The organism is Rhodococcus sp. A14 (assembly GCF_011603105.1).
Taxonomy (GTDB): domain Bacteria; phylum Actinomycetota; class Actinomycetes; order Mycobacteriales; family Mycobacteriaceae; genus Rhodococcus_F; species Rhodococcus_F opacus.
The window spans coordinates 56,870-114,202 of sequence record NZ_JAAOQS010000001.1 but is presented as its reverse complement, the minus strand read 5'-3'; the positions used below and the strand labels follow the sequence as shown (position 1 = coordinate 114,202).

54 protein-coding genes and 2 tRNA genes (2 of these 56 only partly in view) are annotated in these 57,333 nt (G+C 67.9%); 20 read left to right on the top strand and 36 right to left on the bottom strand.

What is annotated here, in order from left to right:
* Window positions 1–116, bottom strand: partial view of a gamma carbonic anhydrase family protein gene (locus tag G9373_RS00600; RefSeq protein ID WP_005561411.1) — the beginning only. Its footprint begins 406 nt before the window's first position; 116 of the gene's 522 nt are visible here — the first part of the coding sequence; the start codon lies at window positions 114–116; the stop codon falls past the left edge of the window.
* A gap of 9 nt (window positions 117–125) precedes the next feature.
* Window positions 126–1,103, bottom strand: a complete 978-nt coding sequence (locus G9373_RS00595; RefSeq protein ID WP_081276624.1) for a thiamine-phosphate kinase — start codon at window positions 1,101–1,103, stop codon at window positions 126–128.
* 180 nt (window positions 1,104–1,283) lie between these two features.
* Between G9373_RS00595 and G9373_RS00590 the strand changes: the two genes are divergently transcribed.
* A complete protein-coding gene (locus G9373_RS00590; protein ID WP_005240420.1) occupies window positions 1,284–1,517 on the top strand; it encodes an Lrp/AsnC ligand binding domain-containing protein in 234 nt (77 codons plus the stop codon).
* A 2-nt stretch (window positions 1,518–1,519) separates the two neighbouring features.
* Window positions 1,520–2,116 (top strand): DUF3515 domain-containing protein, encoded by a 597-nt coding sequence (locus G9373_RS00585; protein WP_005561414.1) that lies wholly within the window; start codon window positions 1,520–1,522, stop codon window positions 2,114–2,116.
* Window positions 2,117–2,135: 19 nt separating this feature from the next.
* Here the strand turns inward: G9373_RS00585 and G9373_RS00580 are convergent, their stop codons facing one another.
* The 3 genes from G9373_RS00580 to G9373_RS00570 all read right to left on the bottom strand — a co-directional run bounded on the left by G9373_RS00580 (window position 2,136) and on the right by G9373_RS00570 (window position 5,462).
* On the bottom strand, window positions 2,136–3,242 hold the full coding sequence (locus G9373_RS00580; RefSeq protein ID WP_054246964.1) for a D-alanine--D-alanine ligase family protein: 1,107 nt from the start codon (window positions 3,240–3,242) through the stop codon (window positions 2,136–2,138).
* Between the two features lie 92 nt (window positions 3,243–3,334).
* Window positions 3,335–4,459, bottom strand: coding sequence for a cystathionine gamma-lyase (locus G9373_RS00575; protein WP_005561648.1), 1,125 nt, complete (start codon window positions 4,457–4,459; stop codon window positions 3,335–3,337).
* Window positions 4,460–4,463: 4 nt separating this feature from the next.
* Window positions 4,464–5,462, bottom strand: a complete 999-nt coding sequence (locus G9373_RS00570) for an NAD(P)H-dependent glycerol-3-phosphate dehydrogenase (RefSeq protein WP_005561650.1) — start codon at window positions 5,460–5,462, stop codon at window positions 4,464–4,466.
* 149 nt (window positions 5,463–5,611) lie between these two features.
* Here G9373_RS00570 and cofC point away from each other — a divergent pair, with 149 nt between their 5' ends.
* The 3 genes from cofC (at window position 5,612) to G9373_RS00555 (ending at window position 9,577) form a co-directional block, all read left to right on the top strand.
* Window positions 5,612–6,334, top strand: a complete 723-nt coding sequence (gene cofC / locus G9373_RS00565; protein WP_005561652.1) for a 2-phospho-L-lactate guanylyltransferase — start codon at window positions 5,612–5,614, stop codon at window positions 6,332–6,334.
* Between the two features lie 68 nt (window positions 6,335–6,402).
* Window positions 6,403–8,607 (top strand): RNA degradosome polyphosphate kinase, encoded by a 2,205-nt coding sequence (locus tag G9373_RS00560; protein WP_005259445.1) that lies wholly within the window; start codon window positions 6,403–6,405, stop codon window positions 8,605–8,607.
* A gap of 34 nt (window positions 8,608–8,641) precedes the next feature.
* Entirely contained in the window at window positions 8,642–9,577 is a 936-nt protein-coding gene (locus G9373_RS00555) for an NUDIX hydrolase (RefSeq protein WP_005240406.1), read from the top strand.
* A gap of 103 nt (window positions 9,578–9,680) precedes the next feature.
* Here G9373_RS00555 and G9373_RS00550 read toward each other — a convergent pair whose 3' ends face one another.
* The 3 genes from G9373_RS00550 to leuC all read right to left on the bottom strand — a co-directional run bounded on the left by G9373_RS00550 (window position 9,681) and on the right by leuC (window position 12,592).
* On the bottom strand, window positions 9,681–10,376 hold the full coding sequence (locus G9373_RS00550; protein WP_065490485.1) for an HU family DNA-binding protein: 696 nt from the start codon (window positions 10,374–10,376) through the stop codon (window positions 9,681–9,683).
* Window positions 10,377–10,534: 158 nt separating this feature from the next.
* Window positions 10,535–11,143: a 3-isopropylmalate dehydratase small subunit gene (gene leuD, locus G9373_RS00545; protein ID WP_005240402.1), complete on the bottom strand. Its 609-nt coding sequence runs from the start codon at window positions 11,141–11,143 to the stop codon at window positions 10,535–10,537.
* A gap of 27 nt (window positions 11,144–11,170) precedes the next feature.
* The gene (gene leuC, locus G9373_RS00540; RefSeq protein ID WP_167113560.1) at window positions 11,171–12,592 is read right to left on the bottom strand and encodes a 3-isopropylmalate dehydratase large subunit; all 1,422 of its coding nucleotides are present in this window, start codon (window positions 12,590–12,592) and stop codon (window positions 11,171–11,173) included.
* A gap of 138 nt (window positions 12,593–12,730) precedes the next feature.
* Here leuC and G9373_RS00535 point away from each other — a divergent pair, with 138 nt between their 5' ends.
* The 3 genes from G9373_RS00535 to G9373_RS00525 all read left to right on the top strand — a co-directional run bounded on the left by G9373_RS00535 (window position 12,731) and on the right by G9373_RS00525 (window position 14,238).
* Window positions 12,731–13,432 (top strand): IclR family transcriptional regulator, encoded by a 702-nt coding sequence (locus tag G9373_RS00535; protein ID WP_005240398.1) that lies wholly within the window; start codon window positions 12,731–12,733, stop codon window positions 13,430–13,432.
* 38 nt (window positions 13,433–13,470) lie between these two features.
* A complete protein-coding gene (locus G9373_RS00530) occupies window positions 13,471–13,989 on the top strand; it encodes a PPOX class F420-dependent oxidoreductase (protein ID WP_005574162.1) in 519 nt (172 codons plus the stop codon).
* Between the two features lie 81 nt (window positions 13,990–14,070).
* Window positions 14,071–14,238: a DUF5302 domain-containing protein gene (locus G9373_RS00525; protein WP_167113557.1), complete on the top strand. Its 168-nt coding sequence runs from the start codon at window positions 14,071–14,073 to the stop codon at window positions 14,236–14,238.
* A gap of 61 nt (window positions 14,239–14,299) precedes the next feature.
* On the opposite strand, the gene G9373_RS00520 is transcribed toward G9373_RS00525, so the two are convergent.
* From G9373_RS00520 to G9373_RS00505, 4 genes are all read right to left on the bottom strand, one after another.
* Window positions 14,300–14,372, bottom strand: a tRNA-Glu gene (locus tag G9373_RS00520).
* A gap of 76 nt (window positions 14,373–14,448) precedes the next feature.
* Window positions 14,449–14,520: transfer RNA gene (locus G9373_RS00515), tRNA-Gln, on the bottom strand.
* Between the two features lie 142 nt (window positions 14,521–14,662).
* Complete coding sequence (gene gltX / locus G9373_RS00510) at window positions 14,663–16,138, bottom strand: glutamate--tRNA ligase (protein WP_005574164.1); 1,476 nt, start codon at window positions 16,136–16,138, stop codon at window positions 14,663–14,665.
* Between the two features lie 73 nt (window positions 16,139–16,211).
* Window positions 16,212–16,985, bottom strand: a complete 774-nt coding sequence (locus G9373_RS00505; protein ID WP_005574166.1) for a fumarylacetoacetate hydrolase family protein — start codon at window positions 16,983–16,985, stop codon at window positions 16,212–16,214.
* 115 nt (window positions 16,986–17,100) lie between these two features.
* On the opposite strand from G9373_RS00505, the gene G9373_RS00500 reads away from it, so the two are divergent.
* Entirely contained in the window at window positions 17,101–18,345 is a 1,245-nt protein-coding gene (locus tag G9373_RS00500) for an MFS transporter (protein WP_120659266.1), read from the top strand.
* On the opposite strand, the gene G9373_RS00495 is transcribed toward G9373_RS00500, so the two are convergent.
* The 5 genes from G9373_RS00495 to G9373_RS00475 form a co-directional block, all read right to left on the bottom strand.
* Window positions 18,342–19,352, bottom strand: a complete 1,011-nt coding sequence (locus G9373_RS00495; protein WP_005573989.1) for a 3-isopropylmalate dehydrogenase — start codon at window positions 19,350–19,352, stop codon at window positions 18,342–18,344. The two genes, G9373_RS00500 and G9373_RS00495, sit on opposite strands and share 4 nt — an antisense overlap.
* A 71-nt stretch (window positions 19,353–19,423) precedes the next feature.
* Window positions 19,424–21,019 carry a phosphoglycerate dehydrogenase gene (serA, locus tag G9373_RS00490; RefSeq protein WP_005264744.1) on the bottom strand — a complete coding sequence of 532 codons (1,596 nt, stop codon included), beginning with the start codon at window positions 21,017–21,019 and terminating at the stop codon, window positions 19,424–19,426.
* A 224-nt stretch (window positions 21,020–21,243) separates the two neighbouring features.
* Complete coding sequence (ilvC, locus tag G9373_RS00485) at window positions 21,244–22,245, bottom strand: ketol-acid reductoisomerase (protein ID WP_061700158.1); 1,002 nt, start codon at window positions 22,243–22,245, stop codon at window positions 21,244–21,246.
* A 49-nt stretch (window positions 22,246–22,294) separates the two neighbouring features.
* Window positions 22,295–22,798, bottom strand: a complete 504-nt coding sequence (gene ilvN / locus G9373_RS00480; RefSeq protein ID WP_005240383.1) for an acetolactate synthase small subunit — start codon at window positions 22,796–22,798, stop codon at window positions 22,295–22,297.
* The gene (locus G9373_RS00475) at window positions 22,795–24,738 is read right to left on the bottom strand and encodes an acetolactate synthase large subunit (RefSeq protein ID WP_007296851.1); all 1,944 of its coding nucleotides are present in this window, start codon (window positions 24,736–24,738) and stop codon (window positions 22,795–22,797) included. Before G9373_RS00475 ends, ilvN begins: the two co-directional genes overlap by 4 nt.
* A gap of 267 nt (window positions 24,739–25,005) precedes the next feature.
* On the opposite strand from G9373_RS00475, the gene G9373_RS00470 reads away from it, so the two are divergent.
* The 3 genes from G9373_RS00470 to G9373_RS00460 all read left to right on the top strand — a co-directional run bounded on the left by G9373_RS00470 (window position 25,006) and on the right by G9373_RS00460 (window position 29,261).
* Window positions 25,006–25,503, top strand: a complete 498-nt coding sequence (locus tag G9373_RS00470) for a PH domain-containing protein (protein ID WP_005566372.1) — start codon at window positions 25,006–25,008, stop codon at window positions 25,501–25,503.
* A gap of 52 nt (window positions 25,504–25,555) precedes the next feature.
* Complete coding sequence (gene ilvD, locus G9373_RS00465; RefSeq protein WP_005259494.1) at window positions 25,556–27,400, top strand: dihydroxy-acid dehydratase; 1,845 nt, start codon at window positions 25,556–25,558, stop codon at window positions 27,398–27,400.
* Window positions 27,401–27,725: 325 nt separating this feature from the next.
* Entirely contained in the window at window positions 27,726–29,261 is a 1,536-nt protein-coding gene (locus G9373_RS00460) for an amino acid permease (protein WP_005259496.1), read from the top strand.
* Window positions 29,262–29,331: 70 nt separating this feature from the next.
* Here G9373_RS00460 and G9373_RS00455 read toward each other — a convergent pair whose 3' ends face one another.
* Window positions 29,332–30,201: a DoxX family protein gene (locus G9373_RS00455; RefSeq protein ID WP_005259499.1), complete on the bottom strand. Its 870-nt coding sequence runs from the start codon at window positions 30,199–30,201 to the stop codon at window positions 29,332–29,334.
* 98 nt (window positions 30,202–30,299) lie between these two features.
* Between G9373_RS00455 and G9373_RS00450 the strand changes: the two genes are divergently transcribed.
* On the top strand, window positions 30,300–31,448 hold the full coding sequence (locus G9373_RS00450; RefSeq protein WP_005259500.1) for a PQQ-dependent sugar dehydrogenase: 1,149 nt from the start codon (window positions 30,300–30,302) through the stop codon (window positions 31,446–31,448).
* Window positions 31,449–31,524: 76 nt separating this feature from the next.
* Here G9373_RS00450 and gatB read toward each other — a convergent pair whose 3' ends face one another.
* The 4 genes from gatB to G9373_RS00430 all read right to left on the bottom strand — a co-directional run bounded on the left by gatB (window position 31,525) and on the right by G9373_RS00430 (window position 36,075).
* The gene (gene gatB, locus G9373_RS00445; RefSeq protein WP_005566378.1) at window positions 31,525–33,036 is read right to left on the bottom strand and encodes an Asp-tRNA(Asn)/Glu-tRNA(Gln) amidotransferase subunit GatB; all 1,512 of its coding nucleotides are present in this window, start codon (window positions 33,034–33,036) and stop codon (window positions 31,525–31,527) included.
* Window positions 33,037–33,078: 42 nt separating this feature from the next.
* Window positions 33,079–34,110, bottom strand: coding sequence for an ATP-dependent 6-phosphofructokinase (locus tag G9373_RS00440; RefSeq protein ID WP_005240365.1), 1,032 nt, complete (start codon window positions 34,108–34,110; stop codon window positions 33,079–33,081).
* A 96-nt stretch (window positions 34,111–34,206) separates the two neighbouring features.
* Window positions 34,207–34,869 carry a response regulator transcription factor gene (locus G9373_RS00435; protein ID WP_005240363.1) on the bottom strand — a complete coding sequence of 221 codons (663 nt, stop codon included), beginning with the start codon at window positions 34,867–34,869 and terminating at the stop codon, window positions 34,207–34,209.
* 9 nt (window positions 34,870–34,878) lie between these two features.
* Window positions 34,879–36,075, bottom strand: coding sequence for a histidine kinase (locus G9373_RS00430; protein WP_007296848.1), 1,197 nt, complete (start codon window positions 36,073–36,075; stop codon window positions 34,879–34,881).
* 139 nt (window positions 36,076–36,214) lie between these two features.
* On the opposite strand from G9373_RS00430, the gene G9373_RS00425 reads away from it, so the two are divergent.
* Both G9373_RS00425 and G9373_RS00420 read left to right on the top strand, forming a co-directional pair.
* Entirely contained in the window at window positions 36,215–36,856 is a 642-nt protein-coding gene (locus G9373_RS00425) for a hypothetical protein (RefSeq protein WP_054246641.1), read from the top strand.
* On the top strand, window positions 36,853–38,304 hold the full coding sequence (locus G9373_RS00420) for an alpha/beta-hydrolase family protein (protein WP_054246642.1): 1,452 nt from the start codon (window positions 36,853–36,855) through the stop codon (window positions 38,302–38,304). The genes G9373_RS00425 and G9373_RS00420 overlap by 4 nt, the downstream gene beginning before the upstream one ends.
* On the opposite strand, the gene gatA is transcribed toward G9373_RS00420, so the two are convergent.
* The 3 genes from gatA to G9373_RS00405 are packed head-to-tail and all read right to left on the bottom strand — an operon-like array spanning window position 38,301 to window position 40,696.
* The gene (gene gatA, locus G9373_RS00415; protein WP_054246643.1) at window positions 38,301–39,782 is read right to left on the bottom strand and encodes an Asp-tRNA(Asn)/Glu-tRNA(Gln) amidotransferase subunit GatA; all 1,482 of its coding nucleotides are present in this window, start codon (window positions 39,780–39,782) and stop codon (window positions 38,301–38,303) included. The two genes, G9373_RS00420 and gatA, sit on opposite strands and share 4 nt — an antisense overlap.
* Window positions 39,779–40,078: an Asp-tRNA(Asn)/Glu-tRNA(Gln) amidotransferase subunit GatC gene (gatC, locus tag G9373_RS00410; RefSeq protein ID WP_005259514.1), complete on the bottom strand. Its 300-nt coding sequence runs from the start codon at window positions 40,076–40,078 to the stop codon at window positions 39,779–39,781. The genes gatA and gatC overlap by 4 nt, the downstream gene beginning before the upstream one ends.
* A gap of 60 nt (window positions 40,079–40,138) precedes the next feature.
* A complete protein-coding gene (locus G9373_RS00405; protein WP_005566383.1) occupies window positions 40,139–40,696 on the bottom strand; it encodes an antibiotic biosynthesis monooxygenase in 558 nt (185 codons plus the stop codon).
* Window positions 40,697–40,900: 204 nt separating this feature from the next.
* Here G9373_RS00405 and G9373_RS00400 point away from each other — a divergent pair, with 204 nt between their 5' ends.
* Window positions 40,901–41,551: an amino acid-binding protein gene (locus G9373_RS00400; protein ID WP_025432327.1), complete on the top strand. Its 651-nt coding sequence runs from the start codon at window positions 40,901–40,903 to the stop codon at window positions 41,549–41,551.
* Between the two features lie 37 nt (window positions 41,552–41,588).
* On the opposite strand, the gene G9373_RS00395 is transcribed toward G9373_RS00400, so the two are convergent.
* The 9 genes from G9373_RS00395 to G9373_RS00355 all read right to left on the bottom strand — a co-directional run bounded on the left by G9373_RS00395 (window position 41,589) and on the right by G9373_RS00355 (window position 51,309).
* The gene (locus G9373_RS00395; RefSeq protein ID WP_005259518.1) at window positions 41,589–42,077 is read right to left on the bottom strand and encodes a GNAT family N-acetyltransferase; all 489 of its coding nucleotides are present in this window, start codon (window positions 42,075–42,077) and stop codon (window positions 41,589–41,591) included.
* 57 nt (window positions 42,078–42,134) lie between these two features.
* Window positions 42,135–44,225, bottom strand: a complete 2,091-nt coding sequence (gene ligA, locus G9373_RS00390) for an NAD-dependent DNA ligase LigA (RefSeq protein WP_005259520.1) — start codon at window positions 44,223–44,225, stop codon at window positions 42,135–42,137.
* 41 nt (window positions 44,226–44,266) lie between these two features.
* Complete coding sequence (locus tag G9373_RS00385; protein ID WP_005259522.1) at window positions 44,267–45,289, bottom strand: methionine synthase; 1,023 nt, start codon at window positions 45,287–45,289, stop codon at window positions 44,267–44,269.
* Entirely contained in the window at window positions 45,286–46,380 is a 1,095-nt protein-coding gene (gene mnmA / locus G9373_RS00380; protein WP_007296841.1) for a tRNA 2-thiouridine(34) synthase MnmA, read from the bottom strand. The genes G9373_RS00385 and mnmA overlap by 4 nt, the downstream gene beginning before the upstream one ends.
* Window positions 46,380–47,600: a cysteine desulfurase family protein gene (locus tag G9373_RS00375; RefSeq protein WP_005566003.1), complete on the bottom strand. Its 1,221-nt coding sequence runs from the start codon at window positions 47,598–47,600 to the stop codon at window positions 46,380–46,382. The genes mnmA and G9373_RS00375 overlap by 1 nt, the downstream gene beginning before the upstream one ends.
* A gap of 17 nt (window positions 47,601–47,617) precedes the next feature.
* A complete protein-coding gene (locus tag G9373_RS00370) occupies window positions 47,618–48,541 on the bottom strand; it encodes a lysophospholipid acyltransferase family protein (RefSeq protein ID WP_054246645.1) in 924 nt (307 codons plus the stop codon).
* Window positions 48,538–49,371 (bottom strand): GNAT family N-acyltransferase, encoded by an 834-nt coding sequence (locus G9373_RS00365; protein ID WP_054246646.1) that lies wholly within the window; start codon window positions 49,369–49,371, stop codon window positions 48,538–48,540. Before G9373_RS00365 ends, G9373_RS00370 begins: the two co-directional genes overlap by 4 nt.
* A 134-nt stretch (window positions 49,372–49,505) precedes the next feature.
* Entirely contained in the window at window positions 49,506–50,462 is a 957-nt protein-coding gene (locus G9373_RS00360; RefSeq protein ID WP_005259533.1) for an electron transfer flavoprotein subunit alpha/FixB family protein, read from the bottom strand.
* Window positions 50,463–50,508: 46 nt separating this feature from the next.
* Window positions 50,509–51,309 (bottom strand): electron transfer flavoprotein subunit beta/FixA family protein, encoded by an 801-nt coding sequence (locus tag G9373_RS00355; protein ID WP_005259535.1) that lies wholly within the window; start codon window positions 51,307–51,309, stop codon window positions 50,509–50,511.
* A gap of 241 nt (window positions 51,310–51,550) precedes the next feature.
* On the opposite strand from G9373_RS00355, the gene G9373_RS00350 reads away from it, so the two are divergent.
* From G9373_RS00350 to G9373_RS00340, 3 genes are read left to right on the top strand one after another with little or no spacing between them, the layout of a single operon-like run.
* Window positions 51,551–52,378 (top strand): class I SAM-dependent methyltransferase, encoded by an 828-nt coding sequence (locus tag G9373_RS00350; protein WP_005569008.1) that lies wholly within the window; start codon window positions 51,551–51,553, stop codon window positions 52,376–52,378.
* The gene (locus tag G9373_RS00345) at window positions 52,375–53,973 is read left to right on the top strand and encodes a glycoside hydrolase family 57 protein (protein WP_169693570.1); all 1,599 of its coding nucleotides are present in this window, start codon (window positions 52,375–52,377) and stop codon (window positions 53,971–53,973) included. Before G9373_RS00350 ends, G9373_RS00345 begins: the two co-directional genes overlap by 4 nt.
* On the top strand, window positions 53,970–55,214 hold the full coding sequence (locus tag G9373_RS00340; protein WP_120659268.1) for a glycosyltransferase family 4 protein: 1,245 nt from the start codon (window positions 53,970–53,972) through the stop codon (window positions 55,212–55,214). The genes G9373_RS00345 and G9373_RS00340 overlap by 4 nt, the downstream gene beginning before the upstream one ends.
* Before the next feature lie 8 nt (window positions 55,215–55,222).
* Here G9373_RS00340 and G9373_RS00335 read toward each other — a convergent pair whose 3' ends face one another.
* Complete coding sequence (locus tag G9373_RS00335; RefSeq protein ID WP_005566342.1) at window positions 55,223–55,480, bottom strand: DUF3253 domain-containing protein; 258 nt, start codon at window positions 55,478–55,480, stop codon at window positions 55,223–55,225.
* 25 nt (window positions 55,481–55,505) lie between these two features.
* The gene (locus G9373_RS00330) at window positions 55,506–56,249 is read right to left on the bottom strand and encodes an acyltransferase (RefSeq protein WP_005240319.1); all 744 of its coding nucleotides are present in this window, start codon (window positions 56,247–56,249) and stop codon (window positions 55,506–55,508) included.
* 139 nt (window positions 56,250–56,388) lie between these two features.
* On the opposite strand from G9373_RS00330, the gene G9373_RS00325 reads away from it, so the two are divergent.
* A protein-coding gene (locus G9373_RS00325) for a PQQ-binding-like beta-propeller repeat protein (RefSeq protein WP_005566343.1) crosses the window boundary here: on the top strand, window positions 56,389–57,333 show its 5' portion. It continues 363 nt past the right edge of the window; only the first 945 of its 1,308 coding nucleotides appear in the window; the start codon lies at window positions 56,389–56,391; its stop codon lies beyond the right edge, outside the window.

Below are 57,333 nucleotides of genomic sequence, written 5' to 3'. Positions count from 1 at the left end.
GGCCACACCGAGGTTCCTGCCGCCAGGGTCACGTTCCCGATCACCACGGCGTCGGGATGGACGTAGGCGTCCGGATGGATGTCGGGTTCGCGGTCCCCGAGCGCGTAGATAGCCATGCGTGCAACCTATACCGAGAAGCTCTGCCAGCCGCCGGCCCCCGGCCAGGTCTCGCCGTCGACCGAGATGCCGGACCCGTCGTGCACCGCGCCGATCGTCGTCCACCCCGCGGGGAGCGGGACGTCGGCAGGAAAGCTGGCGGCGAAGCCATGGTCCTCTCCCCCGGTGAGTACCCATTCCCAGTGGTCGGCGCCGAGAAGCTTCGCCGCCGCCACCAGTTCGGGTGAGACGGCCATGTGGGATCGGGTGAGGGACATTCCGACGCCGGAGGCGTCGCAGATGTGACCGAGATCGGCGAGGAGCCCGTCGGAGATGTCGGTCATGGCGTGGGCGCCCCCGTCCGCGGCGGCCCAGGCGGCGGAATACGGTGGAGTGGGGACACGATGTGCGGCGAGAAGATCCGGGAAATCCGAGGACCCGCCGAGCAGCAGCGCGAGTCCGGCCGCCGACCGGCCGAGTTCGCCGGCCACCGCGACGACGTCGCCCGGCAGCGCGCCAGACCGCCGGATCGGGCTCCTGCCACCCAGATCACCGAGGACGGTGACGGAAATCACGACCTGCCCGGCCTGCACGAGATCACCGCCCACGACGCCGGCCCCGAGTTCCTCGGCGCTCTCCCCGATTGCCGCCGAGATGCCGTCCGCCACGTCGATCGACGTGTCCGGCGGCAGGCCGAGGGAAACCAGGAAAGCGGTGGGGCGCGCCCCCATCGCCGCGACGTCGGCTGCGTTCTGTGCCACCGCCTTGCGGCCCACGTCTCGCGGGGACGACCAGTCGAGCCGAAAATGCCTGTCCTGCACCAGCATGTCGGCGGACACCGCCACCCGGCCGTCGGCCGCCCGGACGAGGGCGGCGTCGTCGCCGGGGCCGATCAGGGTGGACAGGGGCTGCACCCGTCCCTCCACCGCTCGGCCGATCACGGCGAACTCGCCGACGTCGGCGACGGTGAGGGGCGGGTTCGGGTCCGGGGAATCCGTCGGTGTGATGGTGTGCCTCCAGTGTCGGGTGGCCCGGGCAGCGGCCGTGGGTCCGGTCGACGGGATGTGCGACTGCGGTACCTTTTAGCTGTTGCCGGGACTTCTCGGCACGTGACCGATCAGCGCGCCGAAGCACCCGCGACTCTACCGAGATCATGCGGCGCGGAGCAGGGAAGGGCCGGAGCGAGAGTGCAAGCGTTCATCCTGATCCAGACCGAAGTCGGCAAGGCCGCGGCGATCGCGACCGAGATCGCGAAGATCACCGGAGTCCGGACCGCCGAGGACGTGGTCGGACCGTACGACGTCATCGTGCGGGTGTCCGCCGACGATGTCGCCCCCGTCGTCAAGGAGATCCGTCAGGTCTCCGGCATCACTCGCACCCTCACCTGCGACGTCCCCGAAAAGTCTGCGAACAAGAACTGAGCATGTCCGACCTCGAACCCGAACAGAACGCCCCCGCCGGCAACTCCGACCCGGTTCCCGGGGAGCGGCGCAATCCCGCACTCATCGCGACGGCCGTTGCGCTCCCCGTGGCCCTGGTCATCGGCATCGTCGTCGCGGCGGTGTTCGCCGGCCGGAACCCGGTGAAGGAACCCGTGTCGCTGGGCCCCGTGCCCGCGCCCGCATCCGGCTCCGCGGAGTGCGCCACCCTGATGGCGGGCCTTCCCGAGGCTCTGGGCGACTACACACGCGCCGAACTCACCGAACCCGCTCCCGAGGCGACCGCCGCGTGGCAACCGGCCGAGGGCGAACCACTCGTCCTGCGTTGTGGTCTGGACCGCCCCGCGGAGTTCGATCAGGCTTCGCCGCTGCAGGTCATCGACGGAGTTCAGTGGTTCGAGATCTCGGGCGCGAGCGCCGGAATCGACGCGAGCAGCTATTTCGCCGTCGACCGCGGCGTGTACATCGGACTCACGGTTCCCACCGGGGTGGGACCGACGCCGCTTCAGGACATTTCCGGTGCGGTGTCGCAGGCGTTGCCGCAGCAACCCCTCGATCCGGCGCCCGTGGCGAATCCCTGAGCGCCGGACCGCGATTTCTCTAGCGGAGACCGACGCCGCGCGCAAGGGCGGTGTCGACCAGGGTCGAGACGAGGGCGCCGTAGTCGACGCCCACCGCACCCCACATGCGCGGGTACATCGAGATCGACGTGAATCCGGGCATCGTGTTGATCTCGTTGATCACCGGGCCGTCTTCGGTCACGAAGAAGTCCACCCGCGCGAGTCCCTGGCAGTCGAGCGCGGAGAACGCGCGCACCGCGAGTTCACGGATCTCTTCGCTGACCGATTCGTCGAGTTTCGCGGGCACGTCGAACTCGCACACGTCGTCGAGGTATTTGCTGTCGAAGTCGTAGAACGCCTCGTCGTCGCCTGCGCCTTCCGGCATCCGGATCTCGGCGATGACGCTGGCCCGCACGTCGCCGTCCGGGAACTCGAGGACTCCGCACTCGACCTCGCGGCCGACGATCCCGGATTCGACGATCACCTTCGGGTCGTGCAGACGGGCGTGGGTGATGGCGTCGTCGAGCGCGGCCCACTCGGCCACCCGGGTGATGCCGATCGAGGATCCGCCGCGGGCCGGCTTCACGAATACCGGGAGGTGGAGGCGGGACTTCTGTTCGTCGGTCAGCGTGGCGGTGCCGGGGCGCAGGACGACCTGGTACCCGATGGGCAGGCCTTCCGCGGCGAGCAGCTTCTTCGTGAATTCCTTGTCCATACCGGCAGCGCTGGCGAGCACGCCGGGACCGACGTACGGGACACCTGCGAGTTCGAGCAGGCCCTGGATCGTGCCGTCCTCGCCGTAGGCGCCGTGCAGGACGGGGAAGACGACGTCGACCGAGGCCAGGATTTTGCCCGCTTCGCCGTCGTCGAGGGCGACGAGGTCACCGGACCGCGTCGGGTCGGCGGTGAGGGCCAGTGCGGACCCGTCGGCATCGACGCTGGGCAGTGCCCGGCCGCGGATGGCCAGCGTCTCGGGGTCGGTGGAGCCGAGAACCCACGAGCCCTCGGTGGTGATGCCGATCGGCACCACCTCGTACCGTTCCGGGTCGAGGTTCCTCAGGACGCTTCCGGCCGACACACAGGACACGGAATGCTCGTTGCTGCGGCCACCGAAGATGACGGCTACCCGGGTACGCGGTTTACTCACGACACAAACCGTACCGTCGCCGTGACCCGCTCACCGCACCCACCTCTCCTCATATTTCCTTCGCCGACCTCACGACACGTCGGGTGCCGCACTCACAATGCGGACAGGGCTTGCTCGAGATCGGCGACGAGGTCTTCGGTGTCCTCGATTCCACACGAGATCCGCACGAACCCGTCGGGCACGGGGTCACCCCACCGGGCCCGGCGGTCGGCGCTGGTGTGGATGCCGCCGAAGCTCGTCGCAGGCACGAGGAGCTCACTTCCGGCCACGAGTCGGTGGAACTGTTCGGCGGAGTCCACCTCGAAGCTCACCAGCCCGCCGAATCTACGCATCTGACCGGCGGCGACGGCGTGCGCAGGATCTTCGGGCAGCCCCGGGTACCGGACACGGTGAGCCGCCGGGTGCGACTCGAGCAGGGCCGCGAGGGCCAGGGCGTTGGCGCACTGCCGCTCGAATCGCAGACCGGCCGTCCCGAGACTCCGGTGGGCGAGCCACGTCTCGAACGGCCCCAGCACCGTGCCCGACAGCGCCCTCTCGCGTTCCATTCCGGCCAGGAAGTCGGCGTCCGACGCGGCGATGTACCCCATGAGGAGATCACTGTGACCGCTCAAAGTCTTTGTGCCGCTGGCGACTACCACGTCGGCGCCGAGTTCGAGCGGCTGCTGGCCGAGTGGGGTGGCGGTCGTGTTGTCCACCACGAGAACGGCGCCCGCGTTGGCGCACTGCTCGGACACGGTGCGCAGATCCACCACGTCGAGGGACGGGTTGGCCGGAGTCTCGGCCACCACCACCGTCGTCCCCTCGGCGGACGCCAGCAGTGCGGCGGCCGCCTCGCCGGCCATGTCGGCGGTCCGCAGTTCGTGCACGGTGATGCCCATCGGCTCCAGGCGCTCCCGCGCGTACGCACGCACCTGGTAGTAACCGTCGGACGGAACGACCACGGTGTCACCGGCGGTGAGCAGACTCCGCAGCACGACGGTGACCGCCGACATCCCGGAGCCGACGACGAGTGCGCCCGCGGCGCCCTCGAGCGTCGCCAGCGCCGATTCGAGGTCGCGCCACCCCGGATTGGAGGCACGCGCGTAGGTGTCGGACTCGGTTCCCTCGTCCGCGCTCAGCTGATAAGGCGCAGCGAAAACCGGCCCCCTCTGCATCGGTGAGCCGGGAACATTCTCTGCGGCAACGGCTTTGACGCAGCGGGTGGAATCACCACTCACGAGTTCACTCCGGCTTCGTGCGGCGGCCGAGCAGCTGACCGATCGCGTCCTGCACCACGAGGCCCTCGTGGCACACCCGGTGCACGGCATCGGTCAACGGCATCTCGACGTCGTAACTGGCGGCGAGAGCCCGCACCGACGAGCACGATTTGACGCCCTCGGCGACCTGACCGTGAGTGGCCGCCTGGGCACTCTCGATCGAACCACCCTGGCCGAGGCGTTCACCGAACGACCGATTGCGCGACAGGGGCGACGTGCACGTCGCAACCAGATCACCCACTCCCGCGAGACCCGCGAGGGTGGCAGGTTTCGCACCGAGCGCTACTCCCAGCCGGATGATCTCGGCCAGACCGCGAGTGATGATGCTCGCAATCGTGTTCTCTCCCAAACCGATTCCCGACGCCATACCGCAGGCGAGGGCGATGACGTTCTTGCAGGCGCCGCCGACCTCGCACCCGATGACGTCCGAATTCGTGTACGGACGGAAGTATCCGGTGGCCGAAGCCTTCTGCAGTTCCAGCGCCCGCGTCGAATCCGTGCACGCGACGACCGTCGCCGCCGGCTGACCGATCGCGATCTCCCGGGCCAGATTGGGCCCGGACAGGACGGCGACCCGCCCCGGGTCTGCGCCGGTGACCTGGATGATCACCTGACTCATCCGCATGAGGGTGCCGGTCTCGATGCCCTTGGCGAGGCTCAGGAGGGTGGCGTTCTCGGGGATCATCGGACTCCAGACCTGCAGATTGTCGCGCAGGGACTGCGACGGCACCGCGAGAACGACGATGTCGGCGCCGTCGAGTGCGGCCCGCGCGTCGTCGGTGGCGGTCAACGACGGAGGCAGGGCGATGCCCGGCAGGTAGTCCGTGTTCTCGTGCCGCGACACGATCGATTCGGCGACCTCACCGCGTCGCGCCCACATGGTGACATCGGTCCCGGCGTCGGCCAGGACCTTCGCAAATGCAGTCCCCCATGAACCCGCTCCCAGTACCGCAGCCTTGCTCACACAGCCCCCTCGTCGTTCGTTACCCGATGCGTCGCCCACAGTATTGCCGATGCCGAGGTCGAGCGCCGCCCCGCCACCGAACTCGTTCGCTGCTCAGCGGCGACCGGGCGTCCGCAGCACCACCCCGCGCGGGCTGGCAAGATGTCCGCATGAGCACAGCGACCCGATCCGTGGCGCCGCGCGCGCACGTACTCGTCGCCGTGAAGGAACTCCACGCGGCCAAGACGCGGCTGTCGGGTGTCTTCGACACGGACGACCGCACCGGACTGGTGCTGTCGATGCTGCGCGACACCCTCGCCGTCGTCAGCGATGTCGCGACGGTCGTCGGTGTCACCGTGGTCACGCCGGACCCCGCGGTGGCGCGGCTCGCACGCAGCGTCGGCGCGCATGTCTACGCCGACCCCGCACCCGTTTCCACCGAAGACCGGCCGGACGAGGCCGGCACCGAGCACGGTCTCAACGCGGCGCTGTCGGCGGCGGCCGAGCACGTCCGCAGCAACGAGCGCGGAGTCGACGTCGTCGCACTCCAGGCCGATCTTCCGTCTCTGCGCGGAGGTGAATTCGGTGAAGCACTCGCCGCGGCGAGAACCGGCGGCAGGTCGGTGGTCGTCGACCATCACGGCACCGGAACCGCCGCACTGTTCTCCTGCGACCCGGAAATTCCGCTCGATCCCCGGTTCGGACCGGGATCGGCGAAGCGGCATCTCGAATCGGGGGCCCGTCCCCTCGACGGGCACTGGCCGGGTCTGCGGACCGACGTCGACACCGCCGACGATCTCGATGCCGCGCAGGCTCTCGGCGTCGGACCTGCGACGCGTGCCGCACTCGACGCGCTCGAACACACCGCCCCCTCGCGCTGCGGAAACGAGTAGGCAACGCACCGCGTGTGAATTTGCCCCATCGATTGTCCGCGGCCGAATTCTCGAGGGATGATCGTGGGGTGAGTAACCGAGAAGCACTCGACCAGCAGACCGACGTCGACGGAAAGAACGGAACCCGCGACGGCATCGTCACGGCGAATCCCACGAACGTTCCCATGGCGCCCCCCGCTGCCACGAGTGCCCTCACGAGCGCACTGACCGACGGACTCCCCGAAGATCGTTACCTGAACCGCGAACTCAGTTGGCTCGATTTCAATGCCCGGGTTCTCGCCCTCGCCGAGGACACGTCGCTGCCGCTGCTCGAACGCGCCAAGTTCCTCGCCATCTTCGCGTCCAATCTGGACGAGTTCTTCATGGTCCGCGTCGCCGGACTCAAGCGCCGCGACGAGACCGGGCTTTCCGTGCGGTCCGCCGACGGCCTCTCCCCCCGCGAACAGCTCTCGCTGATCGCGACCCGGACCCAGGAGATCTCGGAGAAGGCCGCACGGGTCTTCCTCGACTCCGTTCGTCCCGCGCTTGCCGCCGAAGGGATCTCCATCATCGGATGGGACGATCTCACCGACGACGACCGCGAGCGCCTGTCCGTGCATTTCCAGGACCAGATCTTCCCCGTACTCACTCCGCTCGCCGTCGACCACGCCCACCCGTTCCCGTACATCAGCGGCCTGAGTCTCAACCTCGCGGTGACGGTGAAGGATGCGGTCACCGGTGGCGAACACTTTGCGAGGGTCAAGGTTCCGGACAACGTGGGCCGGTTCGTCCGCGTCCGCCGCGACGAGACTCCCTCCTCCATCGACGCGTTCCTGCCGCTGGAAGATCTGATCTCCGCTCACCTCGACATGCTGTTCCCGGGCATGGAGATCGTGGAGCACCATGCATTCCGGATCACGCGCAACGCCGATTTCGAGGTCGAGGAAGACCGCGACGAAGATCTGTTGCAGGCGCTCGAGCGTGAGTTGGCCCGCCGCCGCTTCGGTTCACCGGTGCGACTCGAGGTCGCGGACGACATGACCGAGCACATGCTCGAACTCCTCCTGCGCGAACTCGACGTCGATCCCGGCGACGTCATCCAGGTACCCGGACTGCTGGATCTGTCGTGCCTCTGGCAGGTGTACGCGGTCGACCGACCCGCCCTCAAGGACGCACCGTTCGTCCCGGCAACGCATCCCGCGTTCGGCGAGCGCGAAACGCCCAAGAGCGTCTTCTCCACTCTCCGCGACGGCGACGTCCTGGTCCACCACCCGTACGACTCGTTCTCCACGAGCGTCCAGCGCTTCATCGAACAGGCCGCGGCCGACCCCCAGGTTCTGGCGATCAAGCAGACTCTCTACCGCACTTCGGGCGACTCCCCCATCGTCGACGCGTTGATCACCGCCGCCGAGGCGGGCAAACAGGTTGTGGCACTGGTCGAGATCAAGGCGCGATTCGACGAGCAGGCGAACATCAAGTGGGCCCGCAAGCTCGAGCACGCGGGTGTGCACGTGGTGTACGGACTGGTCGGGCTCAAGACCCACTGCAAGACGTGCCTCGTCGTCCGTCGCGAAGGGTCCACCATCCGGCGTTACTGCCACATCGGCACCGGCAACTACAACCCGAAGACCGCCCGGCTCTACGAGGACATCGGCCTGCTCACCGCGGCACCCGAGATCGGCGCAGACCTCACCGACCTGTTCAATTCCCTCACCGGCTACTCGCGGAAGACGCAGTACCGCAACCTCCTCGTCGCGCCGTACGGTGTGCGCCGGGGAATCATCGAGCGGATCGACGGTGAGATCGCGCACAAGCTGCGGGGCGAGGACGCCGGAATCCTGCTGAAGGCCAACGCCTTGGTCGACGAACAGGTGATCGACTCGCTCTATCGCGCATCCAAGGCCGGTGTGCCCGTCGATATCGTCGTGCGTGGCATCTGCGCCCTCAAGCCCGGAGTTCCCGGCCTGAGTGAGAACATCCACGTCCGGTCGATTCTCGGACGTTTCCTCGAGCATTCCCGCGTCTTCCATTTCCGCGGCGCCGACGAATTCTGGATCGGCAGCGCAGACATGATGCACCGCAACCTCGACCGGCGCGTCGAGGTCATGGCGCAGGTGAAAGATCCTCGACTCACTGCTCAGATAGGCGAGATCATCGATTCCGCGCTCGATCCCGTCACGCGGTGCTGGGTGCTCGGGGCCGACGGCCGGTGGGTTCCGTCGCCTGCCCACGGCGAGGAGGTTCGCGACCACCAGGAGGCCATGATGCGCAAACGAATGGGCACCGGATCCTGATCGCGGCGAATCCGCGGAAGAAGGAAGGAACTCGGTGAGCAGTTCACCCGGCAAACCGGTCAAAGCCAATATCTTCGCCGCGGGCGCCGTGCTGTGGCGAAAATCTCCCGGTAATCCCGACGAGATCGAGATCGCGCTCATTCACCGGCCCAAATACGAGGACTGGTCATTTCCCAAGGGAAAGCTCGACCCCGGCGAGACTGCCGTGGTGGCCGCACTGCGTGAGGTGGAAGAAGAGACGGGAATTCGCGGGCGTCTCGGCCGGCATCTCGGCGCGTTGACGTATCCGATTCCGGGCCACCGCCGATTGAAACGTGTCGAATACTGGGCGGCAGAAGCCCGTGCCGGCGAATTCGTCTCCAACAGCGAAGTGGACGAAATGCGGTGGCTTCCCGTATCCGAGGTCGCCGATCAGCTGTCGTACCCCATGGATCGCAAGATGCTCCGTCGATTCACGGCTCAGCCACCCGACACCGCGACCGTGCTGCTGGTCCGGCACGCCAAGGCTGGAAGCCGGAAACGGTACAAGGGTGACGACACCACCCGGCCCCTGGATGCGAACGGCCAACTCCAGGCCGAAGCGCTCGTCGCGCAGCTCGAGGCGTTCGGAGCCACGGACATCACGTCGGCCGACCGGACGCGGTGCACACAGACGGTCGAGCCGCTGGCACGCGCGTTGGACACGACCGTCCGGTTGGATCCGCTGCTGTCCGAGGAGAGTTACACCGCCGACCCGGTGGCCACTCGCACACGGGTCCGCAAGATCGCCGCTCTCGGCGGAGTTCAGGTGATCTGCAGTCAGGGTGGCGTCATTCCCGATCTGCTCGACTGGTGGGCGGAGATCGACGGCATCGCGCTTCCCCCGGCGCGGAACCGAAAGGCGAGCACCTGGGTGCTCTCGCTGTCCGGTGGCAAACTCATCGCCGCCGACCATATCGACAGTCCGCTGCCTCCCACCCGGAAGGACTGAGACCCGCCGACCGGAGTTCACCGGGACACCAGGCGAACACAGACAGGCGCCAACCCCCAGGGTCGGCGCCTGTCTGTGTTCGGGCAGTCCTGTGTGCGCTGTATTACTTGGCGCGCTTCGCGGGAGCCTTCTTTGCTGCGGTCTTCTTGGCTGCAGTCTTGGCCGGAGCCTTCTTTGCTGCGGTCTTCTTGGCAGCCGTGGTCTTGGCCGGAGCCACCTTCTTCGCCACGGTCTTCTTGGCAGCCGTGGTCTTGGCCGGAGCCTTCTTGGCTGCAGTCTTCTTGGCAGCCGTGGTCTTGGCCGGAGCCACCTTCTTCGCCACGGTCTTCTTGGCAGCCGTGGTCTTGGCCGGAGCCTTCTTGGCCGCAGTCTTCTTGGCGGCCACGGTCTTGGCCGGAGCTGCCTTCTTGGCTGCGGTCTTCTTGGCAGCCGTCTTCTTGGCAGCAGCCTTCTTGGCGGCGGCCTTGGTGGCGGGTGCCGCTGCACCGCGCTTGACTGCCGGACCGGTGGCCGGAAGCTTCTGGCCGCCAGCGATAACCGCCTTGAACTGAGCGCCCGGACGGAACGCCGGCACCGACGTCGGCTTGACCTTGACGGTCTCACCCGTGCGCGGGTTACGTGCGACACGTGCCGCGCGACGACGCTGCTCGAAGACACCGAAACCGGTGATGGTCACGCTGTCGCCGCGGTGCACTGCCCGGACGATCGTGTCCACGACATGCTCGACAGCTTCCGTTGCCGTGCGCCTGTCCGTGCCCAGTTTCTCGGTCAGAACATCGATGAGCTCTGCCTTATTCATTGAAATTCCTCCGCGAACTAATGGTCCATCATCGGACCGACTACGAACTACGGTAAACCTGAATACCGCAGGAGTCTATGTGCCACGCCAATTCTCATACAACGCGGCACCATTCTCAGGAACTTATTATCTGGGAGACAGGGCTCCGATTCCAACTTTCAGTCGGCCGGAGTGGGCTCCGGAAGAGTCGCAGGTTTCCAAGAAGGCCTTGACTTTTCGAACTCGGAAATGGCTTCTACCTGCCGCAATGTCAATCCGATGTCGTCCAGACCCTCGATCAGACGCCATCGCGTGTAGTCATCAATCGCAAAGGGCACCACGGTGGTTCCGGCCGTCACAGTCTTGTTCTCGAGGTCGACAATCAATTCGAGACCGGGTTGCTCGTCGAGCAACTTCCAGAGCAGTTCGACGTCCGACTGGGCTACCTGAGCGGCCAGCAGACCGGCCTTGCCGGCGTTGCCCCGGAAGATGTCCGCGAAGCGAGACGCGATCACGACCCGAAATCCGAAGTCGGATAGCGCCCACACGGCGTGCTCCCGGGAGGAGCCCGTGCCGAAATCGGGCCCGGCCACCAGAACGCTGCCCTTGTCGTACGGGGCGACGTTCAGAACGAAGTTCGGATCGTTCCGCCACGCGGCGAACAGACCGTCCTCGAAACCGGTGCGGGTCACTCGTTTCAGGTAGACCGCCGGAATGATCTGGTCCGTGTCCACGTTGGATCGCCGCAGCGGAACGCCGATACCTTTGTGTGTGCTAAAGGATTCCATCGAAAAATCTCCTAAATTCCTTGGGTCCTAGGCCAGATCTGTCGGCGCGGACAGTGTTCCCCGGACTGCGGTCGCGGCGGCGACCAGCGGCGAAACCAGGTGAGTCCGGCCGCCCTTGCCTTGACGGCCTTCGAAATTGCGGTTGGACGTGGAGGCCGAACGCTCGCCGGGCGCGAGCTGATCCGGGTTCATCCCGAGGCACATCGAGCACCCCGCCTGCCGCCATTCGGCGCCCGCGGCGGTGAAGATCTCGCCGAGACCCTCCTTTTCGGCCTGCGCGCGCACGCGCATCGAGCCCGGCACGATCAGCATCCGGACCCCGTCGGCGACGTGGCGGCCGCGCAACACGTCGGCCACGGCCCTCAGATCCTCGATCCGGCCGTTGGTGCACGAACCCACGAAAACTGTGTCGATCGCCACCTCACGCAACGGAGTTCCGGCTTCGAGACCCATGTAGGTCAACGCCTTCTCCGCGGCGTGACGCTCGCTCTCGTCCACGATCTCGGCCGGATTCGGCACGGCCTCGCCGAGCGGCAGGCCCTGCCCCGGGTTGGTGCCCCAGGTCACGAACGGCGTCAGCGAGCTCGCGTCGATGTGGACCTCGTTGTCGAAAACCGCGCCCTCGTCGGTCTTCAACTGCTCCCAGGCCTCCACCGCGGCGTCCCAGTCGGCACCCTTCGGCGCGTGGGGTCGTCCCTTGATGAATTCGTAGGTGATCTCGTCGGGGGCGATCATGCCTGCTCGCGCACCCGCCTCGATGGACATGTTGCAGACGGTCATCCGCGCTTCCATCGACATCTTCCGGATCGCTTCGCCGCGGTACTCCAGGACGTAACCCTGGCCTCCACCCGTTCCGATCTTCGCGATGACAGCCAAAATGAGATCTTTACTCGTCACGTCTTCAGGCAATTCGCCGTCGACGGTGATCGCCATCGTCCGGAAAGGACGCAACGACAGCGTCTGCGTCGCCATGACGTGTTCGACCTCACTGGTGCCGATACCCATCGCGAGCGCGCCGAACGCGCCGTGGGTGGACGTGTGGCTGTCACCGCACACCACGGTCATGCCGGGCTGGGTGAGACCGAGCTGGGGTCCGACTACGTGGACGATGCCCTGATCGATGTTTCCCATCGGGTGCAGCCGGACACCGAATTCCTCACAGTTGCGCCGCAGCGTGTCCACCTGGGTCTTGGAGACGGGGTCTGCGATCGGCTTGTCGATGTCGACGGTGGGGACGTTGTGGTCCTCGGTGGCGATCGTCAGGTCGGGCCGGCGCAGTGGGCGCCCCGCCAGCCGGAGTCCGTCGAATGCCTGCGGACTCGTCACTTCGTGAACGAGATGCAGGTCGATGTAGATGAGGTCGGGGTTGTCTCCCTCACCCCGGACCACGACGTGGTCTTCCCACACCTTCTCTGCCAGGGTGCGTGCTTTCTCCGCCATCTTCTCCACCTCTGTGTGTCTTCTCGCACCGCGGGCTTCGGGCCGGTCCGCCGTGCGCCTGATGTCGTTACCCTCTTCCCGGACACGCACTCGACGTGAGGCGAAGGTGCGCTATGATCCCAGTATGCGAGAAAGTGGTATCGACCTATGAGACAGCATAGCGGCATCGGGGTCCTTGACAAAGCGGTGGGCGTGCTGCATGCCGTGGCCGAGAAGCCCTGCAGCCTCACCGAACTGTGCTCGCGCACCGGACTCCCCCGCGCCACCGCCCACCGGCTGGCCGTCGGGCTCGAGGTCCACCGCCTCCTGACCCGCGACTCCGACGGGCTGTGGTGCCCCGGTCCCGGCCTCGCCGAACTCGCTGCAACGGCTAACGATCCGCTCGTCTCGGCGGCGGCGCTCGTCCTTCCGCGACTGCGCGAGATCACCGGTGAGAGCGTGCAGCTGTACCGCCGGGAGGGCACGCAGCGCATCTGTGTGGCGGCGATGGAGCCGCCCACGGGCCTCCGCGACACCGTTCTCGTCGGGGCACGACTGCCGATGAGCGCCGGCTCGGGTGCCAAGGTCCTTCTCGCCTGGGCCGACCCACAGACTCAGCGCGCGATTCTTCCCGACGCGGCGTTCGGCGAACGCGTGCTGCTCGAGGTTCGCAGACGCGGCTGGGCGCAGAGCGCCGCCGAGCGGGAACCCGGTGTCGCCAGTGTCGCCGCACCCGTACGGGATGCCGGCGGCGCTGTCATCGCAGCGATTTCGGTGTCCGGACCCATCGACAGAATGGGCAGGCGCCCCGGCGCCCGGTGGGCGGCCGACCTGCTCGCCGCCGCGGAGGCGTTGCACAAGAGACTCTGACCACTCACGACCGCCGTTCACCGCGACAGGAGAAGCCGATGGGGAAGAACCAACGATCGCAGATCACGATGACGGATTCGGAGATCGCCGAATTCGTGGATCGGAGCCGGATCGCCACGCTCGCAACGGTGGCAGCGGACGGCAGACCTCATCTGGTCGCCATGTGGTACGCCGTGATCGACGGCGAGATCTGGTTCGAGACGAAGTCGAAATCGCAGAAGGCGGTCAACCTGCGCCGTGACGATCGGGTCACCGTCCTGATCGAGGACGGCCAGACGTACGACACCCTGCGCGGACTTTCCATCGAGGGCCGGGCGGAGATCGTGGAGGACCCGGACGCGATGTTCGCGGTCGGGGTCAGCGTGTGGGAACGCTACACCGGGCCCTACACCGACGATCTGCGTCCCGCCATCGATCAGCTGCTGTACAAGCGGGTTGTCGTGCGGATCGTTCCCGAGCGCATCAGGAGCTGGGATCACGCCAAGCTCGGCATGCCCGCGATGCCGGTGGGCGGGACCACGGCCGCGTACCTGGAGACGGCCGACCGCCGCGCCTGATCCCGGGCAGAAAAACGGGAGCATTCTCGGTGCCCTCGGCGTAGCTTCACAGAGTGAACCGACTACCCGAGGGAGTTCACCATGACTGACGCCAGTAGCGAGGACACGAAAAAGAAGTTCCGCGAAGCACTCGAGCGGAAGAATCATCAGGCCGGGCTGTCCACCGATCACAAGGACGGACATTCCAAGGCGCACGAGGCCCACGGGCCTGCCGACCACAAACGCGAATTCCGCCGCAAGACCGGATAAACGACACATCGTCCGGATAAAGAGAAACACCCTCCAATTTCTTGGAGGGTGTTTCTTTTTGTAGCCCCGACGGGATTCGAACCCGCGCTACCGCCTTGAGAGGGCGGCGTCCTAGGCCGCTAGACGACGGGGCCAGGAACTTTGTCTTGCTTTGGAAGCTCAGCAAGCATAGCTTCCAGAAGTTCGGAGTCAAAATCGGCCGAACTTCCGCTGGGGTACCAGGACTCGAACCTAGAATGGCGGTACCAGAAACCGCTGTGTTGCCAATTACACCATACCCCAATGGCCGTTCTCGAACCGCTGAGCTTCTGGGCTCTGCGGCCCGCCTCGGGCCGAAGAAGAGATTACCAGCCTACTGCCGGGATTTACCAAATCGTATGGTCAGAGGCTATTTTTGCACCCTTTTCGGCCCGAGAGCGGCGTTCTAGCCGGCGATGCCGGCCCGCGCAGAGCGCAGCCGGGACAACGAAACGTCGCGTCCGAGCAGTTCCATCGATTCATAGAGCGGCGGGCTGATGTGCGAGCCCGTGACGGCCACCCGCACCGGAGCGAACGCCTTACGTGGCTTGAGGCCCAGTTCGTCCACGAGAGCGGTCTTGAGGGACTCTTCCAGTGAGGCCGCATCCCACGCCTCGACTGCGTCCAGCGACGCGAGGGCGGCGTCCAGTACGGGTGCGGCGTCGGCGCCCAGGTTCTTGGCAGCGGCGGCAGGATCGATCGCGAAGTCGGCCTCGTCGACGAACAGGAACTTCAGCAGATCCCAGGCGTCGGACAGGACGACGATGCGCGTCTGAACCAATTCGGCAGCGGTCGCGAAGACGGACTCGTCCACGGTCTCCCCGAGATGGCCGTGGAGCGTCAGGAACGCGCGCAGCCGCGCGGCGAAATCAGCGGGCTCGAGCAGCCGGATGTGCTCGGCGTTGATCGCGTCGGCCTTTTTCTGGTCGAACCGGGCCGGATTGGAATTGACCTTGGAGATATCGAAGGCGGCGACCATCTCGTCCAGCGAGAACACGTCGTGGTCGTCGGAAATACCCCAGCCCAGCAGCGCCAGGTAATTCAACAGTCCCTCGGGGACGAAACCGCGATCGCGATGGATGAAGAGATTCGACTCGGGGTCGCGCTTGGACAGTTTCTTGTTGCCCTGCCCCATGACGAACGGCAGATGCCCGAACTTCGGAGTGAACTCGGCCACGCCGATCCGCTGCATCGCCTCGTAGAGGGCGAGCTGCCGCGGCGTCGACGACAGCAGGTCCTCGCCGCGTAGGACGTGTGTGATCTTCATCAACGCGTCGTCGACGGGGTTGACCAACGTGTACAGCGGAATCCCGTTGCCGCGGGTGAGGGCGAAGTCGGGAACGGTTCCGGCCTTGAACGTCGTCTCGCCGCGCACGAGGTCGTCCCACGTCAGGTCGTGGTCCGGCATCCGGAGGCGGACCACGGGTTTGCGGCCTTCGTCGAGGAACGCCTGCCGCTGCTCCGGTGTCAGATCACGATCGAAGTTGTCGTAGCCGAGCTTGGGATCGCGGCCGGCCGCCTTGTGCCGCTCCTCGACCTCCTCGGGTGTCGAGAACGACTCGTACGCCTCGCCCGCCGCGAGCAACTTCGCGACGACATCCAGATGCAGGTCCCGTCGCTGGGACTGGCGGTAGGGCTCGTACGGTCCCCCGACCTCCGGGCCCTCGTCCCAGTTCAATCCGAGCCAGCGCAGCGCGTCCAGGATCGCCTGGTACGACTCCTCGCTGTCACGGGCAGCATCGGTGTCCTCGATGCGGAACACGAACGAACCACCGTTGTGTCGGGCGAACGCCCAGTTGAACAGGGCGGTTCGGACGAGCCCCACGTGCGGGGTTCCGGTGGGCGACGGGCAGAAACGGACGCGAACTTCGCTTGTGGTCATGGCTCACTTGGGTCGACGCTGGGAAAACGGACTCCTACAGGCTAGTCCGCTCCCGATTTCGACACGAGAGCCGTCAGCGCTTGGCAGTCACCGGGTTGGTGAGGGTGCCGATACCACCGATGGTCACGCTCACGCTCTGACCGTCGACGATCGGACCGACGCCTTCCGGAGTGCCCGTGAGGATGACGTCGCCCGGGAGCAGCGTCATGACAGCCGACACCCATTCGATGATCTTCGGAATGTCGTGCAGCAGAAGCGAAGTGTTGCTCGACTGCTTCACCACCCCGTCCACCTCGGTGGTGATGTCGACGTCGGAGGCGTCGAGCCGGGTCTCGATCCACGGTCCCAGTGGGCAGAACGTGTCGTGCCCCTTCGCCCGCGTCCACTGCCCGTCCTGGCGTTGGTGGTCACGGGCCGACACGTCGTTGGCGGCCGTGTACCCGAGCACCACGTCGAGAGCCTTGGCGGCGGGCACGTCCTTGCAGGGGCGTCCGATGACGACCGCGAGTTCTCCTTCGTAATGAACTTCATTGGAGGACTTCGGCAGGACGATGGCGGCGTCGGGGCCCACGATCGAGGTGTTGGGCTTGAGGAAGATCACAGGATCGGCCGGCGCCTCTCCCCCCATCTCGGCGGCGTGGGCGGCGTAGTTCTTTCCGATCGCGACGACCTTGCTCGCGAGGATCGGTGCCAGCAGTCGCACATCGGCGAGCGGCCAGCTCCGGCCGGTGAAAGTGGGGGTGCCGAACGGGTGCTCGGCGATCTCCTTCGCGATCCGGGACTCCTCGTCCCCCTCGATACTGACGAACGCAACACCATCGGGACTTGCCACTCGACCAAGACGCATGGCGCCGAGTCTATCGGCCCCGGTTCACCGCCGTACCGGGACGCCGCGGGACGCGGGGTATAGACTCCACACGATCCCCAATATATGAGAATTCAATCCTAGATATTGAGATGACATGACCGCATCGATCGACACGCCGTCCGCCGTCGGAACTGCCCGCAGATGGTGGATGCTCACCCTCGGGATGTTCGCCCAGGCCGCACAGGCGGTCTTCGTCAACGGCGTCGCCTTCCTGATCCCCGAACTCCAGGAGAACCACGGGCTCAGCCTCGCCCGCACCGGGCTCCTCGTCGCCGCACCCACCCTCGGAGTCATGCTGACGCTGATCGCGTGGGGCGCCCTGGCCGACCGCTACGGCGAACGCCGAGTGCTGGCCGCCGGAATGGCGGCCACGGCGGCCGCGGGAATCGGCGCGACCCTGTCCGGATCGCTCACGGCCACCGCGGCCTTCCTGCTGCTCGGCGGCATGGCGGCGGCCTCGGCGAACGCCGCGAGTGGGCGCGTCGTCGTCGGATGGTTCCCGCCCGAGCGCCGCGGACTCGCGATGGGTATCCGGCAGATGTCGCTGCCGCTGGGCATTGCCTGCGCTGCGCTGACGCTCCCCTCGGTCGCACACGACCACGGCATCGGATGGGCGCTCGCGCTGCCCGCCGCCCTGTGCGCGACTGCCGCGCTGGCCTGTGCACTCTGGGTGGTCGATCCGCCCAGGCCGAGCCGAAGCGCCGCGGAGGATCTCGGCATGCTCGCGAATCCGTATCGCGACAGCGGCACTCTGTGGCGCATCCACGCCGTCTCGGTGCTGCTCGTCGTGCCCCAGTACACGGTATGGACGTACGCGCTCGTGTGGTTGATCTCCGAAAGGCATTGGGAAGCAACGGCGGCAGGCCTGATCGTGACAGTCGCCCAGATCCTCGGCGCATTCGGCCGAATGGGAGTCGGTTTCTGGTCCGACGTGGTGGGCAGTCGCATGCGTCCGCTTCGCTGGGTCGCCGTCGCAGGCGGAGTGTCGATGGCGGCGCTCGCCGTGACGGATGCGATGGACTCGCCACTGGCGATCGCGGCGCTGTTGGCAGCGTCCGTCGCGACCGTGGCACCGAACGGCCTCGCCTTCACCGCCGTCGCCGAGATCGCGGGTCCGTTCTGGGGCGGACGCGCGCTCGGCGTTCAGAACACCGGTCAGTTCGTCGCGGCCTCGATCGTTCCCCCGGTGTTCGGCGCACTGATCGGAATCGTCGGCTTCCCGGTGACTTTCGCCATAGCTGCGGGATTTCCGGCCGCCTCGATACCACTGATCCCCGTGGCCCGGTCCGAAGACCGGGCCACGGGGATCGAGGGAGACAAGATCGAATCGCGGTCCTAGAGGGCGGCGGCGATCCGGTCGCCGACCTCCGACGTGACGACCTTCGAGTCACCACGGGACGCCAGATCGGCCTCGACGGCAGCTTCGATGCGCGCAGCATCGCCGTCCCTGCCGACGTGACGCAGCAGCAGCGCCGCGGACAGGATGGCCGCCGTGGGGTCCGCGATCCCCTGGCCGGCGATGTCCGGGGCGCTGCCGTGCACCGGCTCGAACATCGACGGGTTGGTCCCCGACGCGTCGATGTTTCCCGACGCCGCCAGTCCGATGCCTCCCGTGACCGCACCCGCGAGGTCGGTGATGATGTCGCCGAACAGGTTGTCCGTGACGATCACGTCGAAGCGCGACGGATCGGTGACCATATAGATGGTGGCCGCGTCGATGTGGCAGTACGCCGTCTCCACGTCCGGGTATTCGGCGGACACCGTCTCCACGGCACGCGTCCAGATCGCACCGGCGTTGGAGAGGACGTTCGTCTTGTGGATCAGGGTGACGTGCTTACGCCGGGTCTGCGCGAGCGCGAACGCGTAACGCACCACCCGCTCGGCACCGAACCACGTGTTGATCGACACCTCGGTCGCGATCTCGTGCGGGGTGCCGACGCGGATCGCGCCACCGTTACCGGTGTACGGCCCCTCGGTGCCCTCGCGCACGACCACGAAATCGATGTCCGGCTGCGCCGCGAGCGGCGACTTCGATCCCGGATAGAGCTGCGACGGACGCAGATTCACGTGATGATCCAACGCGAATCGCATGTTCAGCAGCAGACCCCGCTCGAGCACACCCGGCGTCACCGACGGGTCGCCGATGGCGCCCAGCAGGATCGCGTCGTGCTCGCGGATCGCCGCGAGATCGGCGTCCGGGAGGAGTTCCCCGGTGGCGTTGTATCGACGGGCACCGAGGTCGTACTCGGTGGTCTCGAGATCGGGTACGAGCTTCCGCAGCACCTTCAACGCCTCGGCCGTGACCTCGACACCGATGCCGTCACCCGGAATGACCGCAAGCTTCATGAACGCCTCACTTCACATAGAGCTGTGCGCGTGCCACGACAACGGGGGTCGTGACACGCGCACAGTGGGGATTAGGCCAGGTTGACGAGCTCGATCTTGGTGGCGCCGACGGCGGTGGAGATCGCGTCCCGCACCTCGCTCGGCACCTCCCGGTCGACGCGGAGGAGGATGGTCGCACCCTCGCCTTCGGCGTCCTGGCTGAGCTGCGCAGCCTGGATGTCGATGCCGGCATTGCCGAGCTGCGTGCCGATCTTGCCGAGCGCGCCGGGCTGATCGGTGTAGTTGACCACGAGGTTGAGACCCTCGGCGCGCAGTTCGAAGTTGCGGCCGTTGATGTTGACGATCTTCTCGACCTGCTGGGGGCCGGTCAGCGTGCCCGAGACGTTGATGACACCGCCGTCGCCGAACACGGCGCGCAGGTCCACCACGCTGCGGTGGTTGGGGCTCTCGGCGGCCTTGGTGACCTCGGCCGTGACGCCGCGCTCTTCCGCGAGTGCGGGAGCGTTGACGAACGTGACCGCGTCCTCGATGACGGCGGAGAACACACCGCGCAGAGCCGAGAGCGCGAGCACCTCGACGTCCTCGGAGGCGAGCTCGCCGCGCACGTCGACGGAGAGGTTGACGGGCAGTTCACCCGACAGGGCGCCGATGAGCACACCCTGCTTGCGGACGATCTCGAGCCACGGGGCAACTTCCTCGCCCACCGCGCCACCGGACACGTTGACGGCGTCGGGAACGAAATCGCCTGCGAGAGCGAGCAGTACAGACTTCGCGACGTCGGTTCCGGCGCGGTCCTGAGCCTCGCTCGTGGACGCACCGAGGTGCGGCGTCACGACGACCTCGGGCAGGTCGAACAACGGGCTGTCGGTGCAGGGCTCGGTCTCGAACACGTCGAGGCCCGCGGCGCGCACGTGACCCGACTTGATGGCCTCGGCCAGCGCGGCCTCGTCGATCAGGCCGCCACGGGCAGCGTTGACGATGACGACGCCCTTCTTGGTCTTCGCCAGGTTCTCCGTGCCGAGCAGTCCCTTGGTCTCGGGAGTCTTGGGGAGGTGCACGGAGATGAGGTCGGCGCGCTCGAGCAGTTCGTCGAGGGTGACGAGCTCGATGCCGAGCTGCGCGGCACGGGCGGCCGACACGTAGGGGTCGTACGCGATGACGTGCGTCTCGAACGCGGCGAGACGCTGCGCGAACAGCTGGCCGATGCGGCCGAGGCCGACGACGCCGACGGTCTTGCCGAAGATCTCGACACCGTTGAATTTGCTGCGCTTCCATTCGCGGTCGCGCAGGGTGGCGTCGGCAGCGGGGATCTGGCGGGCGGTGGCGAGCATCAGCGCGACGGCGTGCTCGGCGGCCGTGTGGATGTTGGACGTCGGGGCGTTGACGACCATGACACCACGCTCGGTGGCGGCGGGTACGTCGACGTTGTCGAGACCGACGCCGGCGCGGGCGACGATCTTGAGCTTGGTACCGGCCGCCAGGACCTCGGCGTCCACGGTGGTGGCGGAACGGACGAGGATCGCGTCGGCCTCGGGCACCGCCGCGAGCAGGGCCGGTCGATCAGGTCCGTCGACCCATCGCACCTCCACACCGTCGCCCAATGCCTCGACGGTGGACGGCGCGAGCTTGTCGGCGATCAGAACTACAGGACGGCCTGGCTGGCTCACGTGCAAACTCCCTGAGTAGGTGGGTGTGGGGGTGTTTTAACCACACACAGCTTAGTCCGCCCTCACAGGGAAACCGCATCCTGGTCTGCGATACCACATAGTGGACGCCTGCAACAACGGAATCGGACACGAAACAACACCGGCCCAATGTCACATCGGGGGCCTCTGACGAGACCGATGCGACATCGGGCCGGTGGTTCGGTGGAACTGTAAAGCAGTGAAACCTAGGCGGTTTCGGTGATCGGGCGGTCGACCCAGCTCATCAGGTCGCGTAGCTTCTTGCCGGTGACCTCGATGGGGTGCTCGGCGTTGGCCTTGCGCAGGCCCTCGAGCTCGGTGTTGCCGTTCTCGACGTTGGCGACGAGGCGGCGGGTGAACTCACCCGACTGGATGTCGGCCAGGATCGCCTTCATGCGCTCCTTGGTGCCTGCGTCGATGACGCGCGGGCCGGAGAGGTAACCACCGAACTCCGCGGTGTCGGACACCGAGTAGTTCATGCGGGCGATGCCACCCTCGTACATGAGGTCGACGATGAGCTTGAGCTCGTGCAGCACCTCGAAGTACGCCATCTCGGGCGCGTAGCCGGCCTCGACCATGACCTCGAAACCGGTCTTGACCAGTTCCTCGGTGCCGCCGCAGAGCACGGCCTGCTCGCCGAAGAGGTCCGTCTCGGTCTCTTCCTTGAACGTGGTCTTGATGACGCCGGCGCGGGTGCCGCCGATGCCCTTGGCGTAGGACAGTGCGAGGGCCTGGCCCTCACCCTTCGGGTCCTGGTCGATCGCGATGAGCGCGGGAACACCCTTGCCGTCGACGAACTGACGACGCACCAGGTGGCCGGGGCCCTTGGGGGCGACCATGCCGACGGTGACGAACTCCGGAGCCTTGATCAGGTCGAAGTGGATGTTGAGGCCGTGTCCGAAGAACAGCGCGTCGCCGTCCTTCAGGTTGGGCTCGATGTCATTGGTGAAGATCGACGCCTGCGCGGTGTCGGGTGCGAGCACCATGATCACGTCGGCCCACTCGGAGACCTCGGCGGGGGTGCCGACGGTCAGGCCCTGCTCCTCGGCCTTCGCGCGGGACTTCGAGCCTTCCTTGAGGCCGATACGCACATCGACGCCCGAGTCGCGCAGGCTCAGCGAGTGCGCGTGGCCCTGGCTTCCGTAACCGATCACAGCGACCTTGCGGCCCTGGATGATCGACAGATCGGCATCGTCGTCGTAGAACATCTCGACTGCCACAGTTCAACCTCTTTCTTGGATTTGCGTATCTAAAGTACTAGCGAGTGGCCGTGATGGACTTCGGCCCCCGTCCCACGGCCACGACCCCGGACTGCACGATCTCCCGGATACCGTACGGATCGAGCATCCGCAGCAGCGCATCCAGCTTGGATCGCGTTCCAGTCGCCTCGATCGTGACCGACTCCGGGGAGACGTCGATCACCTTGGCGCGGAACAGATTCACCGTCTCGATCACCTGCGTGCGCACGCTGGCGTCGGCTCGCACCTTGATGAGCACCAGCTCGCGGGCGACGGAAGCCTCACCGTCCTGCTCGACGATCTTGATGACGTTGATGAGCTTGTTGAGCTGCTTGGTCACCTGTTCGAGCGGGAACTCGTCGACAGTCACGACGATGGTCATGCGGGAGATCTCGGGAAGCTCGGTGCCACCGACGGCGAGCGACTCGATGTTGAACCCACGACGGGAGAACAGCGCGGCCACCCTGGCCAGCACGCCCGGCTTGTCCTCGACGAGAACACTGAGGGTGTGGCTCGTACTCACTGATCTTCCTCCCCGGCCGCTGCGGCCATGCCCGAACGCTGCTCGCGCTCCATGGCCTCGTGAATGACGGCCGGCTCGGCGGCCGCCTCGTCGTCGTCGAACAGCGGGCGGATGCCCCGCGCCGCCATGATCTCGTCGTTGCTCGTGCCCGCCGCGACCATCGGCCACACCTGAGCGTCGGCGCCGACGATGAAGTCGATCACCACAGGCTTGTCGTTGATGGCCTGCGCCTCACGGATCGCCGCCTCGACGTCCTCTTCGCGCTCGACGCGAATCCCGTGGCAGCCCAACGCCTCCGCCAACTTCACGAAGTCGGGGATGCGGATCGCGCCGTGCGTGCCGAGATTGGTGTTGGAGTAGCGCTCGTCGTAGAACAGTGTCTGCCACTGGCGCACCATGCCGAGGTTTCCGTTGTTGATGAGCGCAACCTTGATCGGGATGCCCTCGAGCGCGCAGGTGGCGAGTTCCTGATTGGTCATCTGGAAGCAGCCGTCACCGTCGATGGCCCACACCTCGGTGTCGGGCATGCCCATCTTGGCGCCCATCGCGGCGGGGACGGCGTAACCCATCGTGCCGAGACCGCCGGAGTTCAGCCAGGTGCGCGGCTTCTCGTAGTTGACGAACTGCGCGGCCCACATCTGGTGCTGGCCGACGCCGGCGCAGTAGATCGCGTCGGGACCGGCGAGCTTGCCGACCGACTGGATCACGTACTCCGGGGACAGCGCGCCGTCGGAGGGACGGTCGTAGCTGAGGGGGTACGTGCGACGGATGCCGTCGAGGTACGCCCACCACTCGGTGAGGTCCAGCGTGGTTCCGGTGGCCAGGTCAGCCTTGATCGCCTCGATCAGTTCGACGATGACCTCTTTGCAGTCGCCCACGATCGGGACGTCCGCGTACCGGTTCTTGCCGATCTCCGCCGGGTCGATGTCGGCGTGGATGACCTTGGCGTCGGGGGCGAACGAATCGAGCTGACCGGTGACCCGGTCGTCGAAACGCGCGCCGAGCGTGATCAGCAGGTCGCTGCGCTGCAGTGCCGCCACCGCCGCGACGGTGCCGTGCATGCCGGGCATGCCGCAGTTCAGCGTGTGGCTGTCCGGGAACGCGCCGCGCGCCATCAGCGTGGTGACCACCGGGATGCCGGTGAGCTCGGCCAGTTCGAGCAGTTCCGGAGACGATTCCGACTTGATGACGCCGCCACCGACGTACAGCACCGGGTGCTTCGCGTCGGCGATCAGGCGGGCCGCCTCGCGAACCTGCTTGCCGTGCGGCTTGGTGACGGGACGGTAGCCGGGCAACCGCATCTCCGGCGGCCACGAGAACGTGGTCTGCGCCTGGAGAACGTCTTTCGGGATGTCGACGAGCACCGCGCCGGGACGACCGCTGGAGGCGAGGTAGAACGCCTCCGCGATGATCCGGGGAATGTCGACGCCGTCGGTGATGAGGAAGTTGTGCTTGGTGATCGGCATCGTGATGCCGGAGATGTCGGCTTCCTGGAACGCGTCCGTGCCGATGAGCGCGCGGCCGACCTGTCCGGTGATGGCCACGACCGGAACGGAGTCCATCTGCGCGTCGGCGAGCGGCGTCACGAGGTTGGTCGCACCGGGACCGGACGTCGCCATACAGACGCCCACCTTGCCGGTCGCCTGGGCGTACCCGGTGGCGGCGTGGCCTGCACCCTGCTCGTGACGGACGAGCACGTGCCGGACCTTCTTCGAGTCGAAGAGCGGGTCGTAGACAGGCAGAACGGCACCACCCGGAATGCCGAATACCGTGTCGACCTCGAGCTCCTCGAGGGCTCGGACCACGGACTGGGCGCCGCTGACCCGCTCGGGGGCGAGTTGGCGGCGGCTACCGGTCTGAGTCGCGGCGGCCGCGGTCGTCGGGCTTGCTGCCCCCGACTTGCGCGGCGTGGGTTGAGGCCGTGCGGTTGGTGCGCTCACTGGGAAATCCTCTGATTCTGGCTCCGGGCAACAAAAAACCCCCGTCAGCTGATGCTGTACGAGGGTGGCGCGTCGTTATCTGGCGAGTTGAAGGAATCGACTCAGGCGACGACGCGCCGGCCGATTACGAGCAACTCATTCTGTTTCACGCGCTCGACGGTAGGCGCGCTAATAGTGAACAGTCAACTTGGTGAGTCGGCCGTCCCAGAATATGAGATACATCGGCTGCGGTGCGAAGATGTAGAGGTGTCAACTCCGCAGCAGCCCGTGCCACCAGAATCATCATCCCACACGACGAACCCACCCAAGCAGGTCATCCGGATTTCTCCCCTGGCCTATCTGGGATGCGCCTTCCTCCTGTTCGCCGTGTCGTTCCCCATCTTCGGCTGGCCGGCCGCCTTCGGCTGGCTCGTGATCGCCCCGATCGTCGCGGTGGCCTGGGTCGCGCGGGTGCGGACCACGGTCACGCCCGACGGACTCGAGGTGCGCCGGCTGTTCGGCGGCCGGTCGCTGGCGTGGTCCGAGATCACGGGATTCCGCTTCCCGGGGCGCGGCTGGGCCCGGGCCACGCTGACGGACGGGGGCGAGGTGACTCTTCCCGTCGTCACATTCGACCGGCTTCCCGATATCGCCCAGGCGAGCGGCGGCCGCATCACCGACCCCTACGCGGCAGCCGCCGCGGCGGACGAAGCGGCCCACCACGCCGACACCGAATCGAACGGCGAGCAGCCGGTGAAGAACCGGCCGGACACAGACGGCGAATAGTGCGCGAGTAGCGTTTGTCAGTACTTCCGTACGCTGACTAAGGAATACGCTCATGCCCCCGCTGAGGTCCCGAACCACCACCGCAGGACGAAATGCCGCAGGCGCCCGCGCACTGTGGCGCGCCACCGGAATGACCGACTCCGACTTCGGGAAGCCGATCGTCGCGATCGCGAACTCGTACACGCAGTTCGTTCCCGGGCACGTCCACCTGAAGAACGTCGGCGACATCGTCGCCGACGCCGTCCGCGCCGCCGGTGGTGTACCTCGCGAGTTCCACACGATCGCTGTCGACGACGGAATCGCGATGGGGCACGGCGGCATGCTGTATTCCCTTCCCAGCCGCGAGATCATCGCCGACTCCGTCGAGTACATGGTCAACGCGCACACCGCCGACGCCCTCGTCTGCATCTCCAACTGCGACAAGATCACCCCGGGAATGCTCAATGCCGCACTGCGTTTGAACGTTCCCACGGTGTTCGTGTCCGGCGGACCGATGGAGGCCGGCAAGGCGGTGGTGGTGAACGGTGTCGCCCAGGCACCGACCGACCTCATCACGGCGATCTCGGCGAGCGCCAACGACCAGGTCGACGAGGAAGGACTGTCCGAGGTCGAGCGCAGCGCCTGCCCGACGTGCGGGTCGTGCTCGGGCATGTTCACCGCGAACTCCATGAACTGCCTCACCGAGGCGCTCGGTCTGGCGTTGCCGGGCAACGGTTCCACTCTGGCCACCCACGAGGCCCGTCGCGCGCTGTTCACCCGCGCGGGAACGACCGTCGTCGAAGCCGCGCTGCGGTACTACCGGGACGAGGACGACTCCGTCCTCCCCCGCAACATCGCGACGCCTGCCGCGTTCCGCAACGCGATGGCGCTGGATGTCGCGATGGGCGGCTCCACCAACACGGTGCTGCACACCCTCGCGGCCGCGCAGGAGGGTGAGGTCTACGACTTCGACCTCGACAAGATCGACGAGATCAGCCGCAAGGTGCCGTGCCTGTCGAAGGTCTCGCCCAACTCGGACTACCACATGGAGGACGTGCACCGGGCGGGCGGAATCCCCGCCATCCTCGGCGAACTCCGCCGGGCCGGACTGCTCGAGAGCGACGTCTCGACCGTGCACACCGAAAGCTTCGACGAGTGGCTCGACACGTGGGACATCCGGTCCGGCAAGGCATCCGACGAGGCCGTCGAACTCTTCCACGCCGCGCCCGGCGGCGTCCGCACCACCGAGCCGTTCTCGACGAACAACCGTTGGTCGTCGCTCGACACGGACGCCGCCAACGGCTGCATCCGCGACTTCGAGCACAAGCACACGGTCGAGGGCGGCCTGGCCGTGCTGCGCGGCAACATCGCCGTCGACGGCGCGGTCATCAAGACGGCGGGCATCGACGAAGACCTGTTCCACTTCCAGGGACCCGCGCGCGTCGTGGAGTCGCAGGAAGAGGCGGTGTCGGTGATCCTCGGCAAGAAGATCCAGCCCGGTGAGGTCCTCGTCGTGCGCTACGAGGGTCCCGCAGGCGGCCCGGGCATGCAGGAGATGTTGCACCCCACCGCATTCCTCAAGGGCTCCGGCCTCGGAAAGAAGTGCGCGCTGATCACCGACGGCCGATTCTCCGGCGGTTCCTCGGGACTGTCCATCGGCCACATCTCCCCCGAGGCCGCCAGCGGCGGCGCCATCGGCCTGGTGGAGGACGGCGACCAGATCCTCATCGACATCGCGACCCGCACGCTGAAGCTCCTCGTCGACGACGCGGTGCTCGCCGAGCGCCGGGCGAAGATGGAGTCGTCCGAGCGTCCGTGGCAGCCGGTGAACCGCGAACGCACCGTCACCACGGCCCTGCGGGCGTACGCCGCGCTGGCCACGTCCGCCGACAAGGGCGCGGTCCGTCAGGTCCCCTGACACACCCGCACCGGGCGCACCGAACAGACACGAAGCCGGGTGCCGCAGCAGGAGCTTCCTGCCGCGGCACCCGGCTTCCGTCGTCGGTGTGACGACGGATTCCGCCTCGGATGTGACCGCGCTCACGGGTGATCAACTCGCTCAGACGGCAACACCCCAGAACACGTTCTACTGATCGAATTGATCAGTTGAGCCCGGACTTCTTGCACACGGCGCTCAGTAGTGGTTCCCTCAGTTGGCCGTTGAGACCTACATCACAATCGGCAGCACCACCGGAACATCTCCGGCCCACGAGGCCATCGGGAATACAACCAAGGAGCGACACATGCCAGGAGTCGGCATTTGGCGAACGAAATCCGTTGAGCAATCGATAGCGGACACCGACGAACCCGACACCCGGCTGCGGAGGGAACTCACCGCGAAGGACCTCACCGTCTTCGGTGTCGCCGTCGTGATCGGCGCCGGCATCTTCACGCTCACCGCCCGGACTGCAGGCAACGTCGCCGGGCCGTCCATCTCGCTCGCCTTCGTCCTCGCCGCCATCGCCTGCGGCCTGGCCGCCCTCTGCTACGCCGAGTTCGCATCCACCGTCCCCGTCGCGGGCAGTGCGTACACGTTCTCCTACGCCACCTTCGGCGAGTTCGTCGCCTGGATCATCGGCTGGGACCTCATCCTCGAATTCGCCCTTGCGGCAGCCGTCGTCTCCAAGGGCTGGTCGCTGTATCTGGGTAACGTCCTCGGGTTCAGCGGATCCACCACAGCCCACCTCGGTCCCGTCGACTTCGACTGGGGCTCGCTGATCATCGTCGGCGGCATCACGATCGTGCTCGCCATCGGGACCAAGGTGTCCTCACGCGTGTCCGCCGTCATCACGGCCATCAAGATCGCCGTCGTCCTCCTCGTCATCGCCGTCGGCGTGTTCTACATCAAGAAGGAGAACTACGCCCCGTACATCCCGCCCGCCGAGAGCAACGAGAGCGCCGCGCAGGGTGTGCACCAGACCCTCTTCTCCTTCCTCTCCGGAGCCGACGGCAGCAGCTACGGCTGGTACGGCCTCCTCGCCGCAGCGAGCCTGGTCTTCTTCGCCTTCATCGGATTCGACGTCGTCGCCACCACCGCCGAAGAGACCAAGAACCCGCAGAAGGCGCTCCCCCGCGGCATTCTCGGCTCGCTCGCGATCGTCACCGTGCTCTACGTCGCCGTCACCCTCGTGCTCACCGGCATGGTGAAGTACACCGACCTCAAGACAGGTAGCCCGCTCGTCGGCGACAGCAGCGCCACCCTCGCGACCGCCTTCGAGGCACACGGCATCACCTGGGCCCAGACCGCGATCAACTTCGGCGGGCTCGCGGGCCTCACCACCGTCGTGATGGTGATGATGCTCGGCCAGACCCGCGTCCTGTTCGCCATGTCCCGCGACGGACTCGTGCCCCGCGGTCTCGCCAAGACCGGCAAGAACGGCAGCCCCGTCCGCATCACCCTGTTCGTCGGCGCCGTGGTCGCACTCCTCGCCGCCTTCTTCCCGATGGGCACGCTCGAGGAGATGGTGAACATCGGCACCCTCTTCGCGTTCGTCCTCGTCTGCATCGGCGTCATCATCCTCCGCCGCACGCGTCCCGACCTGCCCCGCGGATTCCGCGTTCCGCTGGTCCCGCTGGTTCCCATCCTCGCCGTTCTGGCCTGCGGGTGGCTGATGCTGAACCTGTCGGTCGAGACCTGGATCCGATTCCTCGTGTGGATGGCCCTCGGCGTCGTCGTGTACCTCGCCTACGGCCGGCGCAAGTCGGTCCTCGGACAGAAGCTGGCCGCACAGGCCGGTCCGCCCGAGGAGGAGAACATCCCGGAACTCGTCCAGCGCTGATCTGACGAAAACGACTGTGCCGCACTCCCGATCCGGGGAGTGCGGCACAGTCGTGGAACGTGCGAAATGATCAGATGAGCGGGTTGGCGCCGTTCAGGAAAATCCACACGCACACACCGGCGCCGATACCCAGGATCAGTGCCGCGAACGACCCGATGAACGGGCGCGTCGCCCAGCCGCGACGGCCGTCGAGCGAGATACGCCCCGGCCCAGTGAGAATGATCACGCCGGCGCACACACCCAGCAGCGTCTCGTACTCGGTGCCTGCGGGTGCGAAGTACTCGAGCCCCGGTTCCGCGATCTGCCGGAACGCCCACGCATTGATCATCACGGCCAGCACCGAGGCGGCGGCCAGCGGGGTGACGAGACCGAGGATCAGCAGCGCACCGCCCGCGACCTCACCGATGGCACCCAGGATCGCGAGCAGTTTCGCCTGCTGGAAACCCGAGTTCACGAGCACCTCTTCGAACCCGTCGAGTCCCGGACCGTTCCACATCCCCGTCAGCTTCTGCAGACCGTGCACGAGTGCCGTTCCGCCGACCGCGAGTCGCAGGGCCAGCAGTCCGAGGTCAAGGGTGCCGCGGCCGATCTTCACGTCGCCCTCGCCGATCCGGTCGGTCGACGGATCGCCCGCCGTGGCCCCGAGGGACGCGCCGGAACCCGCGCCGATCACCTGCGTCGGCTGGTCCGGCATGTCGGACGCCCCCGACTGCCGGTACGCGGGGATCTGCTCGGTGGGGAGGCCCGCGCCGCGCGCGTCGCCGTAGTCGAGTTCGTCGTCGGTGTGCGGCAGGCCCTGCCCCCTGGATCCGGACGTCGGCGTGGCCGACGGAAAGCGCTCGGTGGGAAGGTCGTAAGGGCTCGAGACCTTGCCGTAGCCGGGTGAGGCGCTCTGGTCCGCAGCACCCTGGTCCGACGACTCGCTGGGGTCTTTCCGCATGTCAGTCACACCGTCAAGCCTAGGTCGATCGGCCGGACATCGCTCGTAGGCGGAACCGGCGTGGCGGCGACCTCGCACTCTTCCGTAACGTCTCCATCATGATGGTGGGTGGGCGGCGCCGCACGGCGTCCCGCAAGATGGCGATGTCCGCGCTGTGCGTGACGGCGGTCCTCGCCGCCGGGTGCGCGAAATTCGACGACTCCGCGTCCTCACCCTTCACACCCGAGCCGACGGGTGCGTCGGGCGCCGAGGTGGAGCCGGAGAATCCGCCGCCGTCCACGACCACCACCCCACCGCCGAGCGGGCCGCTCGGACCGTGCCAGGATCCGGACCCCAGCGTGATCGCCACCTGTCTCGACACCACCGGCGGACTCGTCGTCCTCCCCGACGGGGCCACCGCCCTGGTCGCGGAGCGGCGGACCGGACGCATCCTGCAGGTCGCTCAGGGGCAGACCCCCAAGGAGATCGCGCACGTCGACGTCGACGGCACCACCGACGGTGGACTCCTCGACATCGCGCTGTCGCCGAGTTTCGTCGAGGACAACCTCATCTACGCGTACGTCACGACCCCGACCGACAACCGGGTGGTGCGGATCGCACCGGGAGACTCCGCCAAGGAGGTTCTCGGCGGGATTCCGCGCGGCGACGCGGGCAATGCGGGTTCGCTCGAATTCTCGGGCGACGAACTGATGGTCCTGACCGGCAACGCGGGCAACGCCGCCGCGGCCGCCGATCCGGCGTCCCTCGCCGGGAAACTGCTGAAGGTCACCGCCCTGTCGCCCGCACCGACTCCGGCGCAGCCCCGCCCTCAGGTGGTGCTGTCGGGCATCGGGACCGCCGGAGGGGTGTGCGTCGACCCGGGTGTCGCCGTGTGGGTCACCGACCGCACCCCGCTGGAGGATCGGCTGCTGCGGGTCAGCGCCGACGGAGCGGTGTCGTCTCCGGTGTGGACGTGGCCGGAGCGGCCCGGCGTCGGCGGCTGCGTCGCCGCCGGTGACGTCGTAGCGGTGTCACTGAGCACCGCGAAGGCGATGTCCGCACTCGCTGCCGACCCCGGCACGGGAGCCGTCACCACCGCCCCCGGTGTCATCGTCCAGGACCGGTACGGCCAACTCGGCGGCGCCGCACTCGGACCCGACGGTCTCATCTGGGTGAGCACGGTCAACAAGACCGGCGGTCAGCCCGGACCCAACGACGACCGCGTGATCAAGATGCCCCTGCCGTCCGGTGGCGGCGGATTCGACTGACGGCCCACCCCCGTCGAAACGAACGGGACGCTCGTTCGGTTGATCCGAACGAACGTCCCGTTGGTGCCGAAGGAGTTCAGCCGCAGGCTTCGATGACCAGTTCCTTGACGCGGGCCGGGTCGGCCTGACCACGCGTGGCCTTCATCACGTCGCCGACGATCTTGCCCGCGGCCGCGACCTTGCCGCCGCGAATCTTCTCGGCGATGTCGGGGTTCGCGGCCAGAGCCTCGTCGACGGCCGCCTTCAGCTTCGTGTCGTCGCGTTCGACGACCAGCTCGGGATGGTTCGCGACGACCTGCTCGGGGTCGCCCTCACCCTCGAGGACGTGGTCGACCACCTGGCGGGCCACCTTGTTGTTGAGCTTCCCGCTGTCGATCAGCGCGACCACCTGCGCGACCTGAGCCGGCGTGATCGGCAGCTCGGCGAGTTCCACGCCGCGGGTGTTCGCCTGCTGCGCCAGGTATGACACCCACCAGGACCGTGCGGCCTCCGGGGAGGCGCCGGCCTCGACGGTGGCGATGACGAGGTCGAGGGCCCCCGCGTTGACGAGGTCGCGCATGACCTCGTCGGAGACACCCCAGTCGGCCTGGATCCGGGCGCGGCGGACCCACGGCAGCTCGGGCAGGGTGCCACGCAGCTCCTCGATCCATTCCGCGCTGGGCGCGACCGGCTCGAGATCGGGCTCCGGGAAGTAGCGGTAGTCCTCGGCGGTTTCCTTGCGGCGGCCCGGTGACGTGGTCCCGTCGGCCTCCTGGAAGTGCCGGGTCTCCTGGATCACCTCACCACCGGCCTCCAGCACCGCGGCCTGCCGGCGCATCTCGTACCGGACCGCCACCTCGACGCTCTTGAGGGAGTTGACGTTCTTCGTCTCGGTACGGGTGCCGAGTTCGGTCGCCCCGATCGGCATCAGCGACACGTTGGCGTCGCAGCGCATCGAACCCTGGTCCATGCGGACGTCGGAGACGTTCAGCGACTTCAGCAGGTCGCGGAGCGCGGTGACGTACGCGCGGGCCACCTCGGGGGCGCGGGCACCGGCGCCACTGATGGTCTTGGTGACGATCTCGACGAGCGGGACCCCGGCGCGGTTGTAGTCGAGCAGCGAGTGGCTGGCGCCGTGGATGCGCCCGGTCGCGCCGCCGACGTGCAGCGACTTTCCGGTGTCCTCTTCCATGTGCGCACGCTCGATCTCCACGCGCCACGTGGTGCCGTCGTCGAGGACGACGTCGAGGTAGCCGTCGGTGGCGATCGGCTCGTCGTACTGGGAGATCTGGTAGTTCTTCGGCTGATCCGGGTAGAAGTAGTTCTTCCGCGCGAAGCGGCCCCACGGTGTGATCGAACAGTTCAGTGCCAGTCCGATCCGGATCGCGGACTCGACCGCCGCCTCGTTCACGACGGGCAGCGACCCGGGCAGACCGAGGCACACCGGGCACACCTGCGTGTTCGGCTCGGCGCCGAACTCGGTGGGGCACGGGCAGAACATCTTCGTTTCGGTGCCGAGCTCGACGTGCACCTCCATGCCGAGAACAGGCTCGTACTTGGCGAGCACTTCGTCGTAGTCGAGGAGGTCCGGAGCGTCGACAGCAGTCATGCCACAGAGTTTATGCGTCCGGCGGTTCGCCGAAAAACGCGGTCAGCCGAAAAATGCGGCCGCCTCCTCGTACCGCTCCCGCGGCACCGTCTTGAGGCGCCGGGTCGCCTCCTGGAGGGGCACGAGGTCGATCGACGTGCCGTGCAGGGCCACCATGTTTCCGAAGTCACCGCGGTGGACGGCGTCGGTGGCGTGCACCCCGAAGCGGGTGGCGAGCACCCGGTCGTACGGCGTCGGGGTGCCGCCCCGCTGCACGTGCCCGAGCACCGTCGTCCGCACCTCCTTGCCGATACGGCGGACGATCTCGTCGCCGAGCTGCTGTGCGACGCCGGTGAATCGTTTGTGACCGAACTCGTCGATACCGCCCTCACGCAGACTCATCGACTCCGGGGTCGGAGTGGCGCCCTCGGCGACGACGCAGATGAAATGCGAATCGCCGCGCTGGAATCGCTTCTTCACGAGGGAGCAGACTTCGCCGACGTCGAACGGGACCTCGGGAACGAGAGTGAGATGCGCACCGGTCGCGAGCCCGGAGTGCAACGCGATCCAGCCCGCATGCCGGCCCATCACCTCGACGAGCATCACCCGCTGGTGGGATTCGGCGGTGGTGTGCAGGCGGTCGATCGCATCGGTCGCGATGGACAGAGCGGTGTCGAAACCGAACGTCACGTCGGTGCAGTCGATGTCGTTGTCGATCGTCTTCGGAACCCCGATCACGGGCACCCCACTCTCGGCGAGCCAGCTCGCTGCGGTGAGCGTGCCCTCCCCGCCGATCGGGATGAGCGCGTCGATCCCGTTGTCGTCGAGAGTCTGCCGGATCTGGTCGAGGCCGGCCTTCAACTTGTCGGGGTTGACCCGCGCGGTACCGAGGATGGTGCCGCCCCGGGTGAGGATTCGATCGATCCGGTCGTCATTGGACAGCACCACCTTGCGATCCTCGAGCAGGCCGCGCCAGCCGTCACGGAATCCCACCACCGAGCTGCCGTATCGGCCGGCGGCGGTGCGAACCACCGCCCTGATCACCGCATTCAGTCCGGGGCAGTCTCCGCCTCCGGTGAGCATTCCGATCCGCATCCAAGCACCCCTCGTCGTCTCGTGTGGTGATGGTGGTTCTCATCACCCATCTTGCCGCTCGAACCGTGTTCGGGCACCTCGGACCGGCAGGTTCACTCAGCCCGGCGTGACGAGACCGCTCTCGTACGCCAGGACCACTGCCTGTGCGCGGTCGCGCAGATCCAGCTTGGACAGCACCTTGCCGACGTGCGTCTTGACGGTCTGCTCGGCGACGAACAGGCGCTCCGCGATCTCGGTGTTGGACATGCCGCGGGCGATGAGTTCGAGTACCTCGCGTTCGCGGGGCGTCAGCGCCGACAGCGCGGCCGGTTTGCGGCGCGCCGTGCTGCGGCGGCTGGTCACGTCGGCGATGAGACGCCGGGTGACGGTCGGCGCGAGAAGTGCCTCGCCGTCCGCGACCACCCGCACCGCGCGGATGAGTTCCTCCGCGGGCGCGTCCTTGAGCATGAAGCCGCTGGCCCCGATGCTCAGCGCCTCGTACACGTAGTCGTCGACGTCGAACGTCGTGAGCATGAGCACGCGCACCGGCGGATCGAAACCGGCCGACAGGATGACGCGGGCCGCGTCGAGTCCGTTCATCTCCGGCATGCGGACGTCCATCAGGACCACGTCGGGTCGCAGACGCCGGACCTCGCTCACCGCCACGGCCCCGTCCGGAGCGTCACCGATGACACTGATGTCGGGCTGTGAGGCGAGCAGGGCTCCGAAGCCCTGCCGGACCATAGCCTGGTCGTCGGCGATGAATACGGTGATGGCCACCCAGCCAGCCTAGGCGGAGGCGACCGGGAACTCGGCGTGGACGTCGAATCCGCCGTTGTCGTGCAGGTGGGTGGTGAGTACGCCCCCGACTGCCTGCGCACGCTCACGCATGCCGATGATGCCGTTGCCGCCGGTCGACTCGTGCCTGGTCAGGGCGGAGACGAGGCTCCGCCTCGGCGGCCCGTTGACGATCGACACGGACGCTATCGGCGACTCGTACGCGATCTTCACCTCGACCGCGGCGCCGGCCGCGTGGCGGGCCGTGTTGGCGAGGGATTCCTGCAGGATGCGGTACATCACGAGCCCGACCGACTCCGACACGAGCGTCGGGTCGCCGTCGACGTGCCAGGAGACGGGAATGCCTGCCCTGCGGCTGCCCTCGAGCAGCTCGCTGATCTGCTGAACCCCCGGCTGGGGCGCGTGCTCGGCCAGCTGGCCGTCGCTGCGCAGCACTCCGAGCAGTCCGCGCACCTCGTTCAATGCGGCGCGGCCGGCGGCTCCGATCGACTCGAACTCGGCCCGCGTCTCGTCCGACATGTCGGCGATGCGGTACGGCGCGCTCTGCGCCTGCACCACGACCATCGACATGTGGTGCGCGACGACGTCGTGCAGGTCCCGGGCGATGCGCGCCTTCTCCTCGAGGACCGTCCGGCGAGTGCGCTCGAGCTCACTCAGCTCCTCCTGCTGCGCGAGTTGCCGGCGGGAGAGCACCAGCCACCGGATCAGCAGGCCGAAGACGACGATCGCGGTCAGGCCCACCGCCCACCCGCGGCCGTTGGTGCCCGGGGTGTCGGCGAGGAACAGCAGGACGGTGGAGATCCATGCCACACCCACGACCGGAATCGCGGCCCGCATGCTGACGGCGGCCAGCAGGGCGAGCATCACCAGGATGTGGACCACCTGCCAGGGGTAGTCGTAGCCGTCCTGCAGTGCGAAGACACGCGGAATCACCAGCGCCGAGACCGCGGAGACGGCCCAGGCCAGCGCCGGATTCGAGCGGATGAGCAGGAACGGGAACGTCGCGAGCGCCGCCACGAACGGTTGGATGGGGGGACTGACCTGGTGGGTCAGCTGCAGGGTCGGCCACGCCACGGCGAACAAAATCGCCGTGACCACGACGATTGCCACGTTCAGCCACTGGCCTTCGGCGGCTCTCCGGATGCGCGTCTTCGTCTTCACACTGTCGACAGTAGAAACCGTGGTCACGGAGTGTCCTCATACCCCGGGCTCATGTCGGCGTAGCCCCGGAGTATGAGATCGGGGCCCCCTCGCACCACGAGACCAGGGATCGAACCGGACTCCGGGGTGATGTGGCTGCGCAACACGAATTCATAACGTTCTCGTCATGCGAAAGACGGGGACACGGAGAACGACTTGGGCCGCGGTGGCGTGCGCCGCAACCGCACTACTGACCACGACAGGATTCGCAGGCACCGGCGCGGCGAGCACGCCCCGGCACGAGAACGTCGCCGCCTCCGCCGCGGTGCACACCCTCACGGCACCGGCCGAGCTCACCGAGGACTCCGTTCCCGCGGACTTCGCTTCCGTGATGGGGTACACGCCGGTGCTGATCGACGGAATGCTCGCCAATCCCGGCGGAGACTGCTCGTCCCCCGTGCCGCTGCCACTCGAGTTCGATACGTCGTGCAAGGCCCACGACCTCGGTTACGACCTTCTGCGGTACGCGTCCCGGTCCGGCGAGGACCTGGGTCCCTGGGCGCGGCAGAGCCTCGACGCGCAGCTGGATCAGCGCATGCACGCGGCGTGCGACACCCGCGCCGACGAGCAGGCACGGGCGCAGTGCTTCGTCATGGCGAACGTCGCGGCTACCTTCGTCACCGGAAACAGCTGGCGCCAAAGCTATTCGGCACCGGTCACCGAATCCGGGCTCCCGTACGTACTGGCCGGCGGTGTCGGTGTCGCGCTCCTCGCCGGCGCGGCCTGGTCGATCCGCCGCCGCCCGCATCCGGTCGGAGCCGTCGCATGACCATCACCGCTCTGTCCGGTCCCGGACGGAGCACGGTGCACAGTCGCTCGCGAACGAAGCCGAATGCCCTGCGCCGCACACTGGTCACGACGATCCCGGTCTCCGCTCTCCCCCGCGTCTCCTCCACGATCGTCGTCACCGCCGTCACACTCGCGTCTCTCGCTCCCTCACTGCTCCCCCGGAGTGCGCTGACGCAGGCTCTGTTCACCGGTGTCCTCGCCGCATTCGGTTTCGGTTTCGTCGTCCTCGTCCGTCGACTGTGGCACCTCGTCACGCGTTCACGCAGCTACCACCCTCCGCGGGACTCGGTCCGTCTGCTGGCCCTGATCGGCGCCATGATCGTCGTGACCTGGGCGATCGTGCTCGCCGACCACTGGCAGGATTCACTGCGTGCCGCCATGGGCATGCCGGGCATCGGGCCGGACCACTGGATGCAGGCGATCATCGGGGCAGCGCTGACGTTGCTGCTGTTCGCCGGCATCGGCAACGTCGTCGGCACCGTCGCCCGCCATCTCGGCTGGATCGGCAGCGCCACCACCGCCGTCGTTCTCGCGACCGGGTTGCAACTGGTCGCCGGACCCGCGTTGTGGGGAATGATGTCCCGTTCCTACAGCGACTCCAACGCGCTCGTCGACGTGTCCCTGCACCGACCGATGTCCGCCGAACTGTCCGGCAGCCCGGACTCCGCGATCAGCTGGGAGTCGCTCGGGCGCCAGGGACGACGGTTCGTGGCGGCGGGCGAGCAGTCGGCCGGCATCCGCACATATGTGGGGATGGATTCGGCGCCGGACGTCGAATCGCGTGCGGCACTGGCGGTATCGGAGCTCGAGCGGGCAGGCGGATTCACCCGGTCCGCCATCGTCGTCACCGTGCCCACCGGCTCGGGGTGGATCGACGAGAACGCCGCCGAAGGATTCGAGGAACGCTTCGCCGACGACGTCGCCATCGTCGGCATGCAGTACTCGTACCTGCCGAGCTGGATCACGTTCGTGTTCGGACGTTCCGCCGCAGACGAATCGGCGGCCGCGTTGTTCGATGCCGTCGCCGAGCGGATCGCCGACCTGCCCGACCTCCTGCGTCCGGCTCTCTACGTCTACGGCCAGAGCCTCGGATCCGTCGGCGGCAGTGCACTTTTCACTGACGCCGACCAACTCCGCGAGCGTGTCTGCGGCGCACTGTGGGCGGGCCCGCCCGCCGGCTCCGTCCTGACGGACGGGGCGACGGTGCTGGCGAACACGTCCGACCCGGTGGTGTGGTGGTCCCCCGACCTGATCGTGCGCCGACCCGACCTCTCGCTCGCAGTACGCGATGCGCCGGTACCCCAATGGATTCCGGGCATCACGTTCCTGCAGACGAGTGTCGACCTGGTGTCCGCGCTGAACTTCGCGCCCGGGCACGGACACCGCTACGGCAGCGAGCAGGGCACCGCCCTGCCCGACTGCTCCTAGTTCGGCGAGCCGATCGGACCGCGTGCGGCCTCGTACGCGGCACCGACGCGGTACAGCCGCTCGTCGGCCAGTGCGGGAGCCATGATCTGCAGTCCCACCGGCAGACCGTCGTCCGCGGACAGTCCCGACGGAACCGACATCGCGCAGTGCCCGGCCAGGTTGGTCGGCAGCGTGCACAGGTCCGAGAGGTACATCGCGAGCGGGTCGCCGACCTTCTCGCCCAGCTTCCACGGGGTGAACGGGCTGGTGGGCGACACCAGGACGTCCACCTTCTCGTAGGCCTTCTCGAAGTCCCTGGCGATGAGCGTCCGCACCTTGAGCGCCTGACCGTAGTAGGCGTCGTAGTAGCCGGAGGACAGCGCGTAGGTACCGATCATGATGCGGCGCTTGACCTCCGGGCCGAAGCCGGCGGCACGCGTCGCGGCCATCACCTGGTCGGCGCTCATGTCGCCCTCGTCGATGCGCAGTCCGTAGCGCATCGCGTCGAAGCGCGCGAGGTTCGACGACACCTCGCTCGGCAGGATCAAGTAGTACGACGCGAGCGCGTACTCGAAGTTGGGACACGACACCTCGACGACCTCGGCACCGAGTTCGGTGAGTTGCGCGACGGCGGCGTCGAACGAGGAGATGACCCCGGGCTGGTAGCTGTCGGAGTGCAGTTCCTTGACCACACCCACTTTCACGCCCTTCAGGTTGCCACCGGCACCCTCACGCGCAGCGGCCACCACGGGGCGCACGGGCGCGTCGATCGACGTGGAGTCGCGCGGGTCGTGCCCGGCGATGACCTCGTGCAGCAGAGCCGTGTCGAGGACCGTGCGACCGCAGGGACCACCCTGGTCGAGCGAGGACGCGCACGCCACGAGGCCGAAACGGGAGACCGTGCCGTACGTCGGCTTGGTGCCGACCGTCGCCGTGACGGCGGCGGGCTGACGGATCGAGCCGCCGGTGTCGGTGCCGATCGCGAGCGGGGCCTGCCGGGACGCGAGGGCCGCGGCACTGCCGCCGCCCGAGCCGCCCGGGATGCGCGTGGTGTCCCACGGGTTGCGGGTGGGGCCGTAGGCGGAGTTCTCGGTGGACGACCCCATCGCGAACTCGTCGAGGTTGGTCTTACCCAGGATCGGGATGCCGGCGTCGCGCAGTTTCTTCGTGAGCGTGGCGTCGTACGGTGCGATCCAGCCTTCGAGAATCTTCGACGCGCACGTGGTGGGCATGTCGGTGGTGGTGAAGATGTCCTTGAGCGCCAACGGAACTCCCGCGAGCGGGGAGGCGGGCGCATTGCCCGCGGCGAGGCTGCTGTCCACTTCCTTCGCCGACACGAGGGCCTGCTCGCCTGCCACGTGCAGGAAGGCGTTCAGTTCCCCGTCGACTGCGGCGATGCGGTCGAGATGCGCCTGGGTGACCTCGACGGACGACACCTCACGGCTGTGGATCTTCGACGCGAGATCTGAGGCGTCGAGGGTGGTCAGTTCGGCGCTCATTCGCCCTCTCCAAGGATCTGCGGGACGGCGAAGCGATTCTGCTCGACAGCGGGTGCGCCGGACAGCGCCTGCTCGGGAGTCAGGCCGGGAACGATCACGTCGGGACGGGTCACGTTGGTGACCGCGTTCGGGTTCGCCATCGGCGGAACATCCTCGGCGGGCACCTCGGTGACCACCTTCACGTGGCTGAGAATCGAGTCCAGCTGACCGGCGAACTCGTCGAGCTCGGCATCGGTCAGGGCGAGTCGAGACAGCCGCGCGAGGTGCGCGACCTCGTCACGGGAGATGGCAGGCACCGCGGGGCCCCTTTCGGTTCGGACGTACACAAGTAGGTCCCAGCCTAGAGCGTGGCCCGATCAGCCGTGCAGCCAGCGCCGCAACCTGCCCGTCAGGAACGGCAGAACCACGAAGACCATCACCGGAGTCGTGACCACCGACGCCACCAGGGTGCGGGTCACGACGTCCAGGGCCGTGAGCCGAGGGGTGACGAACAACGCGATGAGGAGTGAGATCGGGAAGAAGCCGAGCCAGATGGTGACCGCCTGCTTCCACCGCGGCGGTGGCGGCGTGACCCGCACGGCGTGCGTCAGCGTCGACTGCGGTTCGAACCAGCCCTCCACCCCGGTCAGCCGGTGCGTGACCGTGTCCTGTGCGAGACCCGTCCCCCGGCCCACCCACACCTTCCTGGCGGGCGACGTCGTCCACGCGTCGAGAGTGTCCTCGTCCGCGAACCGGTACACCACGTGGTACTGCTCGGGATCGGACGCCGCGCGCAGCCAGCCCCCGCCGAGGAACCCCGGGAACGTGCCCGCCATCGCCATCCCGGCGTCCGTCCAGCGCAGGAATTCCTGTTCCCGGCCCGCCGCCACCCGCCGCGAGACGGACGTCGTCACTCCCGTTTCCGTGGTGTTCATGCACCCATGTTTGGGCTGGCGTGTTTCGCGGACGAGGCGAATTCGTATCCGCAGTGTCACGAATCGAGCGCGACCTGCGAGTCCCCGTCCCGTCCCCGGCGAAGCCGCAGGGGGGACCGCATACTCGGGAACGAAAGTGCAAGGATGGTGAGCGACGGGGGTCGCAGGTACTCCCGCGTCTATCTCGTGGTGAAAGGGACGCACGTGTCGTATCTGCTTCGCGTCCAGCTTCCCGACCGTCCCGGTAGCCTCGGCTCTCTCGCCGTCGCCCTGGGGTCGGTGGGTGCTGACATTCTGTCGCTCGACGTGGTGGAACGGGGTGCCGGATTCGCCATCGACGACCTCGTGGTCGATGTCGAGCCGGGATCGCTCCCCGACACCCTCATCACGGCGGCCGAGAACCTGCCCGGCGTCACCGTCGACTCCATCCGGCCGTACGCCGGAATCCTCGACACCCACCGTGAGCTCGAGCTCATCGACCAGGTCGCCACCGCGGCGGACGATCGACTGCAGGTCCTCGTGGACGGAGCGCCGCGCGTGCTCCGGGTCGGCTGGTCCGTGGTCGCCGACCTCGGTCCGCACGGCGCATACCGGGTGGTCGGCAGCTCGGGAGCTCCCGAGACCCATGCCACCGAGATCCCGTGGATGCCGCTGGAGAAGCCCACGGCGCTCGACGGCGAGGGCGACTGGGTGCCGCAGGTGTGGCGTGACATGAACACCACACTCGCGGCGGCTCCCCTCGGGACCACCGGCCGCGTGCTGATGCTCGGCCGCCCCGGCGGCCCGGAGTTCCGTCCGTCCGAGATCGCCCGGCTGGGTTACCTCGCCGGCATCATCGCGACGGTTCTGAGCTGACCACCGTCCCGGGCCGGGAGGTCCGGTGGTGGTCGCCTCAGACGAGCTCGCGGACCAGGACGGTGAGCTCGACGCCCGGCACGGGCACCCAGTTCCGTTCGGGCACAGGCACGAAACCGTTGCGGTCGTAGATTCGGCGGGCATCTTCCATGTCCGGCTGGGTGGACATCACGACCGCGCGGTCCCCGCGGTCGTATGCCGTGTCCAGCACGTGCCGCACGAGCGCCGACCCGACCCCGGAACCGCGGGCGTCGGGTGACACGGCGAGCATCCGGAATTCGAGTTCACCCGGCTGCGCGACGTCGGCGTACGGGGAAGCCGGTTCCGCGATCGTGACGGAACCGACGATCCGGCCCTCCATCACGGCAACCCGGACATCCGCCTTCTCCGCCCGCTCGGCGGTGTCGCGCAACCGGTTCGTGTACGGATCGTGCGCCTCGACGAATCCGCCGCCCACGTAGGCGATCACCGTGAGGTCACTGACGGCCTCGTACTCGTCCGGCGTCGCATTCCGAATCTCGATCATGTCCAGAACTATGACAGGACTGCTCACGCCGCCCAAAATGCGGGCGTGAGGTTCCGATCACACTCCGGAATCCGCGACCGCGTCCGGTCCGCCCTCCAGCAGTCGACGGAACCCGTCCTCGTCGAGGACCGGCACTCCGAGTTCGACGGCCTTGTCGTGCTTCGAACCCGGCGATTCGCCGACCACCACGTATGCCGTCTTCTTCGACACCGAACCCGCGGCCTTACCGCCTCGGACGAGGATCGCCTCCTTCGCCTGGTCGCGCGAGAACGTCTCGAGCGAACCCGTGACGACGATCGACAGTCCCTCGAGATTGCGCGGAATCGATTCGTCACGTTCGTCTTCCATGCGAACCCCGGCCGCGGACCACTTCTCCACGATCTGCTGGTGCCAGTCGACACCGAACCACTCGGCGACGGCCGCGGCGATGGTGCCGCCGACCCCGTCCACAGCGGCGAGTTCCTCGACGGAGCTCTGCCGGATCCGCTCGAGCGACCCGAATTCACCGGCCAGCGCACGCGCCGCCGTGGGACCGACATGACGGATGGACAGCGCGACCAGCACCCGCCACAGCGGCTTGTCCTTGGCGGAATCGAGATTGTCGAGCAGCCGGCGGCCGTTGGCCGACAGCCCGCCGGCCTTGGTCCGGAAGAGCGACGTCTTGAGCAGATCGTCCTCGGTGAGCGAGAACAGGTCTCCCTCGTCGCCGATCGCCTTGGCCTCGAGCAGGCTCGTGGCGGCCTCGTAGCCGAGGACCTCGATGTCGAACGCGCCGCGGCCCGCGACGTGGAACACGCGTTCCCGGAGCTGCGCGGGGCAGTACTGCTGGTTGGGGCAGCGAATGTCCGCGTCACCCTCCTTGGCGGGGGCCAGCGGCGTGTCGCACTCCGGGCAGTGGGTGGGCATCACGAACTCGTACTCGTCGCCCGTCCGGGCGTCGACCACGGGCCCGAGGACCTCGGGGATGACGTCACCGGCCTTGCGCAGCACGACCGTGTCGCCGATGAGCACGCCCTTGCGTTTGACCTCGGAGCCGTTGTGCAGGGTGGCGAGTGAGACGGTGGAGCCGGCGACCGTGACCGGTTCCATGTAGGCGAACGGGGTGACTCGGCCGGTGCGACCGACGTTGACCCGGATGTCGAGGAGCTTGGTGGTGGCCTCTTCCGGCGGGTACTTGTAGGCGATCGCCCAGCGCGGCGCCCGGGACGTGGACCCGAGCCGGCGTTGCAGCGACGTCTCGTCGACCTTGACCACCAGACCGTCGATCTCGTGCTCCACGTCGTGCCGGTGCTCGCCCCAGTACTGCACCCGGTCCACGACGGCGTCCGCGCCCGTGACACGCGCGGTGTGAGTCGACACCGGCAGGCCCCACGCCGCCAGTGCCGTGTACGCGTCGTACTGGGAGACCGGCTCGAATCCTTCACTGCGGCCGAGTCCGTGGCAGATCATTCCGAGGCGCCTGCGGGCCGTGACGGCCGGATTCTTCTGCCGCAGCGACCCGGCCGCGGAGTTCCGGGGATTCGCGAACGGCGCCTTGCCTTCCTCGACGAGCGCCGCGTTGAGTGCCGCGAAGTCCTCGAGCCGGAAGAACACCTCGCCGCGCACCTCGAGGAGCGCGGGGACCGGGTATTCGTCTGTGCCGGTGAGCTTTTCCGGGATGTCGTCGATGGTTCGCGCGTTCAGAGTGACTTCTTCACCGGTTCGGCCGTCGCCTCGCGTGGCGGCCCGGACGAGCCGGCCGTTCTCGTAGACCAGGTTCAGCGCGACTCCGTCGATCTTCACCTCGCACAGGTAGTGCAGGTCGGGGCCGGTCTCCTGCTCCACCCGGCTGATCCAGGTGCGCAGTTCGTCGGTGGCGAAGACGTTGTCGAGACTCAGCATCCGCTCGAGATGATCGGCGGAGGCGAAGTCGGTGGCGAAACCGCCGCCGACGAGTTGTGTCGGCGAATCGGGCGTCCGCAGGTCGGGGTACTGGTTCTCGAGGTCGTTCAGCTCGCCCAGCAGCACGTCGAACTCTCCGTCGGAGATGATGGGCGCGTCGCGGACGTAATAGCGGAACTGGTGCTGCCGCACTTCCTCGGCCAGCTCGTTCCAGTGCTCCCGAATGTGTCCGGGGGCCGGTGTCGGGGCTTCGGTCGATTCACTCACTACCGAAGATTAACCGGTCCGGCCGACACCGAACGCCGGACTCAGAGCGATTCGGGGTCGTCGGTGAACGCGCTGCTCACCTCGGCGCACAACTTCAGCGCGTCCCGGCTCCAGGACGCGCTTGCGCCCGCGAGTCCGCAGGCGGGAGTCACGGCGACCTGGGTCCGCAGCGTCGTGCGCGGAAATCCGAGCCGGTCGATCAGCGTCACCGCAGGTCGGGCCAGGTCGCGCCACGTGGCAGGCACCGCGGGAGCGTCGGTCGGGACGAGGCCGAGTGCGAGCTCCTTGCCCGCGTCGAGCAACTCGCCGATGCCGTCCAGGTCCGCGGACGCCAGCTGAGACACGTCCAGACCCACCGCACGGGCACTGCTGCGCCGCAGAAGGTCGGTGGGCAGGTCGGCGGAGCAGCAATGCACCATGGTCACCGCGCCGCAGCCGGCGAGGGCGGCCTCGAGCACGGCGAGAGCCTCCGGTTCCGGCATCGCCCGCACGGTCTCGAGCCGCGACCGACCGGACAGTGTGCCCGCAAGCACGGCGGGCAGTCGCGGCTCGTCGAATTGGACCAGCACCTGCGCGCCGAGACGTCGCGTGACTTCCGCGGCGTGCCGCGCGAGCCCCTCGCCCAGCGATTCGGCGAAGTCGCGCACCGCGCCGGGATCGGTGAGCACGCGCCGGCCGGTGCCGAGTTCCACCTCGGCCGCAAGCGTGAGTGGACCCACCGACTGCACCTTCACCACGTGGTCGGCGCCGACGAGGCCCGCACTCTCCCACGCCTCCTCGAGCGCGTCGAGATCCTGGTTCAGAAGGTCGGTCGCCCGCTTGGCGACCGAGCCGCGACGCTGCACCACGCGGTAGGCCGTCGTGGACACGTCCAGCTGCAGATCCACGAGCAGAGCGCTGGCGCGGCCGATCATGTCGGCGCCGAGCCCGCGGGCGGGCAACTCGACGAGGTGCGGGAGCCGGCCGAGTTCACCGAGAACGATCGTGGCGGCTTCACGCGGATCCGTGCCCGGCCACGAGCCGACGCCGGTGACGGCTCCGGCCAGTGAGATACCCTGCGTCACTGCGTGTTCGGACGCGCGTCGGTACCCGAGATGGTTCCGCTGCCCAGCACGATGTCGCCTGCCGGGTCGGTCCGGTACAGCACGACGGCCTGCCCCTTCGCGACGCCGGTGAGCGGCTCCCGAAGGGAGATGGCGATGCCGCCGTCGACCGCTTCGGCGACGGCGTCGGCGAGTCCGCCGTGGGCCCGGACCTGGACGGTGCATTCGAGGGGCCCGGTCGGCGTGCTCCCGGACGTCCACACGGCGCGGTCCGCCGTGATCGCGTGCACCTCGAGGTCGCGTGCGGAACCGACGCGGACGGTGCCGGTGTCGGGTTCGATGGACGTCACGTACCGCGGTTGCCCGTCGGCTGCAGGACCCTGGACGCCGAGGCCCTTCCGCTGGCCGATCGTGAAACCGTGCACGCCTTCGTGTTCCGCGAGCACCTCACCCGAATCGGCGTCGACCACACTGCCCGGGCGAACACCGATGCGGGCACCGAGGAATGCGCGGGTGTCGCCGGACGGGATGAAGCAGATGTCGTGGCTGTCGGGCTTGTTCGCCACGGCGAGGCCGCGTTCGGCGGCCTCCTCCCGGATCTGGCCCTTCGGGGTGTCCCCCACCGGGAACATCGCCCGCGACAACTGCTCGGCGGTGAGCACACCGAGCACGTACGACTGATCCTTGTCCGCGTCGACGGCGCGGCGCAGCACGCCGTTCTCGAGTTGCGCGTAGTGGCCGGTGGCCACCGCGTCGAACCCTAGGGCGATCGCACGGTCCGCGAGCGCCGCGAACTTGATCTTCTCGTTGCACCGCAGGCACGGGTTGGGGGTCTCCCCCGCGGCGTACGACGCCACGAAGTCGTCGATCACGTCTTCCTTGAAGCGGTCGGCGAAATCCCAGACGTAGAACGGGATTCCGAGCACGTCCGCGGCACGCCGGGCATCACCGGCGTCCTCCTTGGAGCAGCACCCCCGGGATCCGGTCCGCAGCGTGCCCGGCTCGGCGGACAGCGCGAGATGCACGCCCACCACGTCGTGCCCGGCAGCGACCGCCCGTGCCGCCGCCACCGCGGAATCCACACCGCCACTCATGGCCGCCAGTACTCGCATCAACGATCCCCTCCACGCGCTCCGACACCGGCGAGCCCGGCGGCGCGGGCCCGCTCCACAACTTGCGGCAGTGCCGCGATGACTGCATCCACGTCCGCGACCGTCGACGTGTGCCCGAACGAGAAACGCAACGATCCCCGCGCGGTCGCGGAATCCACGCCCATCGCGGTCAGGACGTGGCTCGGACGAGCAACTCCGGCGGTACACGCCGACCCGGTCGAACACTCGATCCCGGCGGCGTCGAGCAACATCAGCAGCGAATCGCCCTCGCAGCCGGGGAACGTGAAGTGGGCGTTGCCCGGCAGCCGCGCGCTGCCCACCGGCCCGTTCAGCACGGCATCGGGAACGGTCTCGCCGACACGCTCGATCAAGCGGTCGCGCAGGACGGTCAGTTCCGTCGCGCGGGAGTCGAGGTCGGCGGTCGTGTCGCGCAGCGCCGCCGCCATACCGACGACGCCCGCCGTGTCCGGGGTACCCGAACGCAGGTCGCGCTCGTGTCCCCCGCCGTGCAGCAGCGGCACACACGGCACCTGCCGTCCCAGCAGCAGCGCACCGACGCCCTGCGGTCCGCCGACCTTGTGCGCGGCGATGCTCAGCGCGGACAGCCCGCTCGCAGCGAAGTCCACGGGGATGTGCGTGACGGCCTGGACGGCGTCGCTGTGCATCGGCACACCGAACTCGGCCGCCACGGCGGCGAGTTCGGTGATCGGCATGATCGTGCCGACCTCGTTGTTGGCCCACATGATCGTGACGAGGGCCGTCTCGTCCGCGTTGACGGCGAGTTCGTCGCGCAGCGCCTGCGGGGACACCCGGCCCAGTTCGTCGACGGGCAGCCACGTGACCTGGGCACCCTCGTGCTTCTCGAGCCACTCCACCGCGTCGAGAACCGCATGGTGCTCCACGGAACTGGCGAGAATCCGCACCCGGTCGGGGTCGGCGTCCCGCCGGGCCCAGAAGATGCCCTTGACCGCGAGATTGTCGCTCTCGGTGCCGCCGGAGGTGAAGATGACCTCGGACGGCCTGGCACCGAGGTCGGCGGCGATGGACTCGCGGGCCTCCTCGATGCGACGGCGGGCGGCGCGTCCGGAACCGTGCAGCGAGGACGCATTGCCCACGGTCGTGAAGATGTCGGTCATCGCCCGGACGGCAGCGGGCACCATGGGAGTGGTGGCTGCGTGGTCCAGGTAGACGGGGTGATCGGCACTGCGGGCAGAGGTCATGACGTGACCAGGATAGCTCAGGCGACGAGACGCTCCGCCGCCTCGATGCCCACGGCCGCCGTCCCGACCGCACCCTGCAGCGGATCGACGATGTCGTGCGCTGCGAGATCGATCCGTTCATCGCCCCGCGCGGCGCGCTCACACCGGGTCGCCAGATCGCGGCGGCAGTCCCCCGGGTACTCGATCGGCGCCAGCCGGACCTCCGCGGTGACTCCCTTCTGGCGGATGATGCGCCGGATCGACTGGCCGATCGTCTCCTCGCCGACGAAGCACGGCCCGGTCGTCAGGTCCCCGCCCCGGCCGGTGTACCGCAGCGAGATCGGCTGGACCGGGCATTCCGCGTCGATCGCCGCCTGGAACAGCGCAGGCCGGAAACCGCCGTACGCCCGTCCGCACCACGTGGTGCCCTCCGGGAACGCCACGACTCGTTCGCCGTCGCGCAGCCTGCCCGCCGTCGTCGCCACCGTGTCCGGGAGTGCGCGCAGGTTCTGCCGCTCGATCGGGACGACCCTCATCCGCTGCGCGAGCGACCCCAGAACCGGCCAGTCCAGCAGATCCCCGCGGGCGACGAAGTTCGCCGGGGCGAGCGCACTGAGCACCAGCACATCGGTCCACGACACGTGGCCGGCCACCACCAGGATCCCGCCGGTGTGACGGCGCTTTCCACGATGATCGACGACGACGAGGCGAATTCCCACGCAGCGCAACAGGATCGCTGCGTACCGCCGCTGCAGACCGGTCCGCCACGACCGCGGCAGCAGCCATCCCGCGGTCAGGAGCGGCGCCGTCGCCAGTGCCGACACGACGAGGCACCAGCGAACGACCACGGTCGGGATCGACACTCCGTTCGCCTCCGCGGGCAGACATCCCGCGCCGCACGGACTCGACGGCATCCACGAGTGCACGGTCGCCTCGGGCGACTCGGACACCGCCGTGCTCATGCTCGTGCTCCCGCCTCGAGAGTGGCCGATGCCGAACGCAGGCGTTCGAGGTAGCGCTCGTTGGCGCCGTGCAGTCCCTGCAGTGCGACGAAATCGGCGACACCGAACTCCGGATCGTGCGCGGGCTCACCGCACACCTTGGCGCCGAGGCGCAGGTAGCCCCGGAGCAGCGGCGGCAGGGTCGGCCGGGCGGGCGGCTCGATCTCGTCGAGCGACCGCCCGTCGACGCGCACCGGGTTCCTGGGCACGGCCCGCGCGGCCGGGTCGTTGCCGTACTTGCGGAGCAGCAGGTCGCGCACCCCTCGGACGTTGGATCCGGCCACCGCGTCCGGATGCTCGCGCATCGGCACGGAGACGCATCCCATGACCCATTCGTATCCGGTGAGCTGCAGGTAGTGGAGGATGCCTGCCCACATCAGGCTCAGCACCGAACCGGAGCGGTGGTCGGGGTCGACGCACGCCCGGCCCATCTCGACGATGCGGTTGCCGACGGGGTCGAGCGCGGAGATGTCGAATTCGGTGGCGGTGTAATAGCCACCGGCCTGGGCAGCGGCGTCGGGCGGGAGCATGCGGTAGCAACCGACGAACTCGCCGGTCTCCTCGTGGCGGACGAGGAGGTGGTCACAGAAGTCGTCGAACCGGTCGGCGTCGAGGGCGTCCGCGTGCGCGGGGACGGAGAATCCGGGTTCGGAGGCGAACACGCGGTAGCGCAGCCGCTGGGCGGAAACGCGGTGTTCGCGGTCGGACGAGACGACCAGGGAGTATCGGGGCGCGGTTACAACAGAATCGGCGGTCTCACTCGGTGCGCGGAGAACTGACGAAGTTGTCATGGCGCAGGTTTACCGAGCAGGGGCGGCGTGAGGGCATCGCCCGGGTGTCGTGTCGATGCAGCCCGGATGAACGACGGAAGATACGACGACGGCCCCGCTCCCGGCGAGGGAACGGGGCCGCCGTCGGCCGAGAATCAGCCCTTGTGGGCCTTGACTGCCTCGGTGAGCTGCGGAGCGACGTTGAACAGGTCGCCGACGATGCCGTAGTCCGCGATCTCGAAGATCGGGGCTTCCTCGTCCTTGTTCACGGCGACGATGGTCTTCGACGTCTGCATACCGGCGCGGTGCTGGATGGCACCGGAGATGCCGAGCGCGATGTACAGCTGCGGGGAGACCGTCTTGCCGGTCTGACCGACCTGGAACTGTCCCGGGTAGTAGCCCGAGTCGACCGCGGCACGCGAGGCACCGACAGCGGCACCCAGCGAGTCGGCGAGTTCCTCGACGACGGTGAACTTGTCGGCGCTGCCGACACCGCGGCCACCGGAGACGACGACGGTCGCCTCGGTGAGCTCGGGGCGGTCGCCACCGACGATCGGATCACGCGAGGTGATCTTGACGGCGCCCTCTTCCTGGGCCGGGACCTCGACGGAGACCTTCTCGCCTGCGCCGGCTTCGGGCTTCGCCTCGATGGCACCCGGGCGGACCGAGATGACCGGGACGTCGCCGTTGGCCTTGGCGTCGACGGTGAATGCGCCACCGAAGATGGAGTGCACGGCACTGCCGTCGGACTTCACGTCGACGACGTCGACGAGCAGGCCGGAGCCGATGCGGGCAGCAAGACGTCCGGAGACCTCCTTGCCCTCGACGCTGGCGGCGGTGATGACCGCAGCCGGCGCGGCCGACTCGACGAGCGACGCGAGCACGTCGACCTTCGGGGTGACCAGGTAGCCGTCGATGTCGTCCGACTCGGCGACGTAGATCTTGGCCGCGCCTGCGGCGGCGAGGCCCTCGGCCAGCTTGTCGGCGGTACCGGCGGGACCGGTGACCACTGCGGCCGGCTCACCGAGCGCGCGAGCGGCGGTGATGAGTTCGGTGCTGACCTTCTTCAGCGCACCCTCTGCGTGCTCGACGAGCACCAGTACTTCTGCCATGTCTAACTCTCCCTGTATGTGTCTGCTGGTCTGTAGAGGGGCGCGATCAGATGATCTTCTGGCCCACGAGGTAGGCAGCGATCTTGCTGCCGCCGTCGCCCTCGTCGACGATGCGCTCACCAGCGGTACGCGGGGGCTTGGGGGTGGAGGCGGTGACGGTGGTGCCCGCGTTGGCGACGCCGACGGTCTCCGGGTCGACACCGAGGTCGGCCAACGTGTAGACGAGAACTTCCTTCTTCTTCGCGGCCATGATGCCCTTGAAGGAGGGGAAGCGGGGCTCGTTGATCTTCTCGGTGACGCTGACGATGGCCGGCAGGCTCGCCTCGAGGCCGAAGACGCCCTCGTCGGTCTCGCGCTCTCCGGTGACGGTGCCGTCGGCGACCGTGAGCTTGCGCAGCTGGGTGAGCTGCGGGATGCCCAGGTACTCGGCGATGATGGCCGGAACGGCGCCGACGCGGCCGTCGGTGGCCTCGTTGCCGGCGATGATCAGGTCGGCAGGCTCTTCGTTCTCGAACGTGATCTGTCCGAGCGCCGCGGCCAGGGTCCACGCGGTCTGCACCGCGTCGGAGCCGTGGAGGGCCGGGTCGTTGATGTGCACTGCCTTGTCGGCACCCATGGACAGGGCCTTGCGGATGGCGTCGGTGGCACGGTCCGGACCTGCGGAGAGGACGGTCACCTCGCCGCCCTGAGCCTCCTTGATCAGGAGCGCTTCTTCGACGGCGCGCTCGTTGATCTCGTCGAGCACTGCATCGGCGGCCTCGCGGTCAAGCGTGTAGTCACCGTCGGTCAGCTTGCGCTCGGACCACGTGTCGGGGACCTGCTTGATCAAAACAACGATGTTCGTCATGGGTCTTCGTCGACCTCCTGTGTGTTCTTGCGTGGTTATCGTGAGTTGCTCCGCGTGGGCCGAGCTCTCGTTGTCGATATTTCGTCGCACGATGGCTCTGCGACAGATTACCCCACGTTAAGTTACCGGTCGGTAACTTGCGTGAAAGTCTCGTTCACCATAACGGCCGAATGCGCATTTCATCCCTGTGATGTAGACCACCTGGACGAGCGACCTTGCCGGTGGCACTAACCTCGCAGCGGTGAGCGAATCATTTGTCGGCGACCGCGAGGACGCACCACTGCCCCCGCTCGGTCACGAGCAATTGCCATCGACCGGCGACGAGCAGCTGCCCCTCACGGGCGAGCGGACCGTGCCCGGGATCCCCGAGGAGAACTACTGGTTCCGGCGGCACGAGGTCGTCTACCGCGACCTCCTCCCCCGCTGCACGGGACGCCGGGTACTCGAGGCCGGATCCGGAGAAGGCTACGGCGCCAACATGATTGCCGACGTGGCACAGAGCGTCACCGGACTAGACTACGACATCTCCGCGGTCGAACACGTCCGTGCGCGCTACCCCCGCGTCGAGATGCTGCACGGCAACCTCGCGGAGCTTCCCCTCGACGACGAATCCGTCGACACCGTCGTCAATTTCCAGGTGATCGAACACCTGTGGGACCAGGCCCAGTTCCTCCGCGAATGCTTCCGGGTGCTGACGCCCGGCGGGGAACTGCTCGTCAGCACCCCCAACCGCATCACGTTCTCGCCGGGCCGCGACACGCCCCTCAATCCGTTCCACACCCGCGAACTCGACGCGGCCGAGCTGACCGGACTGCTCGAGGAGGCCGGATTCAGGGTCGCCCTCATGACCGGCGTCCATCACGGCGACCGGCTGAAGTCCCTCGACGCGAAGCACGGCGGCTCGTTCATCGGCGCGCAGATCGACCGCGCACTCGCCGGCGAACCCTGGCCCGACGAACTGACCCGCGACGTCGAGGGCATCACCCTCGACGACTTCGCCTTGCACGAGGGCGACATCGACGACAGCCTCGACCTGGTGGCCGTCGCGGTGAAGGATCCTGTTCGGTGACCGAATCCGACAACCGCACCGGAGCGGGCGACGCGACGGAACCGGGTATGTTCTGCCTGGTCCTGCACTCCCACCTGCCCTGGCTCGCCAATCACGGCCGGTGGCCGGTGGGCGAGGAGTGGCTGTACCAGTCGTGGGCGGCGTCGTACCTCCCTCTCACCGCGATGTTGCGGCGGCTGTCCGACGAGGGTCGCTCACACCTGCTGACCCTCGGCATCACCCCGGTTCTCGCAGCTCAGCTCGATGATCCGCACTGTCTGGTGGGGATGCACCACTGGCTCGGGAACTGGCAGATCCGCGCACACGAGGCGGCAGGCATGCCCGACGACGCGCACCGCGATCTCGGTGCCCGCGAGCACCGCGCGTCCGCCGCCGCCCTCGCCGACTTCGAACTGCGCTGGCGGCACGGCGGCTCACCGCTACTGCGCGACCTTCTCGACCGCGGGGCGTTCGAACTGCTGGGCGGGCCGCTTGCCCACCCGTTCCAGCCGCTGCTCGACCCGCGGTTGCGCGCCTTCTCCCTCAGCGAGGGGCTCGCCGACGCCGCCGCGCGGTGGAACTGCACGCCGACAGGTATCTGGGGGCCCGAATGCGGGTACACCCCCGGCATGGAGACCGGATACGCCGAGGCGGGTGTCACTCATTTCATGGTCGATGGTCCCGCCCTGCGCGGCGACACGTCGCTCGGCAGACCGGTCCGTGAGTCCGACGTGGTCGCGTTCGGACGCGACCTGCAGGTGAGTTACCGGGTGTGGTCGCCGAAGTCGGGCTACCCCGGGCACGGCGCCTACCGCGACTTCCACACGTACGACCACGACACCGGCCTCAAACCGGCCCGGGTGACCGGCCGCACGGTCGACTCGGCCGACAAGGCGCCATACGACCCCGCCCTGGCTACGGCCGCGGTCGACCGGCACGTGGCCGACTTCGTCGCCACCGTCCGCAGGCGCCTGCGCGACGAGTCGGAGCGCATCGGACGGCCCGCGCTCGTCGTCGCCGCGTTCGACACGGAACTGTTCGGGCACTGGTGGCACGAGGGCCCCGAGTGGCTCGAGAAGGTGCTGCGGGCGCTGCCCGAGGCCGGAATCCGGGTCGGCACCCTCGATGACGCCCGGCGGCAGGGCTACGTGGGCGAACCCGTCCAGCTCGAGAAATCGTCGTGGGGATCCGGCAAGGATTGGCGGGTATGGGCCGGCGATCAGGTCTCGGACCTGGTGCAACTCAACTCCGAGGTGGTCGCGACCGCCCTCGACACCGTGGACAAGACCCGCGACACCAATGCTGCCCCCGGACGTCCCGCGCTCCGGAACCGCGTGAACGATCAGATACTGCGGGAGGCACTCATAACGGTGTCGAGCGACTGGGCGTTCATGGTCAGCAAGGATTCCGCGGCCGGATATGCCCGCGACCGGGCACACAAGCACGCACATGCCACCCGCGAAATCGCGGCCGCGGTGTCGGCGGGCAAGGACGCGGCCGCGAACCGGCTCGCAGAGGGATGGAATCGCGCCGACGGCCTGTTCCCCGGGCTCGACGCGCGGCGTCTGCCCGGCAGGGAGCACCGGCTGACGGGCACCGAGGGAGGGGCGTCGTGAAGATCCTGATCGTGTCGTGGGAGTACCCACCCGTCGTGGTCGGCGGTCTCGGCCGCCACGTCCACCACCTGGCCACCGAACTCGCGGCGGCCGGACACGAAGTGGTGGTGTTGTCGCGGCGGCCGTCGGGCACCGACGCCTCCACCCATCCCACCGTCACCCACATCGAGGACGGCGTGCTGGTCGTCGCCGTCGCCGAGGACCCCGCGCACTTCGTCTTCGGCGAGGACATGCTGGCGTGGACACTCGCGATGGGGCACGCGATGGTGCGGGCCGGCGTCGCCCTGCACAAGCCCGGTGTCGGGGAGGGCTGGCAGCCGGACGTGGTGCACGCACACGACTGGCTCGTGGCCCACCCCGCCATCGCGTTGGCCGAATTCTACGACGTCCCTTTGGTTTCCACACTCCACGCCACCGAGGCCGGACGGCACAGCGGCTGGGTGTCCGGCCGGATCAACCGGCAGGTGCATTCGGTGGAATGGTGGCTGGCCAACGAATCCGATGCGCTCATCACCTGTTCCGCGTCGATGCAGGACGAAGTGACCACACTCTACGGTCCGCAGCTCCCACCGACCACGGTGATCCGCAACGGAATCGACCTCACCACCTGGAGCTTCCGCGAGCGCGCGCCACGGTCCGGACCGCCGAAACTACTGTTCGTCGGCCGCCTCGAATACGAGAAGGGCGTGCAGGACGCCATCGCCGCGCTCCCCCGCATCCGCCGCAGCCACCCCGGGACCACGCTGTCGATCGCCGGTGAAGGCACCCAGTTCACCTGGCTCTACCAGCAGGCCCGCACCCATCGCGTCGCCCGTGCCGTGAACTTCCTCGGCAACCTCGACCACATCGAACTGCTCGGGTGGCTGCACGGCGCCGACGCCATCGTCCTGCCCAGCCGGTACGAACCGTTCGGCATCATCGCACTCGAAGCCGCCGCCTCCGGCACCCCGCTCGTGGCGTCCACCGCCGGCGGCCTCGGTGAAGCGGTCGTCGACGGCGAGACCGGCATGTCGTTCCAGCCGGGCGACGTCACCGGGCTCACGTCCGCGGTCCGGGAGGTCCTCGACGACCCGGCCGGCGCCCAGCAGCGCGCGGTGGCCGCCCGTGACCGTCTCACCGCGGATTTCGACTGGAACAAGGTGGCCGAGGACACCGTCCACGTCTACGCGGGCGCCAAGCGTCGCGTGCGGCACCCGTTGGCGAGGCCGGAGATTCCCGAGCGTCCGCTGCCCGGTCGCTGACGTGGCCCTCAGTCCGCGCGGGCCCGCCGGATCCGGATCGGACCCCGTGCCGATCCCGGATCCACGACGGCACCCTTCTGAGTGACCTCGACCTCCCCGGCATCGGCCAGGCGCCGGGCGGCCTCCCGCACCGGCTCCATGAGGGGACGCCAGTCGTCCGGTGCGACGGCCCGCGCGACATCCGACGGGCAGATGCTCGAATTCGCGGACCGCGCGTCGAGGAGCGCCCGGATGCGCTCCTCGAGTTCACTGCCCGACGCGGTCATGCTGCCGACTATGCCACCGCGCCGGTCAGTTCTCCTGCGCCGCCTTCTTCCGGGCGATGTCCTCGAGGGCCGCGATGTACTTCGCGCGTTCGGACGCACCCGCCTCCCACTCGGCCTTGCGGTTCTTCACGGGCTTGGCCGGCGAGCCGACGGCGATGCTGAAGTCCGGGATGTCACCCTTGACGACGGCATGCGCGCCGAGAACACAGCCTCGCCCCACCCGCGTGTTGCGGAGAACCGTGACCTTGGCCGCCACCCACGTGTCGGGTCCGATGCGGACCGGGCCCTTCACGATGCCCTGATCCTTGATCGGGACGTTCACATCGTCCATGCGGTGATCGAAGTCGGTGATGTAGCACCAGTCGGCCACGAGCGTCGACGCGCCGATCTCGATGTCGAGGTACGTGTTGACGACGTTGTCCTTGCCGAAGACCACCTTGTCGCCGATGCGCAGCGAACCCTCGTGGCAGCGGATCGCGTTGCCGTCGCCGATGTGCACCCAGCGGCCGATCTCGAGCCGCGACAGGTCGGGGGTCGAATGGATCTCCACCCGCTTGCCGAGGAACACCATGCCGCGCAGGATCACGTGCGGGTTGGCCAGCTTGAACTTCGCGAGCCGGTAGTACCGCACGAGGTACCACGGCGTGTACGCCTTGTTCGCCAGCACCCATCGCAGCGAGTCGCGTGTCAGGAAGCGGGCCTGCTCGCTGTCGCTCCGCCGGGATCCTCGCCACCTCGTACGCAACGGTGCGCCCCACATGCTCGTCATAGCCTGTCAGCCTACGTTCACAGCTCGGGCCCCCGGTCGGGTGCGTCCGGACTCCGACACCGGCATCGGGGTGTGCCGATCGGCGCAGCCTCGGCGGGATAGTCTCTGGGCCGAGCGTTATCGAAGACGAGGAGAAGTAATGCGGCGGGTCCTACGTTCGTCAGTACTGGCGCTGGCGACGATCTCGGCTGTCGTCCTCAGCGGCTGCAGCAGCGGAACGCAGGTCGACGACATCTTCTCCGCGGGCGGGTGGCCCGGCATGCACGCCGACGCCCGCAACAGCGACACCAGCCCCGTCACCGGTTCCCGCGAACTCTCCTTCGCCTGGTCGCGGCCGCTCGGCGGTCCGGTGGCGAATTACGCGTCGGTGGCCGCCAGCGGCCAGATCTTCATCACGGCCCGCACCGAGAAGGGCTGCAACCTCTTCTCCTACCAGATGGACAGCGGCCGCAAACGCTGGTGCCGTCAGCTCGCGCCGGGTGTCGTGGCCTCCACGCCGATCATCGACGGCGCCGCCAACGTGTACGTGGGTGAGAACGGCGCCATCAACTCGTTCAACGAGTACGGCCAGCTGCGTTGGCGCACACCGGTGGTCGGGACGCCGCTGTCGGCGCAGTTCACCGGCGACGGCAATCTCCTCTTCATCACCCAGCTCGGCCAGATCAACGTCGTGGACACGCAGACCGGTCAGAAGGTCGTGGCGCCGTACGATCTCGTCCCGCCGCCGTCCGTCGCCGAGGGCGCGACCGTCGACATCCTGCCCGACGACAAGGGCCTCAGCGGCTGCTTCTTCGGCGCACCCGACTGCCCGGTGGCGAACATGCCGGCCATCGACCTCGAGTCCGGCAAGTTCTACTTCACGTTCTTCGCCCCAGGAGCACCCGCGGCGGAACTCGTCGCAATGAAGTACTCCGGCGGCGACAACCCCGCGATCACTCAGGAATGGTCCAGCGATGCACTGCCGGGCGGCAGCGCGTCCAGTCCCGATCTGTCGGCCGACGGCTCCGTCGTCTACACCAACGACAACTGGGGCACGTTGTGGGCGATCGATTCCGCGACCGGCGATCCGAAGTGGAGTTACGAC

Bases quoted from the DNA above. Each gene is read 5' to 3' on its own strand.
- G9373_RS00585 (WP_005561414.1), top strand. From the start codon at position 1,520: ATGTCCGACCTCGAACCCGAACAGAACGCCCCCGCCGGCAACTCCGAC.
- cofC (WP_005561652.1), top strand. From the start codon at position 5,612: ATGAGCACAGCGACCCGATCCGTGGCGCCGCGCGCGCACGTACTCGTC.
- G9373_RS00550 (WP_065490485.1), bottom strand. From the start codon at position 10,376: ATGAATAAGGCAGAGCTCATCGATGTTCTGACCGAGAAACTGGGCACG.
- leuD (WP_005240402.1), bottom strand. From the start codon at position 11,143: ATGGAATCCTTTAGCACACACAAAGGTATCGGCGTTCCGCTGCGGCGA.
- G9373_RS00535 (WP_005240398.1), top strand. From the start codon at position 12,731: ATGAGACAGCATAGCGGCATCGGGGTCCTTGACAAAGCGGTGGGCGTG.
- G9373_RS00530 (WP_005574162.1), top strand. From the start codon at position 13,471: ATGGGGAAGAACCAACGATCGCAGATCACGATGACGGATTCGGAGATC.
- G9373_RS00525 (WP_167113557.1), top strand. From the start codon at position 14,071: ATGACTGACGCCAGTAGCGAGGACACGAAAAAGAAGTTCCGCGAAGCA.
- gltX (WP_005574164.1), bottom strand. From the start codon at position 16,138: ATGACCACAAGCGAAGTTCGCGTCCGTTTCTGCCCGTCGCCCACCGGA.
- G9373_RS00505 (WP_005574166.1), bottom strand. From the start codon at position 16,985: ATGCGTCTTGGTCGAGTGGCAAGTCCCGATGGTGTTGCGTTCGTCAGT.
- G9373_RS00500 (WP_120659266.1), top strand. From the start codon at position 17,101: ATGACCGCATCGATCGACACGCCGTCCGCCGTCGGAACTGCCCGCAGA.
- G9373_RS00495 (WP_005573989.1), bottom strand. From the start codon at position 19,352: ATGAAGCTTGCGGTCATTCCGGGTGACGGCATCGGTGTCGAGGTCACG.
- ilvC (WP_061700158.1), bottom strand. From the start codon at position 22,245: ATGTTCTACGACGACGATGCCGATCTGTCGATCATCCAGGGCCGCAAG.
- ilvD (WP_005259494.1), top strand. From the start codon at position 25,556: ATGCCCCCGCTGAGGTCCCGAACCACCACCGCAGGACGAAATGCCGCA.
- G9373_RS00460 (WP_005259496.1), top strand. From the start codon at position 27,726: ATGCCAGGAGTCGGCATTTGGCGAACGAAATCCGTTGAGCAATCGATA.
- G9373_RS00455 (WP_005259499.1), bottom strand. From the start codon at position 30,201: ATGCGGAAAGACCCCAGCGAGTCGTCGGACCAGGGTGCTGCGGACCAG.
- G9373_RS00450 (WP_005259500.1), top strand. From the start codon at position 30,300: ATGATGGTGGGTGGGCGGCGCCGCACGGCGTCCCGCAAGATGGCGATG.
- gatB (WP_005566378.1), bottom strand. From the start codon at position 33,036: ATGACTGCTGTCGACGCTCCGGACCTCCTCGACTACGACGAAGTGCTC.
- G9373_RS00440 (WP_005240365.1), bottom strand. From the start codon at position 34,110: ATGCGGATCGGAATGCTCACCGGAGGCGGAGACTGCCCCGGACTGAAT.
- G9373_RS00425 (WP_054246641.1), top strand. From the start codon at position 36,215: ATGCGAAAGACGGGGACACGGAGAACGACTTGGGCCGCGGTGGCGTGC.
- G9373_RS00420 (WP_054246642.1), top strand. From the start codon at position 36,853: ATGACCATCACCGCTCTGTCCGGTCCCGGACGGAGCACGGTGCACAGT.
- gatA (WP_054246643.1), bottom strand. From the start codon at position 39,782: ATGAGCGCCGAACTGACCACCCTCGACGCCTCAGATCTCGCGTCGAAG.
- G9373_RS00405 (WP_005566383.1), bottom strand. From the start codon at position 40,696: ATGAACACCACGGAAACGGGAGTGACGACGTCCGTCTCGCGGCGGGTG.
- G9373_RS00395 (WP_005259518.1), bottom strand. From the start codon at position 42,077: ATGATCGAGATTCGGAATGCGACGCCGGACGAGTACGAGGCCGTCAGT.
- mnmA (WP_007296841.1), bottom strand. From the start codon at position 46,380: ATGCGAGTACTGGCGGCCATGAGTGGCGGTGTGGATTCCGCGGTGGCG.
- G9373_RS00375 (WP_005566003.1), bottom strand. From the start codon at position 47,600: ATGACCTCTGCCCGCAGTGCCGATCACCCCGTCTACCTGGACCACGCA.
- G9373_RS00370 (WP_054246645.1), bottom strand. From the start codon at position 48,541: ATGAGCACGGCGGTGTCCGAGTCGCCCGAGGCGACCGTGCACTCGTGG.
- G9373_RS00365 (WP_054246646.1), bottom strand. From the start codon at position 49,371: ATGACAACTTCGTCAGTTCTCCGCGCACCGAGTGAGACCGCCGATTCT.
- G9373_RS00360 (WP_005259533.1), bottom strand. From the start codon at position 50,462: ATGGCAGAAGTACTGGTGCTCGTCGAGCACGCAGAGGGTGCGCTGAAG.
- G9373_RS00355 (WP_005259535.1), bottom strand. From the start codon at position 51,309: ATGACGAACATCGTTGTTTTGATCAAGCAGGTCCCCGACACGTGGTCC.
- G9373_RS00335 (WP_005566342.1), bottom strand. From the start codon at position 55,480: ATGACCGCGTCGGGCAGTGAACTCGAGGAGCGCATCCGGGCGCTCCTC.
- G9373_RS00330 (WP_005240319.1), bottom strand. From the start codon at position 56,249: ATGACGAGCATGTGGGGCGCACCGTTGCGTACGAGGTGGCGAGGATCC.